Annotated in this window: 43 protein-coding genes and 12 pseudogenes (1 of these 55 cut by a window edge); 30 read left to right on the forward strand and 25 right to left on the reverse strand. The window is 68.9% G+C overall.

The annotated features are described in order from the left end of the window. On the forward strand, window positions 1–530 hold the end of the coding sequence (locus tag AB0D53_RS20905) for a GDSL-type esterase/lipase family protein (protein WP_362448649.1). It extends 622 nt beyond the left edge of the window; 530 of the gene's 1,152 nt are visible here — the last part of the coding sequence; the start codon falls outside the window, past its left edge; the stop codon is at window positions 528–530. A 294-nt stretch (window positions 531–824) separates the two neighbouring features. Here the strand turns inward: AB0D53_RS20905 and AB0D53_RS20910 are convergent, their stop codons facing one another. Together AB0D53_RS20910 and AB0D53_RS20915 are read right to left on the reverse strand one after the other, a co-directional pair. Continuing rightward, window positions 825–1,304 carry a DUF1772 domain-containing protein gene (locus AB0D53_RS20910; protein ID WP_362448652.1) on the reverse strand — a complete coding sequence of 160 codons (480 nt, stop codon included), beginning with the start codon at window positions 1,302–1,304 and terminating at the stop codon, window positions 825–827. Window positions 1,305–1,309: 5 nt separating this feature from the next. Then, window positions 1,310–1,689: pseudogene (locus tag AB0D53_RS20915) on the reverse strand (hypothetical protein); the annotation flags it as partial. A gap of 116 nt (window positions 1,690–1,805) precedes the next feature. Between AB0D53_RS20915 and AB0D53_RS20920 the strand changes: the two are divergent. Further along, window positions 1,806–2,309 (forward strand): annotated as a pseudogene (locus tag AB0D53_RS20920) (LysR family transcriptional regulator); the annotation flags it as partial. Between the two features lie 108 nt (window positions 2,310–2,417). Here AB0D53_RS20920 and AB0D53_RS20925 read toward each other — a convergent pair. Together AB0D53_RS20925 and AB0D53_RS20930 are read right to left on the reverse strand one after the other, a co-directional pair. Next, window positions 2,418–2,705: a hypothetical protein gene (locus tag AB0D53_RS20925; protein WP_362448655.1), complete on the reverse strand. Its 288-nt coding sequence runs from the start codon at window positions 2,703–2,705 to the stop codon at window positions 2,418–2,420. Window positions 2,706–2,794: 89 nt separating this feature from the next. Next, the gene (locus tag AB0D53_RS20930) at window positions 2,795–4,024 is read right to left on the reverse strand and encodes an ISL3 family transposase (RefSeq protein WP_362448658.1); all 1,230 of its coding nucleotides are present in this window, start codon (window positions 4,022–4,024) and stop codon (window positions 2,795–2,797) included. A gap of 266 nt (window positions 4,025–4,290) precedes the next feature. Here AB0D53_RS20930 and AB0D53_RS20935 point away from each other — a divergent pair, with 266 nt between their 5' ends. Continuing rightward, on the forward strand, window positions 4,291–5,202 hold the full coding sequence (locus AB0D53_RS20935) for an SDR family oxidoreductase (protein WP_362448661.1): 912 nt from the start codon (window positions 4,291–4,293) through the stop codon (window positions 5,200–5,202). Between the two features lie 368 nt (window positions 5,203–5,570). On the opposite strand, the gene AB0D53_RS20940 is transcribed toward AB0D53_RS20935, so the two are convergent. The 4 genes from AB0D53_RS20940 to AB0D53_RS20955 form a co-directional block, all read right to left on the reverse strand. After that, a complete protein-coding gene (locus AB0D53_RS20940; RefSeq protein WP_362448664.1) occupies window positions 5,571–6,326 on the reverse strand; it encodes a dienelactone hydrolase family protein in 756 nt (251 codons plus the stop codon). 498 nt (window positions 6,327–6,824) lie between these two features. After that, window positions 6,825–6,956, reverse strand: a complete 132-nt coding sequence (locus AB0D53_RS20945) for a hypothetical protein (protein WP_362448667.1) — start codon at window positions 6,954–6,956, stop codon at window positions 6,825–6,827. Window positions 6,957–7,369: 413 nt separating this feature from the next. Then, entirely contained in the window at window positions 7,370–7,717 is a 348-nt protein-coding gene (locus AB0D53_RS20950; protein WP_362448670.1) for a hypothetical protein, read from the reverse strand. 84 nt (window positions 7,718–7,801) lie between these two features. Continuing rightward, complete coding sequence (locus AB0D53_RS20955; RefSeq protein WP_362448673.1) at window positions 7,802–8,470, reverse strand: DUF4232 domain-containing protein; 669 nt, start codon at window positions 8,468–8,470, stop codon at window positions 7,802–7,804. A gap of 414 nt (window positions 8,471–8,884) precedes the next feature. Between AB0D53_RS20955 and AB0D53_RS20960 the strand changes: the two are divergent. The 5 genes and pseudogenes from AB0D53_RS20960 to AB0D53_RS20980 form a co-directional block, all read left to right on the forward strand. After that, window positions 8,885–8,998, forward strand: a pseudogene (locus AB0D53_RS20960) (IS5/IS1182 family transposase); the annotation flags it as partial. A 143-nt stretch (window positions 8,999–9,141) separates the two neighbouring features. Then, on the forward strand, window positions 9,142–9,321 hold the full coding sequence (locus AB0D53_RS20965; RefSeq protein ID WP_362448804.1) for a hypothetical protein: 180 nt from the start codon (window positions 9,142–9,144) through the stop codon (window positions 9,319–9,321). Window positions 9,322–9,676: 355 nt separating this feature from the next. Beyond that, window positions 9,677–10,003 carry a thioredoxin domain-containing protein gene (locus AB0D53_RS20970; RefSeq protein WP_362448676.1) on the forward strand — a complete coding sequence of 109 codons (327 nt, stop codon included), beginning with the start codon at window positions 9,677–9,679 and terminating at the stop codon, window positions 10,001–10,003. Window positions 10,004–10,363: 360 nt separating this feature from the next. Continuing rightward, window positions 10,364–11,338 (forward strand): hypothetical protein, encoded by a 975-nt coding sequence (locus tag AB0D53_RS20975; RefSeq protein ID WP_362448679.1) that lies wholly within the window; start codon window positions 10,364–10,366, stop codon window positions 11,336–11,338. A gap of 315 nt (window positions 11,339–11,653) precedes the next feature. Then, window positions 11,654–11,923: a UTRA domain-containing protein gene (locus AB0D53_RS20980; RefSeq protein ID WP_362448682.1), complete on the forward strand. Its 270-nt coding sequence runs from the start codon at window positions 11,654–11,656 to the stop codon at window positions 11,921–11,923. Between the two features lie 68 nt (window positions 11,924–11,991). Here the strand turns inward: AB0D53_RS20980 and AB0D53_RS20985 are convergent. From AB0D53_RS20985 to AB0D53_RS21000, 4 genes and pseudogenes are all read right to left on the reverse strand, one after another. Continuing rightward, a pseudogene (locus AB0D53_RS20985) lies at window positions 11,992–12,156 on the reverse strand (helix-turn-helix transcriptional regulator); the annotation flags it as partial. A 34-nt stretch (window positions 12,157–12,190) separates the two neighbouring features. After that, window positions 12,191–12,388, reverse strand: a pseudogene (locus tag AB0D53_RS20990) (transposase); the annotation flags it as partial. An 803-nt stretch (window positions 12,389–13,191) separates the two neighbouring features. Beyond that, a complete protein-coding gene (locus tag AB0D53_RS20995; RefSeq protein ID WP_362448685.1) occupies window positions 13,192–14,460 on the reverse strand; it encodes an FAD-dependent monooxygenase in 1,269 nt (422 codons plus the stop codon). Beyond that, window positions 14,457–15,854, reverse strand: coding sequence for an MFS transporter (locus AB0D53_RS21000; RefSeq protein WP_362448688.1), 1,398 nt, complete (start codon window positions 15,852–15,854; stop codon window positions 14,457–14,459). Before AB0D53_RS21000 ends, AB0D53_RS20995 begins: the two co-directional genes overlap by 4 nt. Window positions 15,855–16,132: 278 nt before the next feature. Between AB0D53_RS21000 and AB0D53_RS21005 the strand changes: the two genes are divergently transcribed. The 6 genes and pseudogenes from AB0D53_RS21005 to AB0D53_RS21030 all read left to right on the forward strand — a co-directional run bounded on the left by AB0D53_RS21005 (window position 16,133) and on the right by AB0D53_RS21030 (window position 21,602). Continuing rightward, on the forward strand, window positions 16,133–16,765 hold the full coding sequence (locus AB0D53_RS21005) for a TetR/AcrR family transcriptional regulator (protein ID WP_362448691.1): 633 nt from the start codon (window positions 16,133–16,135) through the stop codon (window positions 16,763–16,765). A 616-nt stretch (window positions 16,766–17,381) separates the two neighbouring features. Next, window positions 17,382–17,912, forward strand: a pseudogene (locus AB0D53_RS21010) (DUF5131 family protein); the annotation flags it as partial. Between the two features lie 244 nt (window positions 17,913–18,156). Continuing rightward, a complete protein-coding gene (locus tag AB0D53_RS21015) occupies window positions 18,157–19,128 on the forward strand; it encodes a hypothetical protein (protein ID WP_362448694.1) in 972 nt (323 codons plus the stop codon). 116 nt (window positions 19,129–19,244) lie between these two features. After that, window positions 19,245–19,529 carry a helix-turn-helix transcriptional regulator gene (locus tag AB0D53_RS21020; protein WP_362448697.1) on the forward strand — a complete coding sequence of 95 codons (285 nt, stop codon included), beginning with the start codon at window positions 19,245–19,247 and terminating at the stop codon, window positions 19,527–19,529. A 410-nt stretch (window positions 19,530–19,939) separates the two neighbouring features. After that, entirely contained in the window at window positions 19,940–21,181 is a 1,242-nt protein-coding gene (locus AB0D53_RS21025) for a hypothetical protein (protein ID WP_362448700.1), read from the forward strand. A 43-nt stretch (window positions 21,182–21,224) separates the two neighbouring features. Next, the gene (locus AB0D53_RS21030; RefSeq protein WP_362448703.1) at window positions 21,225–21,602 is read left to right on the forward strand and encodes a hypothetical protein; all 378 of its coding nucleotides are present in this window, start codon (window positions 21,225–21,227) and stop codon (window positions 21,600–21,602) included. Between the two features lie 485 nt (window positions 21,603–22,087). Here the strand turns inward: AB0D53_RS21030 and AB0D53_RS21035 are convergent, their stop codons facing one another. Next, window positions 22,088–23,065 (reverse strand): Ldh family oxidoreductase, encoded by a 978-nt coding sequence (locus tag AB0D53_RS21035; protein WP_362448706.1) that lies wholly within the window; start codon window positions 23,063–23,065, stop codon window positions 22,088–22,090. Window positions 23,066–23,278: 213 nt separating this feature from the next. Further along, window positions 23,279–23,419 (reverse strand): hypothetical protein, encoded by a 141-nt coding sequence (locus AB0D53_RS21040; protein ID WP_362448709.1) that lies wholly within the window; start codon window positions 23,417–23,419, stop codon window positions 23,279–23,281. Between the two features lie 54 nt (window positions 23,420–23,473). On the opposite strand from AB0D53_RS21040, the gene AB0D53_RS21045 reads away from it, so the two are divergent. The 4 genes from AB0D53_RS21045 (at window position 23,474) to AB0D53_RS21060 (ending at window position 25,600) form a co-directional block, all read left to right on the forward strand. Then, the gene (locus AB0D53_RS21045) at window positions 23,474–23,773 is read left to right on the forward strand and encodes a hypothetical protein (protein WP_362448712.1); all 300 of its coding nucleotides are present in this window, start codon (window positions 23,474–23,476) and stop codon (window positions 23,771–23,773) included. Window positions 23,774–23,799: 26 nt separating this feature from the next. Then, window positions 23,800–23,940 (forward strand): hypothetical protein, encoded by a 141-nt coding sequence (locus AB0D53_RS21050; protein ID WP_362448715.1) that lies wholly within the window; start codon window positions 23,800–23,802, stop codon window positions 23,938–23,940. A 497-nt stretch (window positions 23,941–24,437) separates the two neighbouring features. Further along, window positions 24,438–24,929, forward strand: coding sequence for a hypothetical protein (locus tag AB0D53_RS21055; RefSeq protein ID WP_362448718.1), 492 nt, complete (start codon window positions 24,438–24,440; stop codon window positions 24,927–24,929). Window positions 24,930–25,333: 404 nt separating this feature from the next. Beyond that, entirely contained in the window at window positions 25,334–25,600 is a 267-nt protein-coding gene (locus AB0D53_RS21060; protein ID WP_362448721.1) for a hypothetical protein, read from the forward strand. Window positions 25,601–25,681: 81 nt separating this feature from the next. Here AB0D53_RS21060 and AB0D53_RS21065 read toward each other — a convergent pair. Next, a pseudogene (locus AB0D53_RS21065) lies at window positions 25,682–27,134 on the reverse strand (NF041680 family putative transposase). Between the two features lie 241 nt (window positions 27,135–27,375). Between AB0D53_RS21065 and AB0D53_RS21070 the strand changes: the two are divergent. The 6 genes and pseudogenes from AB0D53_RS21070 to AB0D53_RS21095 all read left to right on the forward strand — a co-directional run bounded on the left by AB0D53_RS21070 (window position 27,376) and on the right by AB0D53_RS21095 (window position 32,885). After that, complete coding sequence (locus tag AB0D53_RS21070; protein ID WP_362448724.1) at window positions 27,376–27,957, forward strand: AAA family ATPase; 582 nt, start codon at window positions 27,376–27,378, stop codon at window positions 27,955–27,957. A 7-nt stretch (window positions 27,958–27,964) separates the two neighbouring features. After that, window positions 27,965–28,839, forward strand: a pseudogene (locus AB0D53_RS21075) (IS5 family transposase). 119 nt (window positions 28,840–28,958) lie between these two features. After that, window positions 28,959–29,492, forward strand: a complete 534-nt coding sequence (locus AB0D53_RS21080; RefSeq protein ID WP_362448789.1) for an aminoglycoside adenylyltransferase — start codon at window positions 28,959–28,961, stop codon at window positions 29,490–29,492. 40 nt (window positions 29,493–29,532) lie between these two features. Next, window positions 29,533–30,147: pseudogene (locus AB0D53_RS21085) on the forward strand (helix-turn-helix domain-containing protein); the annotation flags it as partial. A 139-nt stretch (window positions 30,148–30,286) separates the two neighbouring features. Next, window positions 30,287–30,649, forward strand: coding sequence for a metalloregulator ArsR/SmtB family transcription factor (locus AB0D53_RS21090; protein ID WP_362448727.1), 363 nt, complete (start codon window positions 30,287–30,289; stop codon window positions 30,647–30,649). Between the two features lie 7 nt (window positions 30,650–30,656). Continuing rightward, window positions 30,657–32,885 (forward strand): annotated as a pseudogene (locus AB0D53_RS21095) (cation-transporting P-type ATPase). A gap of 763 nt (window positions 32,886–33,648) precedes the next feature. Here AB0D53_RS21095 and AB0D53_RS21100 read toward each other — a convergent pair. From AB0D53_RS21100 to AB0D53_RS21115, 4 genes and pseudogenes are all read right to left on the reverse strand, one after another. Further along, window positions 33,649–33,846, reverse strand: a complete 198-nt coding sequence (locus AB0D53_RS21100) for an antitoxin (RefSeq protein ID WP_362448730.1) — start codon at window positions 33,844–33,846, stop codon at window positions 33,649–33,651. Window positions 33,847–33,872: 26 nt separating this feature from the next. Beyond that, window positions 33,873–35,399: an LCP family protein gene (locus AB0D53_RS21105; protein WP_362448733.1), complete on the reverse strand. Its 1,527-nt coding sequence runs from the start codon at window positions 35,397–35,399 to the stop codon at window positions 33,873–33,875. A gap of 320 nt (window positions 35,400–35,719) precedes the next feature. Then, window positions 35,720–35,851: a hypothetical protein gene (locus AB0D53_RS21110; RefSeq protein ID WP_362448736.1), complete on the reverse strand. Its 132-nt coding sequence runs from the start codon at window positions 35,849–35,851 to the stop codon at window positions 35,720–35,722. Between the two features lie 398 nt (window positions 35,852–36,249). Next, window positions 36,250–36,813, reverse strand: a pseudogene (locus AB0D53_RS21115) (TerD family protein); the annotation flags it as partial. 163 nt (window positions 36,814–36,976) lie between these two features. Between AB0D53_RS21115 and AB0D53_RS21120 the strand changes: the two are divergent. After that, the gene (locus tag AB0D53_RS21120) at window positions 36,977–37,414 is read left to right on the forward strand and encodes a sec-independent translocase (protein WP_362448739.1); all 438 of its coding nucleotides are present in this window, start codon (window positions 36,977–36,979) and stop codon (window positions 37,412–37,414) included. An 85-nt stretch (window positions 37,415–37,499) separates the two neighbouring features. Here AB0D53_RS21120 and AB0D53_RS21125 read toward each other — a convergent pair whose 3' ends face one another. After that, window positions 37,500–38,279, reverse strand: coding sequence for a hypothetical protein (locus AB0D53_RS21125; protein ID WP_362448742.1), 780 nt, complete (start codon window positions 38,277–38,279; stop codon window positions 37,500–37,502). A gap of 447 nt (window positions 38,280–38,726) precedes the next feature. Further along, window positions 38,727–39,014, reverse strand: a complete 288-nt coding sequence (tatA, locus tag AB0D53_RS21130) for a Sec-independent protein translocase subunit TatA (protein ID WP_362448792.1) — start codon at window positions 39,012–39,014, stop codon at window positions 38,727–38,729. A 277-nt stretch (window positions 39,015–39,291) separates the two neighbouring features. Between tatA and AB0D53_RS21135 the strand changes: the two genes are divergently transcribed. Further along, window positions 39,292–40,659: a hypothetical protein gene (locus tag AB0D53_RS21135; RefSeq protein WP_362448745.1), complete on the forward strand. Its 1,368-nt coding sequence runs from the start codon at window positions 39,292–39,294 to the stop codon at window positions 40,657–40,659. Between the two features lie 919 nt (window positions 40,660–41,578). Here AB0D53_RS21135 and AB0D53_RS21140 read toward each other — a convergent pair. The 3 genes from AB0D53_RS21140 to AB0D53_RS21150 are packed head-to-tail and all read right to left on the reverse strand — an operon-like array spanning window position 41,579 to window position 45,619. Continuing rightward, on the reverse strand, window positions 41,579–43,369 hold the full coding sequence (locus AB0D53_RS21140) for a glycoside hydrolase family 3 N-terminal domain-containing protein (protein ID WP_362448748.1): 1,791 nt from the start codon (window positions 43,367–43,369) through the stop codon (window positions 41,579–41,581). 46 nt (window positions 43,370–43,415) lie between these two features. Then, window positions 43,416–44,747: an MFS transporter gene (locus AB0D53_RS21145; protein WP_362448751.1), complete on the reverse strand. Its 1,332-nt coding sequence runs from the start codon at window positions 44,745–44,747 to the stop codon at window positions 43,416–43,418. Continuing rightward, window positions 44,744–45,619, reverse strand: a complete 876-nt coding sequence (locus AB0D53_RS21150; protein WP_362448754.1) for a tyrosine-protein phosphatase — start codon at window positions 45,617–45,619, stop codon at window positions 44,744–44,746. The genes AB0D53_RS21145 and AB0D53_RS21150 overlap by 4 nt, the downstream gene beginning before the upstream one ends. Window positions 45,620–45,841: 222 nt before the next feature. Here AB0D53_RS21150 and AB0D53_RS21155 point away from each other — a divergent pair, with 222 nt between their 5' ends. Beyond that, a complete protein-coding gene (locus AB0D53_RS21155; protein WP_362448757.1) occupies window positions 45,842–46,627 on the forward strand; it encodes a GntR family transcriptional regulator in 786 nt (261 codons plus the stop codon). A gap of 101 nt (window positions 46,628–46,728) precedes the next feature. Here AB0D53_RS21155 and AB0D53_RS21160 read toward each other — a convergent pair. Then, window positions 46,729–46,944: pseudogene (locus AB0D53_RS21160) on the reverse strand (LuxR C-terminal-related transcriptional regulator); the annotation flags it as partial. Between AB0D53_RS21160 and AB0D53_RS21165 the strand changes: the two are divergent. The 3 genes from AB0D53_RS21165 to AB0D53_RS21175 form a co-directional block, all read left to right on the forward strand. Beyond that, window positions 46,929–47,663: a hypothetical protein gene (locus tag AB0D53_RS21165; protein WP_362448760.1), complete on the forward strand. Its 735-nt coding sequence runs from the start codon at window positions 46,929–46,931 to the stop codon at window positions 47,661–47,663. The pseudogene AB0D53_RS21160 and the gene AB0D53_RS21165 sit on opposite strands and share 16 nt — an antisense overlap. A 370-nt stretch (window positions 47,664–48,033) precedes the next feature. After that, the gene (locus tag AB0D53_RS21170) at window positions 48,034–48,300 is read left to right on the forward strand and encodes a hypothetical protein (RefSeq protein WP_362448763.1); all 267 of its coding nucleotides are present in this window, start codon (window positions 48,034–48,036) and stop codon (window positions 48,298–48,300) included. A 262-nt stretch (window positions 48,301–48,562) separates the two neighbouring features. After that, a partial coding sequence (locus AB0D53_RS21175) for a transposase family protein (RefSeq protein ID WP_362448766.1) occupies window positions 48,563–48,942 on the forward strand: 380 nt, incomplete at its 3' end.

The following is a 48,942-nucleotide window of genomic DNA, read 5'->3' on the forward strand; positions in this document are numbered from 1 at the left end:
TCAACCTCAGCCAGGCGGGCAACGCGCTGCTGGATCCCTATGTCACCCGGACGATCCGCGATACGCCCGCCGATCTGATCAGCCTCAAGGTAGGCATCAACATCGTGAGCCTGTCCGCCTTCCGACTGCGGACGTTCGGCCCGGCGGTACACGGATTCCTGGACACGATCCGGGACGGACACCCTGACACCCCGCTGCTGTTGATCTCTCCGGTGAGCTGTCCGGCCCTGGAGGAGGCCCCCGGGCCGACCGCGACCGGACCGGACGGGAGGATCAGCGCCCTTGGCGACCCGGCCGATGTGGCCGGCGGGGCATTGTCGCTGGCGGTGGTCCGTGCCAAGCTGGCCCGGATCGCTGCGGCACGACAGGCGTCCGACCCTCACCTCCACTATCTCGACGGACGCGAGCTGCTCGGCCCGGACGAGGCAGATGACCTGGCCGACGGCCTTCACCCCACCGCCGCCGCATACCGTCGAATGGGCAAGCGCTTTGCAGCCCACGCCTTCGCGACCGACGGTCCCTTCCGCTGAGTGAGCTGGGGGCTCCACACCCCGCACCAGGTGTGGAGCCCCCGCGCTCCTCCGGCCGGAGATTCAGGCCACTGCTCGCCTCGTGAAGGATGGGTGCGTGTGGTCTTTTCCACTGGAACGTCGTTGTCGCCGTTGGGGCAGCGGTTGCGCGTGCTGCTGAGTACAGAACGCGCTATGGGTGATCTGCGCTGTTACTTCGGGATCGCTCTGCTGCCCGGCGCGGTGGCGTTCACCGGCAGCCGGTTCGAGCATCTGGCGGGTGGGGGGAGACCGCCCGAAGAGTCCTGGGTGTGTTCAGCGGTGCTCCGCTGCTCGCCGGTCCGCCCGGCGCAAGGCAACGCAGATGAGGATGGCGAACGCAGCGACGGCCGTGCACGTACGGGCATCGTTGAACAGTACCCAGCGGTGCAGGACCTTCGTGTGATCGGCCGGGGGCCCGGTGGCGGCCCACTGCTTGATGCGGCCGTTGATCGGGACGTTCCCGAACCGCGTGATCAGGAAGGAGGCGACGGTCAGGAGCCCAGCTGTGGCTGCGAGGATTCGGGGCCGCCCGCGTGTCAGGACGGCCAGTCCGAGAGCGCTGAGAGCCGAGACCGCCATCGCCGCCTGCATGGTGATCCCGTTTCTCTTCATCAGCTCGGTGTGGAAGTCGAGTCTCATGTCGAGCGGCACGGAGTTGAAGGTCGGGACGAGATTGGCGGCGCCGTAACCGAAGGCGCCAGCAAGGAGACCGGTGGAGAGCAGGGCCAGGCCGAGGAAGAGTCGCGTGCGCATCCGGTTCATGCCTCCGCGGTGGTTGGGGTGAAACGGCTACTCGCTTCTCCTCGGAGCTGTCCGTCGGGAAGTCTGCGGCCGTAGGCCAGCAGCAGGAGGTCCTGGGCAGTGCCGGACACTGGCGAGCCGGAGCCGTACGACCAGTCGAGGTCCTCGGCGCACAATCGCACGTCGTTGAGGTCGGCCCCGAAGAATTTCAGGCTGCGGGGCCGGATGTCGACCAGCAGGATGCGCAGCCGGGTTTCGGGACGCGCCGGTCGAGGCCGAGGGCGACGGGGATGTCCAGCCCGTGCACCACGTTGTGGCCGAGCGCCGCGGTGAGCCTGCCGACCGGTGGTGTCCAGGGATGGTGGGCCAGTTCTCGGCGTTCCGCCGAGATGGCTGCTCTGACATCTCCGCTGTTTCCTCTGTGGGTTGTCGCGTCCTCCATGTGATCAAGCCTGCTGCCGACAGACCGATAAAGCCAGTAGATAGTTCTGATGGCATCTAGAATCATCGGTTATGGAACTGCGCCAGCTGCGGTACTTCGTCCGTGTCGTCGAGGAGAGCGGTTTCATTCGCGCCGCCGCCCGGCTGCATCTGGCTCGGCCCGGCCTCAGCGCCCAGATCCGCCAGTTGGAGAAGGAGTTGCGGCAGCCCCTGCTTGACCGCTCCGGCCGGTCGGTGACGCCGACAGAGGTGGGTCGGGCGGTCCTGCCCTACGCCCGCGCCGCGCTGGCCGCGGCTGACTCGGTGCGGCAGACCGTCGATTCGTACACGGGGCTGCTGCGCGGCCGGGTCACGCTCGGGATGGTCTCGGGCGCCATCGGCCACGCTTTCGACATCGCCGCTCTGCTCGCCGACTTCCACGACTCCTGTCCCTCAGCGGAAGTGGCCCTCACCGAAGACACCACGGAGCGGATGCAGGCCGCGCTCCAGGCTTGCGAGCTCGACATCGCCGTTCTCGGAACGGCACAGGTGGACTTCCAGATGGTGATCGACGTTCCGCTCGTTGCCGCTGTCGCCCGGGAATCAGCTCCCCTGCGGGCCGCTCCGGCGGTCGGGGACCGATCAGGGCCGCGGGGCCGCGGACGCTTGCCGGGGTGCGGACGGTCCGTCCGTGGCGGGCGGCCATCATGCACCTCCGAGCACGTCGGCGAGGTCGTTCGGGTCGTAGGCCCAGCCCGTGAGCGGGCGCGGTGACGGCTTGGGCCGGGTGTAGTGCTCGTGCACCTTTGCGATCACCTCGTCCGTCCGCGGGCGCAGGTAGTCGCTGGTGGTGGTGATCCGCCGGTGTCGCATGACCTGCTGGGCGTCGATCAGGTTCAATCCGGGGTCGTCGAACAGCCGTCGACACAGGGTGTGCCGCAGGTCGTGCAGGCAGACATTCGCACCGATCCGCGCGTTGATCCGGTTCAGCACCGTCCGCAGCGCGGTGTAGGTCAGCGGGCTAGAACGTCTTTCAGGCCGGCGGGCTCCTCCTCGGTCAGGGCGGTGGGGTGGCGGGTGAGTCAGCCGGTCACCTGCCGTACCGTCGGCGGCCGTGGCGGCACCCCGGCCGGAGCCGTGCGCAGGGTGGCGATGTGGGCGCGGACCATGGCGTAGGTGACGGGCGCGTTGTCGGCGAGGAGTTCGCGGTGGAGGTGGGTAACGCTTGTGCATCCTGCGGCGAATCGTCGTTCCAGGTAGGGCTTGTAGGGGGCCAGTCTGCTGGGTCGGGGTTGGTTCTCGCGGATGGTGTCCTGCCAGCGTGCGGCGGTCGCGTACCGGAGCACGGTGTTGAGGCCCCAGCCCAGGTGCCGGGCGATCGCCCGGCGTGAGTGGCCTTGGGCAAGCATGTCGTGGACCAGTGCATGTGCGGCTTTCTTTCGCTCGGCCCGCCGGCCGACGGGCTCCGAGTCGTCCTGCGGCCGACCGGAAGCCAGTCGGCTGGTCTCTGGCAACATGCCGCTGGGTGACGGATTGCGTAGGCAGTCGCGGTGGGCGGCGACGCAGGTCTCCACGGCTCGGCCGAGGCCCTGCCACGGATGGAACCGGTCTGCGACCTGCAGAGCGTCGGGGGCGCCGCGCCGGGCCCCCTCGGCGTAGGCGCCCGCCCGGTCCCGGCAGATGATCTCCACGCCGGGGTGGCGGATCAGCCACGCGGCCAGCGGCCCGGCTTCACGCGTAGGGATCACATCGACCACGCGATGGTCTTCGACGCTGGTCAAGACCGTGGCGTAGGTCTGACCGCGACGGATCGCGAAGTCGTCCACGCCCAACACACGCGGAGTACTGAACCGTGGATCGGGCAGTGCCATGACCCTGCGTAGCAAGGTCATCCGTCCCGCGCCGAAGCCCAGCTGGGCAGCCAGCCGAGCGCCGGCCCGCCCGGCCAGGGCGAGCCCCACTCGCTCCAGGGCTCGGTTGATTCGAGTCGTGAACCGTGCGTGCGGGGCGGCCAGCCGCGAGAAGCGCTCGGCAAACGTTCGGCGCTGGCAGTCCGCCGACCCGCATATGAAGCGCCGGACCGTCAGCCGGATCACAAAGCCCTGATCAACGAGCGGAAGGTCCTTCAACCTGCGCTGATAGCGGTCGTGCACCCGGTCCGAGAAGCGGCCGCAGTTCGGGCATGCAGCCCCGGCCGCGCGACCTCTCGCCATTACCTCGACCGTGTCGAATGCGGCTGAAACCGCCTCGACATCCACATCGTCGATCCCGTCGAACACAAGCGAGTCCCAAAACGGTGCGTTGGTCCGCATGACCAGCACCATCGCCGTCCACAACCAACCACGAAAGCGACGGCCAAGGGCTTGACGAAGCGTCACTTTCGGTTGCCAGAAGGCAAGGCGTACGCCGTCTCACATGAGCCAGTCTTCTCACAATCGAACACCGAAGTAACCCTCCGCGACGGCTCCCCAAGATCTGTGCCAGAACCCACTACTGCTCGATAAAGCCACATCGATGAAGAATTCGAGCGCCGCACCTTGCCGGAACCCAACAACACCGAGTTGGCGAGGTTCGGCTGGTGGTGGACCAGATCAGTAAGCGGATGGACCCTCCGGTAATGTTGATGAGGACTCTTGACGCCTTCTCGGACGGTGGGGACAGGATGATTCTTGTGACGGGTGCGACCGGCACCATCGGCCGGTACCTGGTACGGGCGCTGGCGGAGGCGGACGTGCCCTTTCGGGCACTGGTGCGGGACGCGGACAAGGGCAAGGAGCTGGACTGCGAGTTCACCGTCGGAGACTTCGACGATCCGGTGTCGATGGGGGCCGCCCTGAAGGGCGTTGACCGTCTTCTGCTCAACAGCGGCGGCGCGCTTCCCGTGGTTGGACAACAGCCGATGATCCGGCAGCAGACCGGCGTCATCGACACGGCGCGGGCTGCCGGAGTCTCGTGGGTGGTGAAGATATCGGCGTGGCAACCCGGACCGGAAGCGAAACTGTCTGTACGCGCGCATTGGGAGATCGAGCAGTACCTCAAGGCGTCCGGGCTGCGGTGGGCGTCACTCCAGCCCACCGGCTACATGCAGAATTTCTTCACGGGCGAGGGCGGCTTCACCCACAGCGGCGCCCTGGAAGGACCGTACGGTGCGGGACGTGTGGCGTACATCGACGCCTACGACATCGCCGCCTGTGCTGCGGCGTTGCTGACAGGCCCGCCCGGAGGCGGCGAAGCCTATGCGCTCACCGGGCCGGAGGCACTGACGCATGAGGAGATCGCCGCCAAGCTCACCGTTCCCTTCCGCGATCTGACACCTCAGGAGGCAGCTGAGGGTCTCCAGGCACAAGGGTTGCCCGGATGGTTCGTGGAAGACCTTCTTCTGCTCTACGCAGAGATGGCAGCCGGTGCGATGTCAGAGGTGACGACGGCGGTGCGGGAGCTGACCGGGCATGCGCCGCGTACGTTCGACGAGTTCTTGGCGAACAGGTAGGACACGCTTGTAGAACCGTCAATCCCGCAGCGTCAGAGATCGGAATCCAGGAGCAGTGAAGGCCCGGACCGGAAGACCGCGTGTCGGGCCGACTGTTCCTCTGATGACCACCTATGAAACACCAATGTCCGGCCCGTCGGTGGAACCGAGGATGCCGTCCGTCGTTGAACTGATCACGGCGGCGACTCATTTGCGGGCCTGCGACGTTCCCGAGCTCCGCCAAGTGGGCCGGCACCCCCTCGTCACCCCGAAGGTTGCGTGGAGGCACCGATCTTGGGCAGAGAGCGCGTTGTCGGCGTCCTGCGGCGTTGAAGGAAGGGGCGGGGCCGGAACGCCAGAAATATGCCGTAGTAACCGGTGAGCGCTGGTCAGCGGGTGGCCGAGCTTGGACTGACCAGGTCCTCGGTCGCGGGCAGGCACTCGGCGAGCAGGTCGATGATGTCGTGCCAGGCTCGCTGTGCGTGTCGTGGGTGGTAGGCGACGCCGGGGACCGTGGGGTGGTCGACCGGTGGGTGGTGGAAGGCGTGAAGGGCTCCTCCGTGGACCACGAGGTGCCAGTCGACGCCCGCGGCCTGCATCTCTGCGGTGAACGCGTCCCGTTGGGCGGGCGGCATGATCGGGTCTTGCGACCCGACCCCGGCCCAGACCGGGCAACGGATGCGTGCTGCCTCGCCCGGTCGGCCCGTGGTGAGCGCGTTGACTGTCCCGATCGCGCGCAGGTTGACGCCGTCGCGCCCGAGTTCCAGCCCGACGGCGCCCCCGGTGCCGTAGCCGACGGCGGCTATCCGGTCGGGGTCGGTCCGCGGTTCGGTGCGCAGCACGTCGAGCGCCGCGTGGCCGATGCCCCGCATCCGGTCGGGGTCGGCGAGCAGCGGCATGCAACGGGCCAGCATCTCCTCGGGGTCACCCAAATAGCGCCCGCCGTGAAGGTCGAAGGCCAGCGCCACGTATCCCAGCTCGGCGAGAGCATCGGCCCGGCGGCGCTCGACGTCGCTGAGGCCCATGCCCTCTGGCCCGAGCAGCACCGCGGGCCGGCGGTAGACACCGGCCGGGAGTGCGAGGTGCCCGATCATCGTCAGACCGTCGGCCTGGTACTCGACCGTGCGCGTTGTAATCGTGGTCATGAGACTGGACTTTGGTGGTCGTCGAGCCCGGTCGGGCCGGGGTTCACCGCCGGCGGAACAGCGCGGATGTCCCTCTGAAATGCGGCGGTGGCCCACAAGAACCGTCAACCCCCCTCCCCACAGCAGTGCTGTCGGAGCCCCCGCCCGGGCCATCCCTGCCGGCGGAGGAGCGGCTGGGGCTGGCGATCGCCAACCGGTTTCACCGGGCAGCGGGGCCCCGGTCCTCCGGCTGAGCGGTTACGGCCGGGCCGGTCAGGATGCGGTGGGGGCCGCCGCATCGAGGCCGCGGGTGGCGACGAGCTGAGCGCTGCAGCGATCGCCGACCAACGGCCCTTGGCAACCCGTTGCGCAACCTGTTGGGCAACGGGTTGGGCAACGGGTTGGGCAACGGGTTGGGCAACGGGTTGGGCAACGGGTTGGGCACGCCGTTGCCCAACGGCGATACGGTGGCGGGGCGCGGCCCTCCCTGCCCCCCGAGGCGGGAGGGCCGCACCGGGGTCACCGGCAGCACATAGAGGTGATCAGCGCGGCCACCGTGCCCAGCGCCGTCAGGATGCCCAGGGCCACGCCCAGCGGTTCCCCCACGGCCGGGTAGACGTGAGCGAGGACCGCCCCGACCCCGCACGCCATCAGCGTCACCACGTCGTCTGGGACAAGCGCTACCAGGCAAGCAGAAACGGGAAAGTGAGTCACCGCGGCATCGGAATTGGCCGGCGCAGGCCGAGCCTCGCTCAGTTCCACGGCCCAGGCATCGTCGGGCAAGGCGTAGTGGAACAGGACGGCGTAGTGACGGCTGCATATTCTCGCAGCTCCCAGGGCATGCCAGCAGGCTGCCACAGCTGCCGCGTCGGAGTCTCGCGAACATCCCGCTCTCACCCAAGCGCTGCCCCGCCAGCATTTGCGGGACAGCGCTCACCCAACCAATCGCCTCAAGCAATGGCGCGGCTTGGCCACCCGGTACGAGAAGACCGTTACGGTATACCGCGTCGGCCTCCTCGTCGCGGGCATCTTCCTCAGGTCTGCCGGCTCAGAGAACAGGCAGCTCACGGCCGGAGGCATTCCTCCTGCGGGCCGAAGCAGACGAGTACGTGCTCGCGAGCCAGTGCAGCGGCGTACTCGGACACTTCCTCGGCCTTGTCATAGGACACGAGGAGGTACACCATCGGCCCCGATGCCTCCTCGATGACCGGCGGTGACGCCCATACAACACTGCAGTCGTTGTCCGGGTATCGCGCGACGAGGGCTTCCACGAACGCCACGATGCGCGGCACCGGAGCTACGGCAACATCGTCCGACTCCAGGGAGCGCTCGTAGAGCTCGTTGTACGTCGAGCCCGCTTGGCCGTCGTCGAGTGGACGGTCGCCGTCCCACATCGCAAGGTCATAGCTCACCAACGCATCGTCGCAGGCAGCAGTTCCTTCGGACTTAGCAGGCCCTGAGAACGCACCGCCATCAAGGGATCCGAAAGAGTGCTCCTAGCCGACCGAGAAGGCGCCGAGCTTGAAGGAGTCGGCGCAGAGGCTGAAGACACCGCCCGGCGAGCCGTCCGCCTTCATCACGTTCACCGTGGTGCCCGCGTCCTTCGGCAGCGCGACGTTGACCGTGGATGATTCCGTCCTGCAGGAGAGGCGCGCGGTGCCCTCGGTGTTCACGTCGTTGTACATCACGTTGGCCGTCGCCGTGCCGCCGGCCGGGATGTCGACCGCATCCGAGCCTTCCTCGGAGTTGTCCGCGGAGACCGGCCCGCTGCCCTTCGCCTCGTCGGTGACGGTCACGACCGTGGGACCGACGATGGTGCAGGCGGCGCCGGAGGAGTTGGTGATCCTGAGCGAACCGGCGGCCGCCTGCGACTCGCTGGCGTGGTTCGCGCTCTGGCGGAACTGCGCCGAGGTGTTCTGGGTGGTGCAGGCCGCTGTGACGCCGCCACCGGACGAGCTGCCACCACCGTTCGAGCCGCTCCCGGACGAGCTGCTGCCACCGTTCGAGCTGCTCCCGGACGACGCCCCGGGCGAAGCCGCGGTCGAGGCCGACGAACCGGTGGCGGCGTCAGCCTCGTCGTCGCTGTTGCAGCCGGTGAGTGCGAGCGCGGACAGTGCAACGAGTGCGCCGGCAGCGGCTATGCGGGTACAGGCACGAGTGCGCATGAACTTCCTTCTTCCCCATCAAAAAAATCTAAGAGCGAACTGGGAAGAAGGATGATCCTTCAAGACGCACTGGTTGCATCCGAAGGCACGGTCTCACCAAGTCCGCACGAACTCCGCCCAAGATCGTTTCCAATACCCGCGCCGCCCGCTCCACCTCGGCGAACCCCCGCGGCCACGCGGCCACCGTCTCCGGCACCGACGCGTCCTCCCTCGACAGCCGCCGCATCACCGACCGGCCGGCCACCGTCCGCCGGACCCTCACCGCCTCCGGTTCGCCGAGGCGCTCCACCACGTAGCCCCGCACACCGTGCAGGACCTCATAGGCGTCCCGCTCGATTCGGTTCAGCAACCGGTGGATCCGGTCCGGGCCCGCATGCCTGGCCTCCTCCGCCGGCGTCCAAAGGGGCCCCGGCCGGTGAGCCGGGCGATCACGCCATCGGACGGTCCCGCGGCGGACTGACCACGAAGATCCACGTCGCGGCAGTAGGCCGGTGCAGGCCGCTGGCGTTCGTCCTCACCGCCGGACAGGCCGACGGCGTGGCCACCTTCACGGACGTCATGGCCCGCCTGGGTGTTCCCCGCCCTTCTGGACGGCCATGCTCCAGACCGGGCCTGGTCCTGGCCGACAAGGCGTACTCCTCCCGCGCAATCTGCGGGAGGAGCGGACGTTCTTGGAGAGGTGGGGCAGTGCGGAGCTGCTCGATGTCGTGCTGGTGCGGCCGGATGTCAAGGTGGAGGTGGTGGCGGACACTTCCGTCGATCCTTCGGGCCGATGGCGCCACCCCGTCCCGATGCACCGCGTCCGCACCGACCTGACCCCTGCGGACGTCGAACAGGTGCGGGAGTCCTGACCCCTGTTCCGGAGGCCAGCACCGGGGCCGGAACGCGGAGGCCCCGTTCACCCGCCCCAGGGTCTTCGTCATGCTGGTGCCGGTCGTCCGGGCCGGCGGCTGGGTGAAGCCGCTCCCGTCCCGGCACCCTCCGTGGGCTACGGGGTGAGGCCGAGGTGATGCTGGTCCTGGGGCAGACTTCGGGGTGGCTTCGAGGCCGTGCTCAGGTCAGGTGCCGTCGCAAGAGGGGGGCGTCGGTCACGGATGAGCCGGAATCAGGCCGGTCAACGGCTGTACCCCATGGGTGAGCGGATCATTGGGCATGTTGCGCGTGTAGAGGGTTTCCCTCCTATTGGGCGACTTGAAGGGTTTTCTCATGGCAGGAATTGTCATTGACGTGACCGACGCGGACTTCGAGGTGAAGGTGGTCGGAGCGAACGGACCGGTGCTCGCTGCCTTCCGGGCCGAGTGGAGTGACGTGTGCCGGGCATTGGACCCGGTTCTGGCGGACGTGGCGAAGGAGTACGCGGACCGCATCGTCATCTGCCGGCTAGACATCGACGAGGGCCCCGAGACGCCGCGGAAGTACAGCATCACCGCCATTCCCACCCTGCACGTTTTCAAGGGCGGGAAGATCGTCGACACCTGGATCGGGCCTGCCAACAAGACCAGGGTGGTCAACCTGATCGCACCGTACGTCTGAGCCCCACTCCGCCGTGCCGCCCGAACCATCAGCACGGCGGAATGCGCCGGAGATTTCGCTGTACGGGGGCCAGGCGCCGGGGGAGCCGTCGGGCGGCAGCTTGTGGAGCTTGTCGGTGATGTCGTAGATGACGAAGTAGGAGGTGTGCTGCCCGTAGTCGTGGCGTACTTGACGACCTGGTGCAGGCCCTATCCGGGACGGAGGCCGATGTGGCGAGGAGGCACTGCTGCGACTTGGCCGGGGAGTCATCTGTCTGGATGGAGAGGGCGATGAGGCCGCAGGTTGGAGAACTGCGTGCCGCGCGGCGGCTGGCCAAGACATCATTTACTGACGTCTCATGCTGATGAAGGGGCTCTCGTCGTGCTGATCTACGCTTTCCGTGATGCCCAGGGGCTCTGGTACGGGGATCCTGATGCCGTCATCCACGACCTCCGGCCAGGGCGCGGGGTGCTGACTCTCCCGCCCACCGCGCCAGGCCAAGACCGGGGCATGTTTGATGGCCAGCAGGTCGAGGTTCTCTACGCGGCATGCGATGTGGAAGCGAGTCAGACGAGCTACCGGCTCGACGGCGGTGGCTCCTTCGTGGCTACCTGGCATGTCCACGAATTACTGTCTCCGGCCTACCAGCGCGTGCTCACGACCCCTTCTGCATCGCGGGATGCGGCGACGGTAAGGCTTGAGATCGGCAGCTCGCACCGCCGCTACAGCGTGCACGCCGACCTCCTGGCTGAGGGCCGTATCGAGCTCACCGTCGTCGTCTGCACTCCTGACGGAGTCATCCGCGGAGAGCTCACCGGAGAGGTGGACACACGCGACCTCGCCGAGGTCGGCCGTCTAATCGCCGCTGCTCCACTTACCTCCGCTGAACAGACGACGCCGTCTGTAGCCATTCCGGCCCCAGTCAAAGCCACCCGCCATGGCCAGGGATGGGCTCCTGAAGCAATCGCCCACCTCAAAGAGCACTACCGATCAGGCAAGAGCCCAGAGCAACTGGCTGAGGAACTCGGGCGCAGCGAAAAATCCATCCGCTGGAAGCTGCATGGCCTCGGGCTCGGACCCTTCCCCAGGGATCTGGTGCCCGATCCACGCGTCCCGGTTGAGGCAGAAGAACCCAAGGCGTACTCCGTGGAAGAGAAGCGGCGACTGCACCCCAATGCGTACAAACCCTGGGATCCCGAAGACGAACAGCGCCTCGCCGAGCGTTGCGCGCAAGGTGCTTCTCTGTCCGATCTTTCGCAAGAATTCGGCCGCAACGAAGGTGCCATTGCCTCCCGGCTGCTAAAGATCCAAGCGGAAGGACCGGCCGCCGAGGACGCCTGGGAGTACGGCGGATAGGGCGACATCACGCCGTCTGTGACTGGCTGAGCGTGCGGTGCTGGGCTTCGCCTGTGGTCTGCACAATCACACCCTGTCTATGGCTGCAACATCGGCCTACATGGCCCACCGCTGGATGGTGGGGGAGTGGTCGCGGCCGGCGTCGTGCTGCTTGCGCGCGTGGTGGTAGGTGCATTGCCAGGTGTGGGGCCAGCGCGGGTTCCATCAGGCGTCGATGGCGGTGAGGGCCTGGCTGGTGGTGGGGGCCAGACGTCCTTGTCGGGCTTTGCGGCGTGTTTCTACCGTCAGCGGCCGAGAGGGAAGCCGTCGTACTGGGTGTCCGCCCCGGGGCGGGTGGACAACGTGGTCCAGGTCCTGGCGCGGAGCGCCGGCATCGTCCTGGAATACGACTGGCGGGCCTTCAGCGCCATCGGAGCGGACATCGGTGACGCCGATCTGCTCGGCGTCCCGGCGGGCACCCCGCTCCTCGTCCGCGAGGGCGTGAGCTGCACTCCGGACGGAGAGCCCGTGCTGTTCGTACGGCGCCGCATCAACGGCGAACGCGCCCGCTTCGTCCTCAACTTCCGCCCCGGCGGGGAGGACTGAGGGACGCAACGGGAGCGTTCGCCCCGGGCGCTGTCCTCGGGCGCGGACCGGGCACCGTCGGCGAGTTCCAGGTCCAGCGGGGGATCGCCCCGGGACGTGATCCGGAGCTTGCGGTAGACCCGCGTCAGATGCTGCTCGACTGTGCTCACCGCCAGGAACGGCCGGGCCGAGATCTCCCAATTGGTCGGACCCTGCGCGGCCAGGGTGGCCACACGCTGCTCGGAACCGCTTAGACGGTGTCCTATGCGGTGAGTCGGAGGAGTCGTTCGAGACCCCGAAACAGGACGGCAGAGCCCGCCAGGCGCATCCGCTCACCAGCACGTAGACGATTGCCGCGAACAGGGTCTCATCAGGCGTGTCCTGCGTCCCGCCGCCCTGCGGCCGCACCTTCGACGGCGGGATCAGCGGCTTCGCGATCTCCCACAGCCCGTCCGGAACAATCCAACTCCACGTATCCCGCCCCATGAACAGTCCAACGAACGACCATCACGTAGGACACGGTGTTAAGAGCTCGTAACACGATCTTGTGACCTCGGATTCTGCATCGCCGACACGGCTGCCTGCTCACTCGCGATAATTGAACTATGGACAGCTACGAGGCCACCGCGACGCTTGAGTGGTGGGCCAACCGATCTACGTGTATGGGCAGGCTTCGTGTGCAGGTCATCGCCTCCATCGGCAGCATCAGCGGCTTGTCCGACTCCGCGCCGCCCAGGACTGCCGTCTGGATCTGCCGCCTGTCATCCCGCAAAACAGCCCCCACCCTTTGCTACCGGCGACGGCGAGGGCTGGTTGCGCGGGCCCGAGCGGGTCCTCAGAGTCCACGAGGACGCCTCGGTGACCAGCCACGACGGCCATCAGACGCCTGCCGCCCGGCCACGCCTGCGCGTGCCCGAGCCCACATCGTTCTTCAGGACAGTGAAAGCGTCGGACGGACGTTGACCTGGAACGACGACAACGCTGGCGGGCTGCTGGTCCCCACCCTCGATCCGGCCGGCGAGCACCCTGCGGTCAGGGGCACCGCCCTGCAACTGCTCGTCGGCTGTCTCTCCGTCCATGGCGAGGCGCCCTACGTCTGTCTCGGCCCGCCCACCACGACGGGGATCACTACTGCGGGCGGAGTGCTGCCGAACCGTTCTGTGGCAGGCTCCGCCTGCCAACGGGCTTTGTCGTATTGGGTGTTCGGGCGGGGAAGGCCACAGCCGTCGTCGATCCGAACCGGACAAGACCTTGTCCGGTTCGGATCGAATCCGGGCATCCGGCGGATACTACGAAATGGGGTGGAGGCGGACTGCCGAGTCCTGCCTTGCCGCTGTACTTCGAGCGGGCATGAAGTCGGGGAGGGCGAGGGCTGAATGGGCTGGTCGCCCCTCTGCGGAAGGTACGCCGCTGAGGTTGCGCAGCATCTCGTTGCGCCGCTCCAGGGCCCGAGCGGTGGTCGGGAAGAGTGCGGCATCGCCCTCGCCGACCTGGTCCTGGTTCAGGGTCACGAACTCACGGGTGTTGTGTTCGTAGGCAGCGAAGCCCGCGGTGTGGTCCCGCTCGGCCAGGGAGGCGGCGAGCATGTACGCGCCGACGAGCGCGAGGCTGGAGCCCTGTCCGGTGAGAAACGAGGGCGCGTACGCGGCGTCGCCCACCAGAGCGACCCTGCCGCTGGACCAGCGGGGTATGCGGATCTGGCTGACCACGTCGAAGAACAGGTCGTCCGCGTCGCGCATTGCGGCGACCATGCCCGGGACCTCCCATCCCGCGTCGGCGAAGACCGAGGCGACCAGGTCCCGTTGGGCTTCCGGGTTCCGGAACGCGTGGAACGGCGGTTCCGGGCGAGCGAAGTTGAGGAAGGCGTGCACTTCGTCGTTGTCCCCGACGGAGTAGAGTGCCGCGGCCCTGCCCGGGGTGTTCCACACCGTGCTCTCCCGGAAGAGCCCGAAGGTGTTGCGCATGGTGAACCCGGCGAAGCAGTAGCCGAGGTACCGGTGGAACTGCGCTTCGGGGCCGAACAGGAGCTCGCGGGTATGTGAGTGCAGACCGTCCGCACCGAACACCATGTCGAACGTACGCCTGCTGCCTCTGCGGAAGGTGACGTCCACCCCGTTGCCGGACTGGTCGAGGGTGTCGATGGAGTCGTCGAACAAGAACTCCACATCGTCACGGACCGCCGAGTGGAGAGCGTCGGTCAGGTCCCCGCGCCGAACCTCCAGGTCCCGTCCCGCGACCCCACCGGTGATGGTGTGTGGGTCGACCGAGGCCACCTGGCTGCCGTCCCCGTCGAGGAAGGTCAGCCGCCGCAGGTCGATGTGCGCGTCCTGCAGTCGCGGCAGGATTCCCATCCTCCGGACGACCTCGAACGCGGTGCCGCGCACGTCGATGGGGTAACCACCGTCACGCGGTGTGGGTGCTTTCTCTACCACCGTGACCGCGAATCCGCAGCGGTTCAGCCAGAACGCGAGGGCGGGCCCCGCGATACTGGCCCCGGATATCAGCACCTTGCGCCCCGGCGTGGTGCGGACGTCCCTCAACTCATCGGTTCGGGTCATTCGTTGACTCCTTTGCTCATGGTGCGGGCGACAAGCAGGGACAGCGCTGTGACGGCGCCAGCTATGACGAATCCGGTGACGAAGGCCGATTCGGCCGGGACATCCGACCCGGAAGGGGTACCGGCGGTGAGGAGCGCACCACTGACCTGCGCGCCCACGGCGTAGCCGAGCACGCGCGTCACCAGGACCAGGCTGGTCGCGATGCCGGTGTCGCTCCGGTCGACTGATGTGGCGGTGCTGGTCACCATCGCCGTGACACACAGGCCGTTGGCGAGCGCGATCAGCATCTTGCCGATGACGAGGTGCCAGACCTCGGTGTGCAGGGTTGCCAGGCCGGTCAGGGCGGCGACCATGATGACGATCCCGGCGGTGACCACGGCACGCGGGCCGAGACGCCGTGCGCCGATGCCGCTGATCGGTCCGGCCAGCGACGCGGCCACGGCGCCGGGCAGCAGAAAGAAGCCGATCTCGGTGGCGCCGGCCCCGAAACCGTACTGGTCGGCGGGCACCGCGAACAGCTGCGGGACGAGATAGACCGCCACCGAGGTGCCGAGGCAGATCACGAACGTCAGCACACACGACTTCCACACCGCGGGCCGGGCCAGCATGCGCAGGTCGACCATCGGTGAGGCCGCTCGGCGCTCGACGGCCGTCCATCCGGTCGCGAAGGCGGCCAGAACCACGATGAGGACGCCGAGCACGAGTGGCTGCGAGCCGATGTCGGTTGCCAGCGCGAGCACGATCATGAGGGTGGCCAGCGTCCCGCTCAGGAGAACCAGGCCGGGCCAGTCGACCCCGGCGTCGTCCGACCGGCCTGGCGGATCGTGCGGCATCAGCCTGTTCACGAGCATGGTGGCTCCGATGACCGCGATCGTCGGCAGTGCGAACATCCAGTGCCGGGACAGCCCTTCCGCCACGGGCCCGGCCGACAGTGTTCCCGCCATTCCGCCCCCGACGAACAACCCGCTGACCACCCCGATCGCCACCTTCGACGCTCCTGCAGGGAGGTGTTCACGCACCAGGATGAACGACAGGGGCAGCGCGCCCACCATCGCTCCCTGCAGTACCTGGCCGAGCAGCAGCACTGGCAGGTTCGGTGCCAGGGCGGACACCAGACCACCGGCACAGACCACCGTCATCAGCCGGATCAGGACCCGCTTCCCGCCGTAGCGGTCGCCCAACCTGCCCGCGACCGGGGTGACGAGCGCGCCGGTGATGAGGAGCACGACGCTGAGTAACGCCCCTTCGGCGGGACTCATGTCCAGTTCGCGTTGCAGGAGCGGGAGCGTCGGCGTCACCACCGACTCCAGGGCGCCGGTGGCGACTGCCAGCAGGCCGAGGGCCCCGACATCGGCGTTCCTGATGCGGACTGGGGGAGCCAGAGTTGCGGTCATGGACGTCCTTTCCGTCATTGCCGGGCGAGGGAGGGGTCGGCCGTACATGCAGCGCTGCCGCCTGCCGGGCCCGGCGCGGACACAACGGCCGTTCACGCGGGGCGCGGTGCGGATGGTGCTTCGTGGACACGTCCGAGGTCGTCCGGCGGGGTGAACCCGGTGATTCCGTAGGCAAGTTGGCGCCTGCACGGCTCCGCCGGGCGGATCGGTGCACAAGTGCGGCACGTACTGACGAGATTACACTACACCGTGCAGTGTAGAAAGGTTAGGATGTACCCATGCCGACCACGAAGACACTGCGCGAAGGGTCCGCGCGGAAGCGTGCCGCGATCCTCTCGGCGGCCCGAGAGCTGTTCCTCACCGACGGCTTCGACCGGTCCAGCGTCGACGCCGTCGCCGCCCGAGCCGAGGTGTCCAAGCGGACCGTCTACGACTACTTCGGCGACAAGCGGACGCTGCTGCAAGCGGTCGTCGACGCCGTGGGCCAGTCACTGATCACCACCGTCCGGCGCACCCTCGACGAAACCCTCACCGGCCTCACCGAGGCCGCCGATCTCGAGGACGCCCTGATCGCGTTCTCGATGCGCATCGCGACCGACATGCTCGGCTCGGCAGAGTACGCAACGCTGCAACGGCTGATCCGAACGGAATCCGTCAACCTGCCGCACCAGGGCTACAATTCCATGGCCGACGCCCCCGACGAGGCGATCGCCGAGCGGTTCGCCGCATTTGACGAGGCCGGGATGCTCCATGCCCCCGACCCCCACCTCGCGGCCGCGCAGTTCATCGCGCTGGCCTTCGGCGTCGCGTTGGACAGGCTCGGCTCCGCGAATGCCGCTGAGGACGCCCGCGTCCAGCCACTCGTCGTCGAGGGAGTGCGAACCTTTCTCCGGGCATACCGGGCCGCGTAGCTGCCGGGGCGGCACGAACCAACGGCGCGCCGATGGCCGGCGAGCCGCGCATGCTCGGTTTCAAGGGCGCCACCCTCCAGCAGGCCATCACGGCCTACCAGGCCGAACCCTCCCACGCCTGAGCATCGCAACCCACAGTCGGCGCCGCCATCACCAGGATGGTCGCCAAGTAGGGCTGAGACGCGGCCACCGTCGACAGGAACGATGGGCGGTGGTCGGCACCACCGCCCACCTGTGTCGCTTGCCGACCGCACCCGTCTCGGCAGCGGCGGTCGGATCGGGACTCCCGACAGGTGCGCCGTCGTCGAGCGTGATGCGTACCGTGTCCTGGGTTTCTTTGCCGACAGTGTCGAGTTCGTCGGCGAACCGGTCGTACGCGGTGGCCGCGAGCCCAGTCGGCGCGGACGCGGGGGTGGTTGCCGTGGTGGTGGCGCAGGGGGTGGTGATGGTGTCCAGTTGGGTGCCGGACCTGGGGCTGGAGGGTGTACACCGGTGTCGACGGCGCCGGGCCCGGCCACTAGATTTCGGAATGGAAGTTCGAATGTTGACATTGCAAAAAGTGCCCGGAAGCTTCCGAATATCGAGCTGCGGGGCCCGATTCCCCTGCGGGGCAGGCATCGTTGGGCACCACAGCGCACCGTCCGTATCGCGACGGCGCGACAATGCCCTGGCGCTGGCGAAACGGCTCAAGGCAATGGGCGCGGCGAAGTACCAGAACGACGGTGACCCGCGGACGTCCGGGCCCGGGTTCGATGTGACGCTCCATCCGGACTCGCTGGACGTTCCCTACGGGTGGAAAGCGCCGCGGGTGGTGTTCGTCAACTCGATGTCGGACCTGTTCCACGCCCGTGTCCCGCTGGACTTCGTCCGCCAGGTCTTCAAGGTCATGGCCGATACCCCGCAGCACACCTACCAGGTGCTGACCAAGCGGGCGCGGCGGCTGCGCCAGATCGCGCCGAAGCTGGACTGGCCGGCGAACCTCTGGATGGGCGTCTCCGTCGAATCCGAGGCCGAGCTGCCGCGCATCGACGACCTGCGCCAGGTGCCCGCCGCCGTGCGGTCCCTGTCCTGCGAGCCGCTGCTGGACCCGCCGCCCGGCCTCGACCTGGACGGCATCCACTGGGTCATTGCCGGCGGCGAGTCCGGCCTCCAGTTTGCGTGACAGGGTGGACTTGCCGCATGAATCACGTTCAGGTGCTCGGTCCGGCGCGGCTTCCGGCTTCCTGAGGCTGCGAGCGGGACGTGGAGGCCCGCTCTGCCTGTCGGTGGGGCGTTTGGCGTCGCCTAAGAAGCCCTTGTTCTCCGGTCCGACTGCTTGGTGGGATGCTGGAGTTTCGACGGCGGGAGGGGACAGCTTGGCGGTGTTCGGGTGTGCGGGCTGCGGTGCGGTCTTGACAGCGGCAGTGTCGGAGGTGGCGTTGCCGATCCACCTGGCCGACACCCACTGGGAGACGCTGCACCCTCCTCTGCTGGAGGCCGGGTCGTACGCCGTCGACCCCGCACCGTACGGGCCGCCGTGGCAGCAGTGGGACGAGGTCGGGGCACGCGAGGCGGCGGAGCGGGGGCGTTTCGCGCCGTTCGGTGCGCTGTCCAACGGACCGTCGGACACCGTCCTCCTCGCGCCCGGCGACATGCGCGGCACAGGGCTGATCCTCGAGCGGGCCGGGGGCTACTGCAGGGGGATCGACGGGAGGGACGGGCCAAACCTTGCCTGCCTGGGCTGCGATCTGCCGGTCGGAACGAGGATGGACGACTGCGGGTGCTGGCAGGTCGTCCGGCTCCTCCCGCAGGCGGTAGTGCGGCTGCCCGGCCCGCCGGAGCGGCCGGTCATGGACTGGGCGGAGCTGTTGGCCACCGGCGCGCTGTGGCACCGGCTTAGCGAGTACCGGGACATCCCGGCGGGCGTGGCTCTCGCCCAGGTGGTGGTGGCCGCCGGTGGCGCGCCGGTCGATGTGGTGCCCGGGCCGGTAGCTGAGCTCCTCGGCCGGGCACTCGGCGCGCTGCTGCCCGCCGGGGAAGGTGCGAAGCGGTTGGACCTGGCGGGACCGGGGTTCGGCGAGCCGGCCACCGACCTGGTGCTGGTGCCGGTCCATCCGCAGACCGGGGACATGTGGCAGCCGCGTGCCGGGGCGGTGCCGGTACCTATGGATGCCGCGCTCTGGGCCGAGCTCGCCTTCCCGCCACAACGGACCCGGCTGCCGGTGGTCGGCGGGCTGCCGGCAGGCGTGGAGCGGGACGACCTGCTGCCGCCGCACCCGTGGTACCCGTTCCAGCCGTCCAGAGAGGCGTTCCGGTACACGCTCGCGCGGATGCCCGCCGTCAGGGAGCCGTGGCTGCGGGCGATCTACGACCGAGGATGCTGACCCGTCAGAGGTGTTGCGAACCCAGACGTTGGGTTCGACGTAGCAGCGTATTCATGGACCGAGTCGCAGCTGGGACCAGAACACCCTTGATCTCTGCGGCCGGCAAGGAGGGCTTGATGAAACTCCAGGTCAGCTACCAGTGGCGGCTGCGCGAGGTGACGGCCACCCGCGGCATCTTCGCCGCCTCCGACCTGTCCCCTCTACTCGTCGAACGCGGCATCGAGCTGTCCTCGGTGCAGGTTTGGCGCCTGGTTACCCAGACTCCGGAACGGCTCTCCCTGCCGGTCCTGGCCGCACTCTGCGACATCCTTGAGGTCACCCCCACCGACCTGATCGCCACCCGGGCCGAGAACGTCGCCCGACGTCGGCTCCGCCGCCTCGGGCGGAGCCGACGTGGTTGATCTGGCGGCCACCATCCGGCCCAAGCGCGCCCGGATCGCCCCCGACTCGTGAGCCCGGCCTACGACAGCCGCGAGAAATACGAGCGGTGGCACATACGCACTTGCGCACGCTGCGGCCGTCAGGCCGCCAAGTCCGCGAACTGGTCAGACGGCCCCATCTGCCGCACCTGCTATGAGCGGGCCATGAGGGAACGGGGCCGCTGCCCCGTCTGCGACACCGAACGGCTCCTTCCCGGGCGGGACGCAGCAGGGACCGCCATCTGCCGGGACTGCGCGGATATCAGTCGCGACTTCTTCTGCGACCGCTGCAGCTTCGAGGGACTGTTTCTTGGGCGCCGGCTCTGTGAGCGCCGCACCCTCTCAGACCAACTCACCGCCCTCTTGGACGACGGCACCGGCCGCATCCATCGTTGATCCCGCTGCACCAGCTGCTGGTGAACCTGGATCGCCCGAAGAGTCGCCTGATCTGGCTCCGCAACCCACAAGTCCCGGTTCTGCCGCGAGACCTCGCCACTGGAAAAGTGCCGCTCACACACGAGGCCATCCAGGCCCTGCCGAACTGGCGGACCGCCGCCTACCTGCGTGACCTGCTCATGGACAGCGGCGTCCTGCCGCACATCGACCGGCGGCTCCTGCTGTTCGAGCGGTGCCTCGCCCAGCGTCTAGCTGCCACCGTCGACGCCGAACACGCCCGATTGCTCCAGCACTTCTCCACCTGGCACCAGCTGCGCAAGCTCCGCGCCAAGGCGGCCAAAGGGCCGCTGGGAACCGGCACGACGCAGGAATGCCGCCAGCAGACCACCCAGGCCGGCGCCTTCCCGATCTGGCTCGCCGCCCGCGACGTCACGCTGGACGCCTGCACCCAGACTGACCTCGATGCCTGGCACACAGAGAAATATGCCACCCGGCGACCCGCACAGGCGTTCTTGCGATGGTGCATGGATAGCCACCGGATGCCGCGGCTGACCATCCCGAACCGCCCGACCACCAACCCCCACCCAATGGGCCAGCACCAACGCGTCGCTGCCCTGCAGCGGGTCCTCGCCGAGGGCGCCACCTCGCTGAGAGTTCGGGTCGCCGCCTGCCTGGTCCTGCTGTTCGCCCAGCCGGTCAGCCGGATCGTCCGCATGGCGGCCGACGATGTCCTCCGTGACGGCTCGCACGTCGCACTCCGGCTCGGCGACCCGCCCACCCCGGTGCCCGAGCCGGTCGCCGACCTCCTGCTCGACTACCTCCAGGCCCTGCCCGCCAGCACCCCCGCCATCAACCAGAACTCGCCCTGGCTCTTTCCCGGCCGCCGGGCGAGCCAGCCCATGAACCCCGCCACCCTGCGCGACGTACTTCGCGAACTCGGCATCCCCGTCGAGAAAGGCCGCCCCTCCGCCATCCGCCAGCTCGTCCTCCAGGCCCCGGCCCCGTCATCGCCCAAGCACTCGGCTACCACGGCAAGAGCACTACCCGCATCGCCACCGAAGCCGGAGCCCCCTGGAAAAACTACGCGCCCGGCAACCACAACCGATGAAACGATCCGCGCAGAACCTCACCGGAGGAGACAACAGCCCGATGTCCGCCAAACGCTCACTCACGCGTGCACTCACCAAATTCGCGCAGCCCTTTGGAAGCCGCGATGGCCAGAAGCCACGTCCGCTTGACCTGCTCCTTCTGGAAGGCACCGCCCCCGAAACAGCGCGGACAGTGGTGGAAGAGGTGATCCGGGAGGTGGCACCTGACGCGGATTCGACGGACATTGATCTCATTTCCGACCTTCCCTGGCCTTCGGATGCCCGGGCCGCCCTCACCGCCATCGCCAGCGCGACGGGGGCTCGGGAAGGGGAAACCGCCGTCGTCCTGGACCTGACGGACGAACGGCAGCGCGAATGGTTCATCACCCTCGTGCCGCACACCATCTCCGCTGAGATCTGGGGGCCGACGAGATCAGGGGTCTCCTTCTCCGCAAGCGACACCGGATCGGCGATCGGGTGGCAGTTGCCCGCCGAGCGGTGGGAGAAGGTCCGTGCGCGGCTACGGCACCGAGGCATCGATCCCGACACCGCAGTACAAAGTGCTACCTGAGGTCGCCCCCTGACAGATACCCACAGTAATCAGAGGCAGCGCCAGCCTTCGATTACAGGTCACCTGATCACCGACTCCTACCAGCATCAGCCCCCAACCAGCGGCTGTAGGACACGTTGGGGCTCCGGTAGGAAATCCGTCACCAGCCGCAAACGGCGCTATGTCCTACGCCGGGCCGGGCGGTACGTGCCGGCTGGGCGAAGCGGACACCGACGGTTGCCATGGAGATGCCGGCACACCGTCCGGCTCCAAACCGTGCGGCCACAACCTGCTGAGCACCTCTAGCCCCCCTCCCAGGCTGTACAGGGTGTCGGTGTTGCCGTAATCGGCGGCGCGGTGGTGGAGATGGTGGGCCCATTGCAGGCGGTGCCACGGGAAGTGCGGGATGTATCGATCCCTCAGGTGCCGGTGCTCCGGGGCAGAGCTCGTCGCCGGTGAGCCGGCTGCGACGGTCGGGTGGGCGCGGGCATCTTCGCGATCCTCGGTCAGGGCGTCATGAGCGCTCGATAGACGTCGTCGGGGATTTCGACCTCGGTGATGGGCGTCTTCCGGCGGTCGAAGTCCGCGCCGTGCTCGGAGGCGAGTCGACTCAGATGATCCTCCGCTCGCTGTGTGTACGAGGTGTCGAATGCGGTCGGGTCGATTGCCGCGACGAACAAACCTAGGCGCGGGGACCGGGTTCCGGAGTCGAAGGGCGCCGCATCCTGTGAGAACGATCCGCCGGCCACGGCGGCCAGCATCTCGACCATGAGCGCGATGTTGGCACCCTTGACACCTCCGAACGGCAGGAGCGCGCCGCTCAGGGCGGCGCGTGCGTCGGAGGTCGGGTTGCCGTCGGCGTCGAGCGCCCAGCTGTCCGGAATGGTCTCGCCTCGCATCGCCGCGTCGCGGACGGTCACCCAGGCGGTCGCGCTCGTTGCCTGATCGAACATCCGCGGACCCGACGGGTGAGGCAGCGCGTACGAGAGCGGATTGGTGCCCGTGATTGCCACGCGCGCGCCGTACACGGCCATGAGCGCCGGCGAGTTGGCGCATGCCAGGGCGATCAACCCCTTTTCGGCGACGCGTGATGTGTAGTGACCGAGCTCTCCGGCGCTGAAGGAGTTATACATGGCGAGAATGGCCACACCGCTGGTGCGAGCCCGCTCGACAAGGGCTCCGAGGGCGTGATCGAACGCGAGCTGCGCGGTGCCGCAGTCGGCGTCGACGGTGACGACGGCGGCCCGAGCCGAGGCGACGCGAGGTCGGGCCACGCCGTTCAGACGTCCGTATCGGAGAGCGGAGAGGTAGTCGAGCAGATGCGCCGCTCCCACTTCACGCCTGCCTCGTCGCTCGGCGGCAACGGTCGCTGACGCGAGAACTGCGGCCGTCTCTGGGGATCCGCCTGCGGACCGGATGGCAGATTCGCACAGTGATTCCAGAGCGTCCAGCGGCATCCGGTGGGAGGAACGGTTTGAAGTCATGTCCCTCGAGGCTATCGGAAGGCGCAGAGTCACAGGCCGCATGGAGTCGTTCGCGACGACCAGCGCCAGGGCCTGTGGCTTTACCACATCACCGGGCCCTTCAGCTGGGACTTCGGCATCGCCCCTTCTCCGGCCGGAGGGCGCGGATAGCCTCAGGGGCATGGCGATACGTGGAGCCCGGGTCGAGCCCGGATCGATGCGGGCAGTGTGGGATCAGACGTGTGCGGTCCGCCCGTAGGACGCCCCGGAGAACGGGCCCGGGACCTCCGAGCGCATCGTGGCGGCCACCACGCCGAACCAGACCAGCACCGACAGCCCCGCATGAGCAGTCCCGACCGCCCCGTCCTTCTTCATTCCAGCTTCACCTGGGCCACCAATGCGCGACTGGTCAGCGAGGTCCTCGGGACCGTGGGATCGGCTGCTGCGCGCGTCCTCGACGACACCCGCTACGTGCTGCCCGCCCTGACCTGGCGGATCGCCGCCGAGCTGGCCGATGACTGCGTCACCACCGACCACCAGTCCGAGCATGTGCGGGCCATGTCTCTGCCTGCCCACGCCCTGGACGCGGTGTGGGCCTGCCGGACGGCACTCGTCCAGGTCACTGGCAGCGATGTCGGCATTGATGCCGACAGTGCGGACCTGGCCGACCTGCTGTCGTACTGTCTCGACTGCTTCCACAGCACGACAGCACCGATCTGCGCAGTGTGATCGAGGCCCTGGACAGAGTCCTTGTGGTGCTCAGTCTCGACCTGCCCGCCGCCCGCACACTGATGACCACCTTCGTGCTGAGCCCAGAAGCTATCGGCGGCCTGAAAGCGAAGAGCGCGTTCGACGAAGTCCTGACGGCATGGCGCAAGACCGGAGTCGCTTGCTGACAAGCGCACCGCGCCTGATCCTCGTGGGCCCGGGTGTTACTTGCCGCCCCCGCACTGGCAGGCCTCACCCGCTGGCCGAGGCCCGTCCAGCGCCGTCCGAGATTCAGCCCCTGCCGTACACGCGGATCGTCCCCGCCGACGGCCGGGGGGCACACGGTGACGGTCAGTGGATGCCGGCCGTGGCCCAGGCGCCGTGGATCTGTTCGTAGGCGGTCTGGATCCTGCCGGGCGAGCGGCGCCTCGCCCGGCACCCGGGAGAGCACGACCTCGCCATGCGACACCTGAACACCGAGCGGGCCACGGAATGAGCCGTGGCCCCGGCGTTGCGCTGAAGAGGTTCAACCGGGAGCGTTTCCCAGCCGGGTGCGGCGGATCCAGCCAACTCCCATGGACGCGCGGCGGGGGCGTGATCACCACTGCGATGATCAGGGCCGTTGCTGGTTCCCCGGGTGTACCAACCTGAGATGTTCGCGCAGTTGCTGGAGAAGTGACTGAACATGACGGCGGACCTCGAGGCCGGGCAGCTGACCACGGAACAGGTCGCCAACCTGGCGTTGCTGGCCGTGGCGCAGGCCCCCGCCTATGCGAGTACGGCGCGGCTCGTCTCATTGATGGCGTCCCTGCCCGTGCCCAGCGACGAGCCGCAGGACTTCTGGTTCCAGCTGTGGCAGGCCGCCGACGACCCAGTCCTGCTGCCCGGCAACCTACGCCACCAGCTGCTGCGCGCCATCGACGGCGACGGCACCGTCCTGGCCGACCAGCTTTTGAGCGTCCTGGCGGAGATGAGCAGCGATCAGCGCACCGCAGCGGCCGAGGTGATCGGCAAGGCGATCGGTACGGAGCACCTGCGCGGCTACGAGGCCGACTACATCGGGGAGCTGTGGCTGCGCGAGGCCGAAAGCGCGGCCTGGCAGATCCTGCACGCCTATCGCGGCCGCACCACGTGGGACGAGCAGCAAGAGTTCATCCAGGCGTGGAAAGACGCCTGAGCCCCGGAAGGAAGCAGAGGCCGTGAGCTGCGCGGGTCAGGCACTGGGTCAGCGATGCTTCGGCCCGGCCGGAGCTGCTCCGGGTCTTCGAGGGGATCCCGATCATGCTCTTCGTGGGGGGCCCGGATCTGGCGCTCGGGTGGCGTGCGCGGCCGGAAGCGCCCCCACCTCTGCGGTGACCGCGGGCCGCCATCGCAGGGCCTGCCCGGTCGTCGTCGCGAGCCGCGTACGGCGAGATCGCGCAGTCCGATCCGCCCCAGGCACCCGTGGCCGGTCCCCAGGCCGAGAAGAAGCGGTCCACCAGCACGGACGCAGACGGCCGCAAGACGGAGACCGTCGAGGTCGGGCCGTCCGTTCCGCCTGCGCAGTGACCTGACGGATACGCCGGAGAAGAAGGGCCCCGTATGAGCAGGCTGCTGGAAGCGGTGTGTGCGCTGACCGCCGTAGGCGTCCTCGTTGCGCTCCTTGTATGGGGCGCTGACCGTGACGCCCTGCGGATGGCGTGGCGGGAGGGCGAGCTGAGCGGTGTGACGGTCGTGTTCGTGGCGGCGTGTGCGCTGTGGCTGGTGCTGTGGCGCAGGCGTACCAGACGCGGCCGGCTGGCGTGCCCGCTTGTGGTGCTGCTGTGCGGTGCGGCTGTCGCGCTGGTCGTGGCGGCCATGGCCGGTTGACCGGCGCAGGCAGGCAGGTGGGGTTTTCCGTTCTTGTGGGCGGGGAGCCCCACTGGCGTTTCAGGCTAGCTAGCTTGATCTTTAACCAGTACGACGTGGTCGTGGGGTTGTTGACTTCGTCCGTCTCGTGCTTGCTCTGCCGACGGTGTGCACGTCGTGGCGTGGGGTCGGTTGCGTGTTCTTGCGGCCGGGTGGCCGTCCTGGGCCGGGACGGGGGGTTTTCGGTGCTCTGGCTGGGCAGGCGGCTTGCGGGCGGAGGTGCCGAAGGTCGCGGCGGACGCGTGCAGGGGTGAGCCTGTCCGGCGGGGTCGGCTTCTCCCAGGGCCGTCGGAGGTCTGCTGCCAGCGGGCGGGCGGGCGAGCCGGAGCTGGGTGAAGGCGACGACGATCAGCCAGGTCCAGCGGTCGGCGGCTTCAGGGGTGCGGATCTTCGGGCAGGTCCAGCCCAGGGTCTGCTTGAAGAGACGGAAGGTGTGCTCGATGTCGAAGCGCCGCAGGAACGCCTGCCACAGACGGTCGATGTCGGCTGTGGTGGCGTCGGTGCCCGACCACCACAGCCAGGCCGGCTTCGGTGTCGCGCCGCTGGGCAGGTGCTCGACCTGCAGGCGGATCACGGTGCCCTCGATGACCGGCAGGGCGCCCAGCTCTGCGGTCCAGGCCGAGCGGTGGGTGAGTCTCGGGTGGAGCCGGTCCCATGCCCGTGCGGTGGCGGTGCCGTAGAGACGGGTCTCGGTCACCGTCTGCTCGTCGGGTGTGTTCCAGGTGGCGGGGTCACCGAAAACGAACTCACTGCCATGGCGGGGCGGTCGGCCCCTCACGCCGGGCTCGCGGAGCGGGGCCGCGCGGCGCAGGACGCGGTCCGAACGCATCCGGCCCAGCACCTGCACCGGCAGATCCTTCAGCAGGAAGGCCAGGCGAGGCACGTCGTATGCGGCGTCCACCACTATCAGGATGTCCGGGTCGCCGTCCGTCCACTGCCCGGCCGCGATCAGCCGCTCGACGAGATCACGCATCTGGCCAGCGGTGACGGTGGCGGCATCGTCGCCCGGTGCCAGACGCAGTGCGTCCAGCGGCGCGGTCCACGAAGTGCGTCCCGTCTCCAGCGCGCAGATCACCGAGTACGGCCAGCCGGGCACGGGAATGTGCTGGTCCTTGCCCCGGCCGTAGGTGTGGCACAGGATCCGCTGCGGTGAGGTGTGCGCGCTGGGCCGCAGCCAGCAGGTGAGGTCGGCGGCCAGAACCAGTCGGCCGTCCGCCGCCCGCGGCGGCGGCGCCGTCGCCAGGGCCCGCCGCAGCCGGGCCACATCGACCCGGCCCGCGCCCAGGGCATCGTAGAGCCCGCCGTGACCGCGACGGTGCTCGCCCACCAGCGACAGTTTCACCAGCGACCTGACCGGACCGTCCGCACACAACACGGCATCCGCAAGCTCGAACAACGCGTCCGCACGCCTGGGCAGACAGGAGTAGAACTCGCCCCGGAAGCGTGACAGTTCCGCAAACGGATCCTGCCGGACAGCATGATGCAACAGACTCATCCCAACGGCCTTCGTGCTGAGCGTTGTGTGTTCCTTGGTCGGATCACATGCTCAGCCGAAGGCCGCCCACACGTAAGACAGTTACCACTCCGAGTGATCAAGTACGAGGAGCCGTTCGGACCCCGAGGTTAAAGATCAAGCTAGGGCGTGTGTCGTAAGTGGATCAAGTAGTCGCCAGCTCGGCGGGGAGTGGGGCGACGCGTACTCTCAGTGTCCTGATCGCTGCGCTTGGAGAACTCGTATGAGCTTGAATCCGATATCCATCGACCGCGAGTCGGCTGCCGGGACTGTCCTGCTGACCGGCATCCCCGGGAGCGGGAAGTCCACAGTGGCCGCTGCACTGGCCAGCCGGCTTCGGATGTCGGCCCATATTGAGGTGGATGCACTCCAGCAGATGGTCGTCAGCGGCGGGCAATGGCCCTCGCCGGCCGAAAACGCAGAAGCCGACCGGCAGATCTTCCTGCGGGCTCGCAACGCGTGCCTTCTGGCGGACAGCTTCGCGCGGGCGAGTTTCATCCCCGTGCTCGATGATGTTGTCGTCCGCCTAGCCCACCTTGACTTCTACCGCACGACGCTGACGGCAGCGCCGCTCCACATCGTGATCCTGGCTCCCGGCCCGGCGGTCGCGTGGCAGCGCAACCAGGCGCGAGAGAAGGTCTTGACCACGGACTGGTCTCCCCTGGATGAGGCGATGCGCTCCGAGCTCGGGCAGCAAGGAACCTGGATCGACAACGCTGCGCAGACGGTTGAAGAGACAGTCGAGGCGATCCTGTCTGTGACCGGTCTGGCGTCTACCCTCGAAGTCGATCAACCTCTGCAATGATCGCTTGGTGGCGCGTGGAGATCTGACGGATACCCAGTGGGACCGGCTAGCACCGTTGTTGCCCGGAGGCAAGAAGCCGGGACGTCCGCCGATATGGACGAGGCGGCAGCTGATCGACGGCATACGGTTCCGGACCCGCACCGGCGTCCCGTGGCGGGATGTCCCGGAGCGGTACGGCCCCTGGGCCCGGGTGTACGACCTGTTCTGCCGCTGGCAGCGGGACGGTATCTGGCAGAGCATCTTTGCCGAACTGGAGGTCCAGGTGGATGCCCAGAGACTCATCGCCTGGGAAATCAATGTCGACTCCACCGTGTGCCGGGCCCACCAGCACGCCGCCGGTGCGCGGAAAAGGGGGATCTGCAAAAGGAGCCGCCCGGCGGTATCAACGCCGAGCCGGACGACCACGGCCTCGGGCGCTCGCGCGGCGGTCTGACGACCAAGCTGCATCTGGCCGCCGCGCAGGGCCAAAGGCCGATGTCGATCGTGATCACTGCCAGACAGCGAGGGAACTCCCCTCAGTTCAAACCCGTCCGGGAGAAGATCCGGGTCTCCCGTCCCGGTCCGGGCAGGCCGCCCACTCGTCCGAACCGGGTCCGTGCCGATAGGGCGTACGCCTCCCGCAAGAACCGCGCCTACCTGCGCAGGCGCGGTATCCGCTGCACGATTCCTGACAAGGCGGACCACGCCCGGAACCGCAAGAAGCGCGGTTCCCACGGTGGCAGGCCGCCGAAGTTCGACAAGGCCGACTACAAGAAGCGCCACGCGGTGGAGTGCGGAATCAATCGCCTCAAAAGGCACCACGCAGTCGCCACGAGATACGACAAACCCGCCGTCCGCTATGAGGCGACCGTGCTGGTAGCAGCCATCAATGAGTGGCTGTGACCAGCACCTTCGATACACGCCCTAGTGCCGCATCAGGCAACGTTCGCCCGTTCTGTGCGTGTGAAGGCAAATGATGTGCCGGGCAAGGCCGTTGCTGGGTAACCTGCCTGGCTGTGGATATGGGACGTGCTGATCAGCAGCTCCACGTGATCGCTGAGGCCGTGGAGGTTGCCGGAGCTCTTGGGATCCCGGTGTGGCTCCGCGGTGGATGGGCCATGGACTTCTTCCTTGGCGAGATCACGCGAGACCATGAGGACATCGACTGGTTCGTCTGGGCGGACGATGCCGGTGCTCTGGCAGGAGGGTTGCTGCAGCGCTGCTACGAACCGGTCCCGGGGTCGCCGCCTGACCTGCAGTTCGATTTCGTCAAGGACGGTCTGGAGAGCAGCTTTACGCTCCTGGACAGGGATACGGCTGGCCGTGTGGTGGTTGCCGGGGGCCCCTGGGCCGGTGCGCCCTGGCCCGAAGGAATGCTCGATGCCGGGCCGGGCCATATCGGTGGTCTGCAGTGCGCGATCGTCAGTCCGCAGGCCCAGATCGAGATCAAACGAATGACGCCCGTCTGGGATCCTTCCCGGCCTCGGCGGGGCAAGGACGCCGAGGACATCGCCCGTCTGGAGGCGGCCCTCCGCGCACGGGACAAAGCGGTCTGAGTGAGGTTCTTGGGCATCGGCCGTCCGTTACCGTCCGACCGTGGCAGAACAAGTACGCGTCCGTGAGATCAACGACGACAAGGGGCGGCTATTGCGGATCATGCGCAGGGGCACCGGGTCGGTGGTGACCTGGCGGCGGGCCCAGATGGTGCTGCTCTCCGCGCAGGGCATGCCGGTGGCGAAGATCGCCGAGGTGTCGTTCACCAGCGACGACCGGATCCGGGATGTGATCCACAACTTCAACGCCGACGGCTTCGAGTCGCTGTATCCGAAGTACAAGGGCGGCCGCCCCAGGACGTTCACGCTGCCCGAGCGCCGCGAGATCAAGAAGATCGCCAAGTCCAAGCCGACCGAACACGACCTGCCGTTCTCCACCTGGAGCCTGACCAAGTTGGCGGACTTCCTGGTCGCCGAGGGGGTGGTCGACGACATCAGCCACGAGGGCCTGCGCATCCTGCTCCGCGAGGAAGGCGTCTCGTTTCAATGCCTGAAGACCTGGAAGACCTCCCGCGATCCGGACTACGCGGCCAAGAAGGCCCGCGTCGAACACCTCTACGCGATCGCCGACGGCGAGGTGACACCCGAGGACGGCGCGCCCGAAGTCATCTTCTGCATGGACGAGTTCGGACCGCTCAATCTGATGCCCCACCCGGGCTCGACAAGTGCGGGTTCCTCGGGGTGGGCGTGAGTGGGGCAAGGGGCGGCGCCCCTGCGGATCGCGGCTCGGCCGGGCAGGCGTCGGCTCCTAGACTGGGGCGGCTTGTGGGGGTGGTCCGAGGTGACGGAGGTAGTTCGTGGTCAAGAAAGCGCCTGACCTTGAGGATCCTTCCGCGGAGGTATTGGCCGAAGCGTCGGCGGCGTTCGGACTGTTGGCATCGGCGTCGCGGCTGCACATCATGTGGACCCTTGCGCAGGGCGAGAGTGACGTCACACATCTAGCCGACCGGGTCGGCGGGGCGCTGCCGGCGATCAGCCAGCACTTGACGAAGCTGAAGCTGGCCGGACTCGTACGTGCCCGGCGCGAGGGCCGTCGGCAGGTCTACTTCGTCGACGATCCCGACGTCGTGACCGTCGTGCGCGTGATGGTCGGTCAGCTCTGCGGCCGTACACAGAGCGAGACCGTGCCGGTGCGCCTGGCGCGCGGGACCGGTGCCTGAGCATGCGATGGCCGCGGGAACGGGCGCTGCGGCCACACAGGCGCCGAGCACGGCCGCGGCTGCGGTTGGCGTAGCGGCACCAACGGCACTGCAGGTGCTGCGCGTCCTCGACAGCGGCCCGCGAGGACTGACCGAGCAGGAGGCAGAGCAGCGGCTGGCCCGGTTCGGCGAGAACGTGCTGCCGGCTCAGCGCATCACTGTTTGGCCTCGACGTGTGCTGCGCGCTCTGACCGATCCGTTCACCGCGGTGCTGCTCGTGCTCGGGCTCGTCTCGGCGGCCGTGGCCACATGGACGACGGCGGGTGTGATCACCCCTACTGGTGGTGGTCAGCTGGGTGCTGCGTATGTCTGGTGAACGGAGGGCTGACCGGTCCATGGTCCGGTTGCGCGAGATGGTCGTCACGACGGCGAGCATGCTGCGCCGGGCGGATGGTGGTGCCCCGGCTGCGGTTCCGGTGGCGCGGGAGATCCCTGTGGACCAGCCGGTGCCGGGCGATGTGATTCGTCTCGGCCCGGGAGATGTGGTGCCCGCCGATGTACGGCTGTTGCGGGCGAGTGGGCTGGGCGTGCACCAGGCGGCGCTCACTGGAGAGTCCCGGCCCGTCGACAAGTTTCCGCTGGATGCGCCGCATCCGTACGACCGGGGCGTGTTCTCGCAGCCGCACCTGTGTTTCCAGGGCAGCAGCGTGGCCTCGGGCAGCGGCACCGTGGTAGTTCTCGCGACCGGAGCGCGTACCGAGCTCGCCCACTCCCACACGGGGACCGGACGGCGCAGCGCCGGCACCTTCGAGCGCTCGGTGCACGGCGTCGCGTGGATCCTCGTCCAGTTCATGCTGCTGATCCCGCCGTTGGTCCTCATGGCCAACGCCGCCGTGAACGGCAGCGGTCTGGAGACGTTGCCGTTCGCCGTGGCGGTCGCGGTCGCGCTGACCCCGGAGATGCTGCCGGTCGTCGTCAGCACATGTCTGGCGCGGGGGGCCACGCTGCTGGTCCGTACCCACGGAGTGATCGTCAATCGGCCGCCCGCGCTGCACGATCTGGGCGCGATGGATGTGCTGTGTCTGGACAAGACCGGCACCCTGACCCATGACCGGCCAGTCGTCGGCCGGGCCGTCGACCCGGACGGCCGCGACGACCCCGAGGTCCTGCACTGGGCGGCAATCAACGCATGGTGGACACTGCAGCTCGCCGACCTGCCCACGCCGGACATGCTCGACGAGGCGATCCTCGACGTAGCCGAGGAAGCGGACCTCCTGGCGTACGAGCCGGTCGCCGCCCTTCCCTTCGACCCGGTCCGCCGCCTGGCCACCGCCGTCCTCCGCACCCCCCGCCGCATAGGCACGCACACGCTCGTCGTCAAAGGCGCGGCCGAGGCCGTCCTGGAGCGGTGTGCGCCCTGACGTTCATGGGTTTCGTGCTGCTGCGTGACGCGGTCACCGACACTGCGGCCGCCGCGCTGCGCGACTTCGCCGAGCGCGGTGTGAGCGTAAAGGTCCTCACCGGCGACCACCCGGGCGCTGCGGCCCGTGCTTGCCGAGACCTCGGACTGGAGCCCGGCGAGGTCCTCACAGTCACGGGTCACGCCATCACGGCAGGCCGGCATGCGAGCGGCAACATCGCCGCGTACCTGCGCATCGCCCTCTCCTCTAACCTCGGCAACGTGATCGCGATGCTCGCCGCAGGCATCCTGCTGCCGTTCCTGCCGATGCTGCCCGCGCAGGTCCTGGTGCAGAACCTGTGCTTCGACGCCGCCCAGCTAGCCTTCGCCCACGACCGGCCCCACCCGGCCGCGCTGCGCCGCCCCACCGTGCTGCGCCCGCGCGGCCTGCTGCGCTTCGTCACCGGCTTCGGCGCCCTCAACGCCCTGGCCGACCTGGCCACGTTCGGGCTGCTCGCCCTCGCCGTGTACGGCCCCGGGAGCGGCGACGACGAGGCCGTCTTCCACTCCGGATGGTTCACCGAGAACCTGCTCACCCAGGCACTGGTAATGGTCCTGCTGCACACGGGCCGCCGCGGCGCGGAGGGCCGCGGCCTGAGCCCGGTGGGCCGGGCGGCTGCCCTGCTCGCCGCAGTGGGGGTGCTCCTTCCCCTGTCCGCGCTCGGGCCGCTGCTCGGCGTGACCGCGCTGCCTTTCGCGTACTACGCGCAGCTCGCCGCCGTCCTCGCGTTGTACGCGGCTGTGCTGGCGGCCGCCATGCGGCGCCTCGAACGGCGGCGCGCGGAGCGGGAAACGTGACGAGATCAGGTCGACCGCGACGGGAGGAGGCCATGGCTGAGCGGGCCAAGGACCGATGGTGGCTCGCAGTGCCACTCATCGCGCTGGCCCTTTGGCTCGTGGCACGGGCGGACCCGTCGGACACCCCTTCCCGCCCGCCGGGCGCGACAGCGCCCAGCACCGCACGCACCTCAGCACCTCCCAACGCGCAGCCCTCTGCCGCCCGCGATCACTACGACCCGGCGCAGTACGCGCGTCAGGTTCGGACGTACGCTGCCGAGGCGGGTATCAGCGCCCAGCTGCTGATGGTGATCCTCTACAACGAGTCCTACAAGCCGCACGTCCCCGATCTCGAGCGGACCTGGCAGCGCTACAAGCCCGACGCGGCGTTAGGTATCGCCAACATGCACCTGGCCGCCTTCGACGACACCAAACGGGGACGGGACTTCGCACACCGCCGCTGGGAAGGGCTGACCGACGACCGCGGCCTCGCCGTCGATGCCGCCGTCCGGCACCTGCACGACCTCGCCGCCCAGCTGCTTGCCCGCTGGTCCATCCCTTACACGAAGGACGAGCTGTTGGCGCTCGGCCGGCTACAACACCGGGGCCCGCAACATGCTCGCCTTCGCCCGCGGCGCGAGGCCCGGCAGCCAGGCCCAGTCCTACCTCGACCGCCTGCGGGACAACTGGAACAAGGCGGGGCATGCCGTCGCGCGCTGAGCAGCCGTGCCGGCGGGCGTATGAGAGTTTGGTGTGGACGTCGTCGGCATCGGAGCGGGTGGCGTCAGTCGCTCTTGTCGCCTAGGCGCTCGATGAGTCCTTGGGCTTTGTCGACTCCAGTGTCGATCTTTTCGCTGTACTTGCCGTCCGTCTTGTCGTCGATAAGTCGCCGACCTTCTCCAGCCCTCCGGAGACCTTCTCGCCGTGGTCCTCGACGAGGTCTTCGATCTTCTCCTCGTTCGGGCGTATGAACAGCACTCATGATATGTCCCGGCCGGGACGGCCAGGTCAGCCGTAGGAGAGGTCCGAGCAGGGGCTGTCATCGGCGGAGCGGGCATTCTCGGCCACATTGGAGGGCACGGCTGTTGGCTCGGCGGTGGTGGGGTCGGTGGGGTTGTCGGCGTAGGACTGGCCCACGGTGACGGTGATGCCTTCGGTGGCCCCCTGCTCGATCTCGGCCCCGGCGAAGAGCCGGGCGACGGTCTTGGCCTCGGTCTTCTGACCGGGTCCGTACGTGATGACCGTCGTGGCGTGGTCCTGACTGGGCGCGTTTCCGGTGCCGGCGACCGTGAAACCGTGGTCTGTGAGGGTCTTAGCGGCGTGGGAGGCCAGGCCGCCGGTAGTGGTGCCGTTCTGGACAGCGACGGCGATGCCGTCTCCGGCGACCGGGGCGATGCTCGATGGGGAGGGCGTGGCCGTCTTGCCGCTGGCGTCCTCGCCGTCCAGAGTGCGGTCCGCCTTCAACGCCGCCCACAGAGCGTCGGCGTCCGGCTCGACGACCGCGACGCGAGAGCCCTCGTAGCGCCAGGGGATGGTAACGAACTTGGTGTTGTCCAGGTCGATGTTCTTCAGCGACATCGCGAACGAGATCATCTTGTCCGCCGAGCCGAGACCGGGGTCGACGGTCATCGACTTGGTGGCGGCGTCTGCGAGCGGGAACAGTTTGGTGGGGGTGAGCCCATCGCTCTTGACTTTCTTGATCAGGCTGGCGATGAATGCTTGCTGGCGTTTGATGCGGCCGATGTCGGAGCCGTCGCCGATGCCGTGCCGGATCCGCACATAGTCCAGGGCCTGCCGCCCGGAGACCTTCTGCTCACCTTTGGCGAAGATGCGTTCGCCGCGGGTTGGGCGGTTGGGGTTGAGGTCCTTTTGGTAGATGTCCTGCGGCACGCACACATCGACTCCGCCGACGACTTCGGTCAGGGATGCGAAGCCTTTGAAGTCGACCACAATCGTGTGGTGGACGCGCAGACCGGTCAGTTTCTCCACCGTGTTCTGGGTGCAGGCCGGGTTGCCCTTCGCGGTCTGTCCTACTGAGTACGCGGCGTTGAACATGGTGTGTGGCTGGGTCTTGGTCCAGGTGTCGTCCGGCAGTTTGCACGGCGGGATGTCGACGAGGGTGTCGCGGGGTATGGACACCGCGACCGCGTGCTCGTGGTCGGCGTAGACGTGCAGCAGGAGCGCGGTGTCGGAGCGGCCGACGTCCTGCTTGTTGCCGCCGCCCAGGTCGCTGTTGCCGTCGGTACGGGCATCCGAACCGATGATGAGGACGTTCTGGCCTTTCGACGAGCCGACATCCGGACGGTCGTCGGACAGCCCGCCGGCGCTGAAGGTGTCGATATTCCCGGTCAGCTTGAGGTACGCCCAGCCGGCTCCGGCTACTACAAGGACCAGCAGAGACAGGGCTATCGCCAGTATCAGGCGCAGTCGGCCACGCTTGTGGCGGCGCCTGCGTACTGCGGCCCGGGAGCCGGCCGATGAGGGCGGGGTGCCTGCACCCCGGCGTATGGACGCTACCCGATGGCTACTGGTCATGTGTGCCCCTCATCTGGTCGGCTCATGAAGAGGGGACGGTCGGCCCCACCCGTTGGTTGTACAGTTGCGCAATCTAGCAACCTTCACGCGCGGCCCGGCAGGTGGTGTGCGATGAGAGATCGCGGCCCGCCCCTCCCGAGCGTGGCGGATGCCATGCCTCCGGCAAGGCCACAGCCGCTCTCGCAGGTATACGTGGAGGAGTTGACGGAACGGCTGCGGCCTGTCGGGCCGAGGAAGCGGGCTGCTGTGGCCGACTTCGGGACACCGGGGTGTCTGAAACTGGCCAGAGCGGTTGCTATCGGGTACGGGGCGGCCGAGTGTCAGAAGCCGCCGAACTCACCATCGCCGTCTCCCTCGTAGTGCTGGTTGACGGTCACGTCGGGTTCGTCGTCGCTGAGGGCCTCGTTCAGCAGAACTCCACCGACCAGGCCGGCCGCGCCGGCGCCGATCACCGCGCCGGTACCGAAGCGGCGTGGCTGCTCCGGATAGCCCGGCTGGGGGTATCCCTGCTGCTGCGGGTAATCCTGCTGAGGCGGTTGGGGATACCCGGCCTGTGGCGTGGTGTAGTACGGCGGCGGTGTGGTCTGCACGCGCTGGGCACAGCCGCCGCACGCCTGGATCTGGCGGGCATGCCCCATTGCGGGGACCAGAGGACGGCGGTCGAGCCAGGGCCGTGGTTGGGGTCGAAGAAGCAGGTCACCGAGGAACTCCCTGTCGGTTGCGGCGGTGCGGGGGTCGGGCGCAGTCCCGGCGCCCGGCCGGTGCCGGGCTTGTGGGGCGGCGGGGCAGAGGGGGCAGGCGGGACGGGTGGTTGGCTTGAGGTGGCCCTGGGCTGCGGGGTGGGGCGCATGAGATCGACGCCATAGTCGGTGGCGATGCCCGCGAGGCCGGAGGCGTACCCCTGGCCGACGGCGCGGAACTTCCACTCCGTGCCGTGGCGGTACAACTCCCCGAAGACCATGGCGGTTTCGGTGGAGGCGCCTCCCGTCAGGTTGAAGTGGGCCAGTTCGGTGCCGGTCTCCTGGTCGCTGACACGGATGTGGGTGCCCTGGATCTGCCCGAAGTTCTGGCGGCGCTGCTCGGCCGCATAGATGGAAACTGGGAACACGATCTTCGCGGCCTCGGCGGGGACCGTGGCCAGGTCGACCCGGATGTGCTCGTTCTCGCCGGGTCTGCCCCCGGGGGTGTCGTTGGCGGAGTGCTGTACCGAGCCGTCGGGGCTGCGGGGATTGTTGGAGAAGATGAAGTGCTGGTCGGACAGGACCTGTCCCGACTGGCCGCACAGCAGGGCGCTGGCGTCCAGGTCGTAGTCGGCGGCCGGTGTCTGCCAGCCAAGGCCGACACGTACTGAAGTCAGGCCAGGGGCCTGCTTGTTCAGCGACACGTTGCCGCCCTTGGGCAGGGAAACTCCCACTGTTCTTCCTCCACCCGCTGGATGCGTCCTGGCGCTTGGCCCCTACGGCCCCTATAGCGTGGAGACTACCGCTACAGTTCTCATGGTTGCGCAATAACTAAAGTGTCAGTTGCGGGCGCGTGCCCCGGTGACGGATGTACGGCCAGGAAGGTGAGAGTGTCAGGTGTTCTCCGATGTGGGCCCGCTGGAACTGATCACCATCGGGATCATCGCAGTGCTCCTCTTCGGCCCGGACAAGCTGCCGGAGATGATCCAGAACGTGACGGGGTTCCTGCGCAAGGTGCGGGAGTTCTCCGACAACGCCAAGCAGGAGATCCGTGATGAACTGGGGCCGGAGTTCAAGGACTTCGAGTTCGAAGATCTGCACCCCAAGACGTTCGTACGCAAACACGTCCTGGACGGCGCCGGTGACAGCTTCGGACTCGCCGAGATCCGTGACGCCTTCGATCCGAGGCAGGAACTGCATCAGGTCGCCGATGCGGTACAGGAAGCCGTGGACGGTCCCTCCGCAGACGCCCCCTCGGGGCCTCGCGTCGTGCTGACCAAGGGTACGGGGCCCGACCCGTCCGAGCGCCCATCGTTTGATCCGGACGCGACGTAGCAGGCCTCACCAATGCGCGCGGCCGGTTACCCAGCGGCGGACCGTGACCCGAAGCCTGACGGGCAGCCCGCCCGATGGCCATGGTTCACCGCTCCTTCTCCTCAGGGCGGGACCTGGGGCCGGCGAAGTCGGGGCTGCTGAAGCCGGGTGAAGAGAACCCGGGCCCCGCCTCTGGAACGCTGCCCCTTCCCTCTACGGTGTCTTGGCAGCCGGGCGCGGTGGGTCGGCCCAGCTGCTCGGGGGTGCTGGTGCCGGGGAGCCGGTTGTGCAGGTGGGGCAGCATGCCGCGCTCCAGAAGCGCTTGGTGCCACGCCTGCCGGGCCGTCTCCACGGTCGGATCGGCCTCCCGGACGTGGTCCGCGTATGCCGCGGCCCGATTGCGTGCGGCGGCCACCAGCATGCCGACCAGGCCCGCCAGCGTGGCGAGTCCCGCGAGAGCCCCGGCGATCCAGCCTGCGGTCACCAGTCCGTCCGCCAGCCCGGGGCCGTCACCGGCAAGACGCAGGCCGTAGCCGAAGACGAGGAACACCACGGCGGCCATGGCGGCCAGCACGGGAACCAGGAACCCCACGGCCCCGAGCAGGCCGCGGCCCGCGCCACGCCGGTTCTTGCCGACGGACCCGGAAGGGGGCTCAGCCTGCCGGGCCGCCTGGGTGCGCACCTGACGGTAGTGGCGGTACTCGGGCAGCGCGGCGGCCATGATGGCACCATGCTCCCGCAGAGCGCGGGTTCGCAGCTGCTCGATGTTCTCCGTTGCACCGGTCCTCCGCGCCACGGCGGACGCCTGCGGGGACTTCAGCGCCTGGTCGAGCACGCGCTCGAAATCGCGCCGGTCTTCTGCTCTGAGACGGTCAGAGCGGCTCATGCATACCCCCGAAAGTCAACGGGACCGCCCCTGCTGCGGGGCTCGGCCTCGCGCGGCAGAGGATGTCTGTCAGTTACCCACTTGCGCAATACTTAATATGTCGCCCAGGCAAGGTGGAGTCGGCTTGCCAGGATCGGGCCGTGTCTGGTTGGCCTGCCGTGTCGGGGCAGCGCGGGCCGGGCGCCGTCGCGGCCGGGGCCGAGCCGCCCGGTTGTCCGTCCGGGCCGCTCTCCGGTGCCCCGGCAGGCACGGCCGGGCCGTCGGAACCCTGCCGGCCCTGCGCCGTACGGGGTTGGGGCTGCTGAGGTCAGGGCTGGTGAAGCCGGGAGGGGGCAGGCCCGGCTCCGAGGCACCGCACTGGTATTGCCTCACCTCGTGGGTGAAGGGCGAGCCGCCGCGGTACGGCTTTCGAGATGTCGGCCCTTGATGCACCCTCCGGGCGGGAGCTCAGCGGGTAGTGGTGCCGTGCTCCGGTACGGGCCGCGCCGAAGCAGTATCGCCTGGAGCGGCCTGGATCGTTCGCGGGGCCGTCTGCGCGTGTTCGCCGGGGGCGGCCTCAGGTGCAGCGGCCGGTGGCGCGCCGTCCTCCTTCATGGCTTTCGCCTCGCTCTTGAGGATCCGCATCGACTTACCCAGCCCGCGGGCCGCGTCCGGCAGTTTCTTCGACCCGAACACCAAAATGATCACAATGGCCACGAGCAGCAGGTGCCAGGGGTGTAGAGCGTTCGCGAACATCGCCACCTCGTCCGTTCTCGTCCATACGGGTCAAGACGGCCGAAGAAGCCGCACCCGCCATGAGGATTGCTAGATTGCGCAACTGTATAACTATGGGGCGGGGGAGTCGCCCCCTTCCGGAGAACACGGCTGAAGACGAAGGGATGCTCATGGCGGCCGGCTACCAGGCGCAGGCAGCGGAAACCTCCGCCCGCCCGGAAACGGCGGCTCCTTGTTCTGCCCTCCCGTACGGCCAAGTGATCACAGACAACTCGCGGATCTCTTCAGGAGAATCTCCATGCATGCCCTCATAGGGGCCACGCCCAAGTTCCGTCCGGCCCACACCCTGGCCCTGCTCCTCTTGGCTCTGGCCGCCGCCCTTGCTCCCGGAGCGGCCTACGCCGCGGGCAACATCGGCGACGTGGCACAGGCGCTGAAGAAGAGCCCCGTCTATGTCGACCCACGGGCCCAGGACCAGCTCTCGAAGGACGACGCCGACGCGCTCGCGCGGAAGATCGAGGATGCGGACAAGCCGGTCTTCGTCGTCGTGCTGCCCGAGGCCGCCGAGTACCCGCCCGATACGGTGCTGCGCGACCTGCGTACCTTTACCGGTGTCACCGGCGTCTACGCTATCCGCCTCGGCGATCGTTTCGCTGCGGATGCCGACCGGCAGGTGATGCCCGGCGCCGCCGTGGACAACGCCAAAGGTGCGGTGCGGCGTTCCTACGCCTCGGACGCTCCGGCCCAGCTGAACGCGTTCGTCGACCAGGCCCTTCAGCAGGCCAAGGGCAACGCGCCGTCCTCTTGGGCAGACGACGAGGAGGGTGCCGGGGCCACCGGACTGCTTGTCGCCGGGGGCGCAGTCATCGTCGGCGGGACGGGTGCGTACGCCCTCTACCGCCGGTCGAAAAAGAAGCGGGAAGAGCGTGAGCGGGCCGAACTGGATGCCTTGCGCGCCGTGGTGGACGAGGACATCACCGCCTTCGGGGAAGAGCTGGACCGACTCGACTTCGCTACGTCCGAGCCCGGTGCCACCGACGCGATGTGCGACGACTTCACCAGCGCCCTGGACGCCTACGACCGGGCCAAGGTGCAGATGGCCGAAGCAGCCCGACCGGGGGACGTCCAGCCGGTGACTGAGACCTTGGGGCAGGGACGGTTCGCTCTGGCCACCCTGGCCGCCCGGCGCGCTGGTGCCCCGCTTCCTGAACGTCGTATGCCCTGCTTCTTCGACCCCCGGCACGGCCCGTCGATCAGCGACGTGAACTGGTGCCCGCCGGGCGGCGTGCTGCGTGAGGTCCCGGCCTGTGCCGAGGACGCCGTGCGCGTGAGCGAGGGCGGGCAGCCGCTGACCCGTATGGTCCCCACCGCAAGCGGGCCGCAGCCGTACTGGAACGGGGGCTCTGCTTACGCCCCCTGGGCGGGTGGCTACTTCGGTGGCACCGCGGCAGTGGCCGGCGGTCTGCTCGCGGGCACGATGCTGGGCAGCATGATCAGCGCGCCCTCCGCATTCGCCGACGCGGGGGACCTCGGCTCGGCCGCCCAGGGTCTGCCGGACGGCGGCGACGTGTCCGGCGCCGACTTCAACCCGGCCGACTTCGCGTCAGGCTTCGGCGGCGGAGACATTGGCGGCGGGGGTGGTGATTTCGGCGGCGGGGACTGGTGACCTGCCCTCCGGGCACAGACGGTTACGCCAATGGTCGCCGCGCTTTCGGCTGGCCGTGGCCCCAGCAAGGTGCCCTCACCGGAGAGGACGAGGTTCTGCTCCTCCAGATCTATCGGGTACGCGGTGAAGGGCTCGGATATCCGGGGCCGCTTGACTGGCATGGTGGGGCGGTAGCAGAGGCGGCCGTAGGAGCTGGTGCGGCTGACCGGAGAGGACACGGCAAGCAGCGGGAATCCGGCCAGACATGCCGTGGAGAAGCGATCCTGCCCCGCCCTGGTGCCGAGCACCTTCCGCACAGCCAAAGCTGCTGGCGGAACGCACTGGCCGGCGGTGCGAGCCGTCCGGCCGAAGTCCATCCTCGTCATGCCGACGTTGGGGTCGTCGCAACCTCAATGCCCCCGGCAGAGCAGTCAGCCCGCGCGGCGGGCAGGGCACGGGTCCCGACGTCGTGCGCTATCGCGCCGAGAGCGAGCACCACGAGCGGCCACACGATGGGGGAGGCTGCCGGGACGGTGCCGTGGGCCAAGGCCGCGCCGATGCTGCTGGTGCAGAGTGTCGCGGTGCAGGCAGGAATGCTGGGCAGGGCGATCCGCAACATCACCTCCGGGTGCCGGGCCGGGCGGGCTGGGACGGGGTTGAGGGCGGTCATCGTCCGCTCACCGTGATCGTCTCGGCCTCCAGAGAGCGGCCGGTGATGCGCCTAGCGAGCCCTTTCACCTTCCGGCGGACCTGCTCGCCCACTTCTTCGGCTGTGCAGCACCAGCGGCCCTGGCCGCTTCAGCCCAGGTGGTGACCCCGTGGACGGCGAGAGCGAGAGTCACCGCCCGCTCGGCGGGGGAGAGAGCCTCCAGGATCTCGGTCAGGCGCGGGTTGTCCAAGCCGGCCGGCGCCCGCTGACCGGCCGCGCGGCCCGGTGGCGTCAGCGGGCGACCGCGCTGTGCCCGCAGCGGAACAGCGGGTCGGCCGTGTCGAACGGGACGTCCTCGTGGGAGTCCTCGACGGCCCGCATGGAGGACGGGAGGTCGAAGGGGAGGCTGCCTTCGGCCACCGCGCGGCCGAAGGCCACATCCAGCACGATGTCGTCGTCGGTGCCGAAGCTGCCCAGGAGCAGCGCCGCCTCGGTGGCGAGCCCGGTGAGGATCGCGGGGCGGTCGAGCTGCACGTCGACGACGGTGGGGACGGTCGCGCACAGCGCTTGCAGCCGGGCCAGTTCGGCGGCCGGGAACGCGAGGGACCCGGCGTGGAAGTGCTGCTCCAGGAATCCCTCCCGCTTCTCGTACGGGGCGGTCAGGCGCAGTACCGCGAGGTCGGCCTCCTCGGGGCGGTCGACGAGGCGGCCGTACCGGGCGGCCGTTTCGGGGGCGATGTTCTCCACGTAGAGGGCCGGTACCTCGGGCAGCGTCCGCGCGGTCTGCGCGCGGCCGGTGAGCTGGACGAGGGAGCGCAGCTGGACCCGGCGGCCCAGGCGACGCGTCCCGGCGGCGCCGACCAGGGCGCCGGCCTCGTCGGCGTCGACATAGGGGTCGTCGAAGAGGCCGAGGCGGAACTTGTCGCGCAGGATGCGGCGTACGGAGGTGTCGACGCGTTCTTCGCCGACGGCGCCGGAGCGGACGGCTTCGGCGATCCAGTCGGGGCGGGTCTCGCCGCCGAGCTGGTCGACACCGGCGTCGAGCTGCATGCGGACCTGCTCGGCGAGGGGGAGGTGTTCCACTCCCCAGTTGCGGGGCGGGAGCTGGACGACGCCGGGGACCTCCATGCCGGTGAGGGAGTTGAAGTCGGTGCATACGACGCCGTCGAAGCCGTACCGGCCGCGGAGCAGCCCGGTGATCACTTCGCGGTTGAAGTTGGCGGCTACCTCGGGCAGGCCGCTTCCGGCGGGAATCGAGTAGCAGGGCATGACCTGGGCGGTGCCGGCGGCGAACGCCGCTTCCCAGGGGCGGAGGTGGTATTCGAGGTTGTCGCCGGGGAACGCCTGGTACTTGCCGTAGGCGAAGTGGGAGTCCTCCCCGCCCGCCTGCGGGCCGTGGCCGGGGAAGTGCTTGGTCATGCAGGCCACGCTGTCCGGGCCCAGGGTGTCGCCCTGCATGCCGCGGATGTAGGCGCCGAGCATCCGCGCGGCGCGGTCGGCGTCCTCGCCGAAGGTGCCGCTGATGCGAGCCCAGCGCGGTTCGGTGGCCAGGTCGGCCATGGGGTGGATGGCCACCCGGATTCCGACGGAGCGCAGTTCCCGGGCGGCGGCCGCGGCGAACTCCTCGACGAGTGCCGGGTCGTCGGTCGCGGCCAGGCCGATGGGTTCGGGACCCGGGCTGAATCCGCCGTCGGTGTGGGCCGTCATGGGGTTGGCGGTGAATCCGTGCCGGGGGTCGGAGGAGAGGGTCACCGGGATGCCGAGGCGGGTGGCGGCGGCGAGGTCCTGGACGTGGTTGTTCCAGGCGGCCATGGTGCCGGCGGAGGGGACCTGGATCATCGCGAAGTGGGTGATGTGCCGCTCGGCTATGAGGCCGGCGCCGGACGGCATGAAGGAGTTCTCGCCCGCGGCCATCCGGCCGTGGCACATCTGACCGGCCTTCTCCTCCAGGGTCATCCGGCCCAGCAGGTCCTCGACGCGGTCGTCGACCGGCAGGCGGGGATCCTCGTACGGCTCCATGGTGCCGTTGTGGTTGAGGTCGCGAAACGGGGTGCCGTCGGTGTGGCGCAGGCGGGAGGTCACGGTGGTGTGCCTTTCGTCGGGGGTGTGGGGTACGGGTCGGTGGGGGTCAGCCGCGGGTGAGGCGGGGGTGGCGGATCAGAGGGGTGAGGGCGACGGCCGCGAGGGCGGCGAGGGTTCCGCCGAGGTAGAGGGCGAAGTAGTTCTTGCCGTCGCTCGCCGGTCCGACCGGGTCGGTGCCCAGGTTCAGCAGGAGCGGGGCAAGCAGCGGGGCGATGGACTGCGGCAGGGATTTGGCGATGTTGAACACGCCGAGCCAGCGTGCGGCGTCGGTGCTGGTGGGCATGACCCGCAGGACTAGGGCCATGTCGACGGCATAGAAGGCTCCGAGGCCGATGGCGGCGACGGTGGTGGACAGGTAGATCGGCCACACGGACGAGGACAGCATCTTGATGGACATGGAAGTGGCCATCAGCAGGCCGGAGGCCACGACGAAGGCGCGGTAGGCGCCGGTGCGGGAGGCCAGCTTCCCGAACACCGCCGCGGCGACGACGTTGCCGACGACGGAGAGCATGCCGGTGGTCGCGACGAGGGCGGCGGCCTCGGCCGTCGACATCTCCAGGCGGGACATCAGGTAGTAGAGGCCGAACGTGCCGATCAGGGCGTTGGCGCCCTGGAGCAGGAAGCGTTGCAGCCAGACCGCGGTGAAGGCCGGGGAGGTGCGCGGGTCGAACAGGAGACTGGTGAAGACCGAGCGCAGGCTCACCGGGGTCCGTTCACCGGCGGGGACGGCCCGGTCGCCGCGCAGCAGGATCCACGACACGACGGCGCCTGCGGCACCGGCGATGCCGGGGACCAGCAGCAGGGCCGTGGTGTTGTCGGGTATGAGGCCGACGAGGAGGAAGGCGGGGAAGACGGAGGCGAACTGGGCGGCGCCGAACAGGCCGGACACGGTGGCCTGTTGAGCGGCGGGCACCCGGTCGGCGACCACGGCGGCGAGAGCGGCGAGTGCCGCGTTGTACGCGGCCTGGGCGAGGATCCAGCCCAGCATCAGCTGGGCCGGCGAGGAGGCCGTGGCCATGACCACGGCGGCCGGCAGTCCGGCGGTGAGGCCGCCGAGGATCCACGGCCTGCGTCTGCCGGACCGTCCGGACGTGCGGTCCGACAGATGGCCGAAGACCGGGTTGAGGACGAACGCGGCGATGGCCCCGGCCGCCATGACGGTGCTCAGCACGCTCTCCCGGGCGTCCGGCGCGATCTCGTCGACCTTCAGGCTGAGCGAGGCGACCAGCGGCATGGCGAAGCCGATCCCGATCAGGAGCTCGGTGAAGACCAGCCCGGCGACGACCCGGCGCGGGGCGCGGACCTCGGGCCCGGGAAGGCCGTCGGTGGGCAGTGGTCCGTGAGCGGGGGCGGGGGTCTTGCGCAGCATCTCGGTCATGCGAGGGGGTCTCCTGCCGGGCGGGAGGACGTCGGGGAGGCGGAGAGGACGGGGTGGTGCGCCTCGTCGGCGGCTGCGGGCAGGGCCGCCCCGGCGAGGGGTGCGGACACGGCGGTCCCGATGGCGGCCTTGGCGCGGAAGGCGTCGAGGGTGGCCGCCCCGACCCCGCAGCCCAGCAGGAACGCCTCGGCGCCGCCGTGGCGGGCCCGCATGGTCTCCAGGAAGACCTCGATCGCCTCGCGCGGGGCCTGGAGCAGCGGCGCGGGCACGGCCGGCTGTCCCGCCGCCCCGTCCGCTCCGGCGACCGCCCCGTCGTTCAGGGCGATGCGGTGCCGGGTGGCGAGAGCGGCGAGGATCTCCGGGAGTGCGAGGGCCGTACGGACGTAGTCGTCGGCGATCTGGTCGTCGGGCACTCCCACGAGTTCCAGCAGCAGCGCCACCAGGAGGCCGGTACGGTCCTTCCCCGCCGCGCAGTGCACGAGGGCCGCGCCCGGTCCGGCGGCGGCCCGGACCGCCTCGGCCAGGGCCGAGGGGGCGGACTCGGCGAGGTCCGCGTAGAACCGGCCCAGATCGGCCGAGGTCCGCAGGGAAGCCATGCCCGGTCCGGCGACGGCGTTGGTGTCGTCCGGGACGATGGGTGCCCGGACGACGGTGATGCCCGCCTCCTCGGCGGCGGCCCAGTCGTCGTCGCCGCGCTCGTCGGGGCTGCGCAGGTCGACGACGACGCGGATGCCGTGGGCGTGCAGCTCGCCGACGGTCGCGGTGTCCGCCACGGGGTCGGGCTGGGCCGAGCGGAACAGGACCCCGGGGCGGACACGGTCGCCCCGGGGGTCGACGACGGGGGCCGGGTCGCGGAAGTTCAGCAGGGGCATGGGAGCCTTCCAGAGTCGGGAACCGCACTTGCGTGCAGGGGGCGTGCAGGGGGATGTGCACAGGGACGATCAAGACATCTAGATGTCTATATGTCCTGGGAGGTGTTTCATGTCGAACTCAGTGGTCGCTCTGCTGAACCTTGGATGAACGAGCGGTTCCTCGGGCCGTCTCCGTACGCGATCGCGCAGGTCGCCCGCCGTTTCGGCTCGTAGGATCCAGGGGTGTCGAACCGCAGAAGAACCGCCCCGATCTACCTGCAGCTCGCCCGGAGGATCCAGGACCGGATCGACTCCGGCGACCTTCCGGCCGGCTCCCGGCTGCCCAGCGAGCCAGAACTGTGCGAGGAGTTCGACGTCAACCGGCTGACGATCCGCCAGGCCATCGCCGAACTCGAACGCGCCGCTTCCGTTGAGATCCGCAGGGGGGTGGGAACGTTCGTCCGCGCCCCCATCGCGCGCGTCTCGATCGCGGTCGATCCGCGAAGCCAGCGCTTCGACCTGGGCAGCCTCACCACCGCCATCCCCCACAAGGCGGCCGACGCCGGTGACGTCATGGACGGCACCGAACGGATCACCGCCGTCCTCCCCGCACCCCGCGCCCCGGCCGACGTCGGGGCCGCGGGACACCTGCGGTGCGATTCCGCCGAACTCTCACGCCTGGAGAGCGTCATCGTCATCGGCGCCGAACCGTGGGGCGTCAGCAGCTACTGGCTGAAGTCCTCGCTCCTGCCCGAGGAGTTGTCCGCCCCGGGGCGGGTGGACAACGTGGTCCAGGTCCTGGCGCGGAGCGCCGGCATCGTCCTGGAATACGACTGGCGGGCCTTCAGCGCCATCGGAGCGGACATCGGCGACGCCGATCTGCTCGGCGTCCCGGCGGGCACCCCGCTCCTCGTCCGCGAGGGCGTGAGCTGCACCCCGGACGGAGAGCCCGTGCTGTTCGTACGGCGCCGCATCAACGGCGAACGCGCCCGCTTCGTCCTCAACTTCCGCCCCGGCGGGGAGGACTGAGGGACGCAACGGGAGCGTTCGCCCCGGACGCTGTCCTCAGGCGCGGACCGGGCACCGTCGGCGAGTTCCAGGTCCAGCGGGGGATCGCCCCGGGACGTGATCCGGACCTTGCGGCAGACCCGCGTCAGATGCTGCTCGACCGTGCTCACCGCCAGGAACAGCAGGGCCGGGATCTCCCGGTTGGCCGGACCCTGCGCGGCCAGGGTGGCCACACGCTGCTCGGAACCGCTCAGCCGGGCCGCGTCGGTACCCGCCCGGTCCTTGCCCGCCTTCCCGGTCCGGGAGGGACGTCCCTCCCGGCATGGCCGCCGTGGCACCCTTCGCCGACGTCAGCGGCGCGTCCGGGAGGTTCTCCTGGCACAGCGGCCCCGCGCCCGTGTCCTTCGCCGGCTGCCACGCCGAACGGATCATCACGCCGCCCTTCGGCGAAGAGCCGCTCTCCTGGAGCGCCCGGCCCAGATCCGCCATCGCACGGGCCGTCTCCACCTGGTCGCCGGAGCGGCAGCTCGTCGACCGTCTGGGCCAGGACCTTTGGCCGCCGCTGGGAGTCCCCGGCCAGCGCCCGCATTCGCAGGGCCAGCCCGCGTACGTACGGGCGCTGCGCGTCGGGCATCGCGAGCTGACGCAGGGCGAACTGCTCCGCCCGGTGGTTCTCACCCGGGCACAGCAGCGCCCGCGCCGCATCCGTACGCCAGGGCAGGAACGCCGGCCGGTCCCCCCAGCCCTCCATCAGCCGGCCGACCTCCAGAAAGTTGGCCAGCGCCGCGTGCGGCTGATGGACCGCCAGGTGCTGCAGCCCGCAGGCGCGCAGATACGCCAGCCCCCCGCGCGCCACGCCTGGACGGTCTGCGTCAGAAGATCCAGCGTCGGCACCAGCACGAGAATGCGGCCCTTGGGGACGAGGCGCTTTGCCGATGACGCCGCGATGATGGCTGCGATGTGTCGGCTTCGTGTCAGCGAGAGCGCGTCAGTAGTGGTTGCGCGACAGGACTGTGTTCCTGCCGGTCGTCGACCTGTCGCCGCGGCGTGCCACTGACACGAGGGTGATACCTCGTGGGTTATCGGCTGTCATGGGGTGGAACCCCCCCGCCTGCTTACTACTACGAAGACGGCACTTCGCAGCCGGGGAGCGGTGTTATTTCTCGGCAGGACGGAGTGTTGAGGGAGGGTGTGCGGGCTAATTCCGTATAGAGGCCTGGGTTGGTTGTGAACGCATTCTCAGGGCGGGAAATGCCAGGCCCTGGGACGCATATTTCGCACCACGGGGCAACCTGTGCACGGCTAGACGAGTGATCTGATGCATTCGCAGGCGTGCCCATACGCATCGTTACTGGGTGTCTGAGGCAGAGTCCGGCCTAAGCGGGCTGTGATCTGAACGGCCCTTTGGTCACTTCTTGGGAGACTCTATGCGTATTCAGACAGCACTCGCCGCTCTCACCCTGGCCACGGTCGGCCTGCTCGGCGCCGCGGGCATCGCAGCCGCCCAGGACGGACCTGACGCGAGCTGGGGCAAGGGGCAGTTCATCGCCAACGAGAACGGCGCCGGCGTCGCGGGCGGCCAGTCGTCCGTGTCGCCGGATGGCGTCTCGCACGCGGACTTCTGGATCTGGTCGGACGACACCGGTGTCTCCGGCTCGTTCACAGGATCCGGCGCCACCTGGAACAACGAGTAGGTCTCACCACCTGCCGCGTGACACGAACCCGCCCTGCCTCCGTTCGGCCTTGGGCCGAACGGAGGCACTGATGATGTGCGGGTTTTTGTCGGTGGTGGTTCGGCATCGTGATGTCAGTGCGGTCGGTAGCGGGTTTCTGCTGCTCAGTGAGCCCTTTCCAACCTCGCGGCACTGACCGCGAGTTGGACACGCCTGCGTAACGACGAAGCTCCTGGTAGACGGGTTCTCGACCAAGATCACCCGTGTCCGCCAGGAGCTTCGCGTGCTTGTCTACCCGTCGTCGATGGGTCTGTCCAGCCGCACCCTGCGATACCTGGGCAGACAGCTCACCGTCCGGCGCCGAGAGATCGGGACGAGGTGGCGACGCCTGCCCGCCGGCCGCCAGGCCCTGCTCGCCCTTGCCCACCTGCGATGCGGCGACACCTATGCACAGCTCGCCGCCGGGTTCGGCATCGGAATCGCGACCGTGTTCCGCTACATACGCGAGGCCATCGAGGTGCTGGCCGCTCTCGCACCGACCCTGGCCGAGGCGATGACGACGATCCGAGAGAAGGCGTTCGTCATCCTCGACGGCACCCTGCTCCCCATCGACCGCATCACCGCCGACACCCCGTACTACTCGGGAAAGCACAAACGCCATGG

Source organism: Streptomyces sp. NPDC048295 (assembly GCF_040652135.1).
Classification (GTDB): domain Bacteria; phylum Actinomycetota; class Actinomycetes; order Streptomycetales; family Streptomycetaceae; genus Streptomyces.

Excerpts from the sequence above, each read along its gene's own strand:
- AB0D53_RS21170 (WP_362448763.1), top strand. The coding sequence starts at position 48,034 with ATGCGTATTCAGACAGCACTCGCCGCTCTCACCCTGGCCACGGTCGGC.
- AB0D53_RS21060 (WP_362448721.1), top strand. The coding sequence starts at position 25,334 with ATGAGCAGGCTGCTGGAAGCGGTGTGTGCGCTGACCGCCGTAGGCGTC.
- AB0D53_RS21005 (WP_362448691.1), top strand. The coding sequence starts at position 16,133 with ATGCCGACCACGAAGACACTGCGCGAAGGGTCCGCGCGGAAGCGTGCC.
- AB0D53_RS20995 (WP_362448685.1), bottom strand. The coding sequence starts at position 14,460 with ATGACCCGAACCGATGAGTTGAGGGACGTCCGCACCACGCCGGGGCGC.
- AB0D53_RS20910 (WP_362448652.1), bottom strand. The coding sequence starts at position 1,304 with ATGCGCACGCGACTCTTCCTCGGCCTGGCCCTGCTCTCCACCGGTCTC.
- AB0D53_RS21105 (WP_362448733.1), bottom strand. The coding sequence starts at position 35,399 with ATGACCAGTAGCCATCGGGTAGCGTCCATACGCCGGGGTGCAGGCACC.
- AB0D53_RS20945 (WP_362448667.1), bottom strand. The coding sequence starts at position 6,956 with ATGGCGTGCGGGGTCGGGGCGGTCCTCGCTCACGTCTACCCGGCCGTG.
- AB0D53_RS21135 (WP_362448745.1), top strand. The coding sequence starts at position 39,292 with ATGCATGCCCTCATAGGGGCCACGCCCAAGTTCCGTCCGGCCCACACC.
- AB0D53_RS21125 (WP_362448742.1), bottom strand. The coding sequence starts at position 38,279 with ATGAGCCGCTCTGACCGTCTCAGAGCAGAAGACCGGCGCGATTTCGAG.
- AB0D53_RS20940 (WP_362448664.1), bottom strand. The coding sequence starts at position 6,326 with ATGACCACGATTACAACGCGCACGGTCGAGTACCAGGCCGACGGTCTG.
- AB0D53_RS21070 (WP_362448724.1), top strand. The coding sequence starts at position 27,376 with ATGAGCTTGAATCCGATATCCATCGACCGCGAGTCGGCTGCCGGGACT.
- AB0D53_RS21035 (WP_362448706.1), bottom strand. The coding sequence starts at position 23,065 with ATGACTTCAAACCGTTCCTCCCACCGGATGCCGCTGGACGCTCTGGAA.
- AB0D53_RS20970 (WP_362448676.1), top strand. The coding sequence starts at position 9,677 with ATGGCAGGAATTGTCATTGACGTGACCGACGCGGACTTCGAGGTGAAG.
- AB0D53_RS21165 (WP_362448760.1), top strand. The coding sequence starts at position 46,929 with ATGGCCGCCGTGGCACCCTTCGCCGACGTCAGCGGCGCGTCCGGGAGG.
- AB0D53_RS21150 (WP_362448754.1), bottom strand. The coding sequence starts at position 45,619 with ATGCCCCTGCTGAACTTCCGCGACCCGGCCCCCGTCGTCGACCCCCGG.
- AB0D53_RS21100 (WP_362448730.1), bottom strand. The coding sequence starts at position 33,846 with ATGAGTGCTGTTCATACGCCCGAACGAGGAGAAGATCGAAGACCTCGT.
- AB0D53_RS20955 (WP_362448673.1), bottom strand. The coding sequence starts at position 8,470 with ATGCGCACTCGTGCCTGTACCCGCATAGCCGCTGCCGGCGCACTCGTT.
- AB0D53_RS21145 (WP_362448751.1), bottom strand. The coding sequence starts at position 44,747 with ATGACCGAGATGCTGCGCAAGACCCCCGCCCCCGCTCACGGACCACTG.
- AB0D53_RS20930 (WP_362448658.1), bottom strand. The coding sequence starts at position 4,024 with ATGCGGACCAACGCACCGTTTTGGGACTCGCTTGTGTTCGACGGGATC.
- AB0D53_RS21020 (WP_362448697.1), top strand. The coding sequence starts at position 19,245 with ATGAAACTCCAGGTCAGCTACCAGTGGCGGCTGCGCGAGGTGACGGCC.
- AB0D53_RS21000 (WP_362448688.1), bottom strand. The coding sequence starts at position 15,854 with ATGACCGCAACTCTGGCTCCCCCAGTCCGCATCAGGAACGCCGATGTC.
- AB0D53_RS21040 (WP_362448709.1), bottom strand. The coding sequence starts at position 23,419 with ATGAAGAAGGACGGGGCGGTCGGGACTGCTCATGCGGGGCTGTCGGTG.
- AB0D53_RS21055 (WP_362448718.1), top strand. The coding sequence starts at position 24,438 with ATGACGGCGGACCTCGAGGCCGGGCAGCTGACCACGGAACAGGTCGCC.
- AB0D53_RS21080 (WP_362448789.1), top strand. The coding sequence starts at position 28,959 with ATGGGACGTGCTGATCAGCAGCTCCACGTGATCGCTGAGGCCGTGGAG.
- tatA (WP_362448792.1), bottom strand. The coding sequence starts at position 39,014 with ATGTTCGCGAACGCTCTACACCCCTGGCACCTGCTGCTCGTGGCCATT.